The 46656-nt window shown below is 62.9% G+C and carries 40 protein-coding genes; 14 read left to right on the top strand and 26 right to left on the bottom strand.

The features are described 5' to 3' along the window. Window positions 1-174 precede the first annotated feature (174 nt). The 4 genes from BM438_RS41585 to BM438_RS41570 form a co-directional block, all read right to left on the bottom strand. Window positions 175-1128, bottom strand: coding sequence for a patatin-like phospholipase family protein (locus BM438_RS41585; RefSeq protein ID WP_093646802.1), 954 nt, complete (start codon window positions 1126-1128; stop codon window positions 175-177). 21 nt (window positions 1129-1149) lie between these two features. Beyond that, window positions 1150-1701 (bottom strand): hypothetical protein, encoded by a 552-nt coding sequence (locus tag BM438_RS41580; RefSeq protein ID WP_093646800.1) that lies wholly within the window; start codon window positions 1699-1701, stop codon window positions 1150-1152. 517 nt (window positions 1702-2218) lie between these two features. Then, entirely contained in the window at window positions 2219-3409 is a 1191-nt protein-coding gene (locus BM438_RS41575; protein ID WP_093646798.1) for an acyl-CoA dehydrogenase family protein, read from the bottom strand. Between the two features lie 22 nt (window positions 3410-3431). After that, window positions 3432-4418: an ABC transporter substrate-binding protein gene (locus tag BM438_RS41570; RefSeq protein WP_093646795.1), complete on the bottom strand. Its 987-nt coding sequence runs from the start codon at window positions 4416-4418 to the stop codon at window positions 3432-3434. A gap of 197 nt (window positions 4419-4615) precedes the next feature. Between BM438_RS41570 and BM438_RS41565 the strand changes: the two genes are divergently transcribed. Further along, complete coding sequence (locus BM438_RS41565) at window positions 4616-5527, top strand: LysR family transcriptional regulator (protein ID WP_093646815.1); 912 nt, start codon at window positions 4616-4618, stop codon at window positions 5525-5527. A 19-nt stretch (window positions 5528-5546) separates the two neighbouring features. Here BM438_RS41565 and BM438_RS41560 read toward each other — a convergent pair whose 3' ends face one another. The 5 genes from BM438_RS41560 to BM438_RS41540 are packed head-to-tail and all read right to left on the bottom strand — an operon-like array spanning window position 5547 to window position 10924. Further along, entirely contained in the window at window positions 5547-7148 is a 1602-nt protein-coding gene (locus BM438_RS41560) for a rhodanese-related sulfurtransferase (protein ID WP_093646793.1), read from the bottom strand. Next, window positions 7145-7753, bottom strand: coding sequence for a cysteine dioxygenase family protein (locus tag BM438_RS41555; RefSeq protein ID WP_093646790.1), 609 nt, complete (start codon window positions 7751-7753; stop codon window positions 7145-7147). The genes BM438_RS41560 and BM438_RS41555 overlap by 4 nt, the downstream gene beginning before the upstream one ends. 33 nt (window positions 7754-7786) lie before the next feature. Further along, entirely contained in the window at window positions 7787-8848 is a 1062-nt protein-coding gene (locus BM438_RS41550; protein ID WP_093646788.1) for an ABC transporter substrate-binding protein, read from the bottom strand. 12 nt (window positions 8849-8860) lie between these two features. Beyond that, a complete protein-coding gene (locus BM438_RS41545; RefSeq protein WP_244179581.1) occupies window positions 8861-9832 on the bottom strand; it encodes a class II aldolase/adducin family protein in 972 nt (323 codons plus the stop codon). Between the two features lie 12 nt (window positions 9833-9844). Beyond that, window positions 9845-10924 carry an LLM class flavin-dependent oxidoreductase gene (locus BM438_RS41540; protein ID WP_093646786.1) on the bottom strand — a complete coding sequence of 360 codons (1080 nt, stop codon included), beginning with the start codon at window positions 10922-10924 and terminating at the stop codon, window positions 9845-9847. 1197 nt (window positions 10925-12121) lie between these two features. Between BM438_RS41540 and BM438_RS41535 the strand changes: the two genes are divergently transcribed. Next, on the top strand, window positions 12122-13117 hold the full coding sequence (locus tag BM438_RS41535) for an LLM class flavin-dependent oxidoreductase (protein WP_093646784.1): 996 nt from the start codon (window positions 12122-12124) through the stop codon (window positions 13115-13117). Between the two features lie 264 nt (window positions 13118-13381). Here the strand turns inward: BM438_RS41535 and BM438_RS41530 are convergent, their stop codons facing one another. After that, window positions 13382-14527: an alpha/beta fold hydrolase gene (locus BM438_RS41530; RefSeq protein ID WP_093646781.1), complete on the bottom strand. Its 1146-nt coding sequence runs from the start codon at window positions 14525-14527 to the stop codon at window positions 13382-13384. 462 nt (window positions 14528-14989) lie between these two features. Here BM438_RS41530 and glgC point away from each other — a divergent pair, with 462 nt between their 5' ends. The 5 genes from glgC (at window position 14990) to BM438_RS41505 (ending at window position 21092) form a co-directional block, all read left to right on the top strand. Further along, window positions 14990-16255 carry a glucose-1-phosphate adenylyltransferase gene (gene glgC, locus BM438_RS41525; RefSeq protein WP_093646779.1) on the top strand — a complete coding sequence of 422 codons (1266 nt, stop codon included), beginning with the start codon at window positions 14990-14992 and terminating at the stop codon, window positions 16253-16255. A 118-nt stretch (window positions 16256-16373) separates the two neighbouring features. Continuing rightward, a complete protein-coding gene (gene glgA, locus BM438_RS41520) occupies window positions 16374-17834 on the top strand; it encodes a glycogen synthase GlgA (protein ID WP_093646776.1) in 1461 nt (486 codons plus the stop codon). 216 nt (window positions 17835-18050) lie between these two features. Further along, on the top strand, window positions 18051-18917 hold the full coding sequence (gene pdxY / locus BM438_RS41515) for a pyridoxal kinase PdxY (RefSeq protein ID WP_054040545.1): 867 nt from the start codon (window positions 18051-18053) through the stop codon (window positions 18915-18917). Between the two features lie 98 nt (window positions 18918-19015). Beyond that, the gene (locus BM438_RS41510; protein ID WP_054040547.1) at window positions 19016-19477 is read left to right on the top strand and encodes a hypothetical protein; all 462 of its coding nucleotides are present in this window, start codon (window positions 19016-19018) and stop codon (window positions 19475-19477) included. Window positions 19478-19940: 463 nt separating this feature from the next. Beyond that, a complete protein-coding gene (locus BM438_RS41505) occupies window positions 19941-21092 on the top strand; it encodes a branched-chain amino acid ABC transporter substrate-binding protein (protein ID WP_054040549.1) in 1152 nt (383 codons plus the stop codon). Window positions 21093-21191: 99 nt separating this feature from the next. Here BM438_RS41505 and BM438_RS41500 read toward each other — a convergent pair whose 3' ends face one another. Further along, window positions 21192-23099 (bottom strand): DUF3857 domain-containing transglutaminase family protein, encoded by a 1908-nt coding sequence (locus BM438_RS41500; protein WP_093646811.1) that lies wholly within the window; start codon window positions 23097-23099, stop codon window positions 21192-21194. After that, on the bottom strand, window positions 23096-23995 hold the full coding sequence (locus tag BM438_RS41495) for a helix-turn-helix transcriptional regulator (RefSeq protein WP_093646774.1): 900 nt from the start codon (window positions 23993-23995) through the stop codon (window positions 23096-23098). Before BM438_RS41495 ends, BM438_RS41500 begins: the two co-directional genes overlap by 4 nt. Window positions 23996-24104: 109 nt before the next feature. Here BM438_RS41495 and BM438_RS41490 point away from each other — a divergent pair, with 109 nt between their 5' ends. Continuing rightward, a complete protein-coding gene (locus BM438_RS41490; RefSeq protein ID WP_093646771.1) occupies window positions 24105-24650 on the top strand; it encodes a hypothetical protein in 546 nt (181 codons plus the stop codon). A 73-nt stretch (window positions 24651-24723) separates the two neighbouring features. Here BM438_RS41490 and BM438_RS41485 read toward each other — a convergent pair whose 3' ends face one another. Continuing rightward, the gene (locus tag BM438_RS41485; RefSeq protein ID WP_093646809.1) at window positions 24724-25389 is read right to left on the bottom strand and encodes a hypothetical protein; all 666 of its coding nucleotides are present in this window, start codon (window positions 25387-25389) and stop codon (window positions 24724-24726) included. A 315-nt stretch (window positions 25390-25704) separates the two neighbouring features. Between BM438_RS41485 and BM438_RS46825 the strand changes: the two genes are divergently transcribed. Continuing rightward, entirely contained in the window at window positions 25705-25839 is a 135-nt protein-coding gene (locus BM438_RS46825) for a hypothetical protein (RefSeq protein WP_266212797.1), read from the top strand. Window positions 25840-26124: 285 nt separating this feature from the next. Here BM438_RS46825 and hutG read toward each other — a convergent pair whose 3' ends face one another. The 8 genes from hutG to BM438_RS41445 form a co-directional block, all read right to left on the bottom strand. After that, window positions 26125-26943: an N-formylglutamate deformylase gene (gene hutG, locus BM438_RS41480; RefSeq protein WP_093646769.1), complete on the bottom strand. Its 819-nt coding sequence runs from the start codon at window positions 26941-26943 to the stop codon at window positions 26125-26127. 108 nt (window positions 26944-27051) lie between these two features. Beyond that, window positions 27052-28437 carry a formimidoylglutamate deiminase gene (locus BM438_RS41475; protein WP_093646766.1) on the bottom strand — a complete coding sequence of 462 codons (1386 nt, stop codon included), beginning with the start codon at window positions 28435-28437 and terminating at the stop codon, window positions 27052-27054. Window positions 28438-28447: 10 nt separating this feature from the next. Continuing rightward, the gene (hutI, locus tag BM438_RS41470; RefSeq protein ID WP_093646764.1) at window positions 28448-29671 is read right to left on the bottom strand and encodes an imidazolonepropionase; all 1224 of its coding nucleotides are present in this window, start codon (window positions 29669-29671) and stop codon (window positions 28448-28450) included. 120 nt (window positions 29672-29791) lie between these two features. Further along, window positions 29792-30394, bottom strand: coding sequence for a HutD/Ves family protein (locus tag BM438_RS41465; RefSeq protein WP_244179580.1), 603 nt, complete (start codon window positions 30392-30394; stop codon window positions 29792-29794). Between the two features lie 20 nt (window positions 30395-30414). Then, window positions 30415-32103 carry a urocanate hydratase gene (hutU, locus tag BM438_RS41460; protein ID WP_093646762.1) on the bottom strand — a complete coding sequence of 563 codons (1689 nt, stop codon included), beginning with the start codon at window positions 32101-32103 and terminating at the stop codon, window positions 30415-30417. Between the two features lie 92 nt (window positions 32104-32195). Further along, window positions 32196-32891: a histidine utilization repressor gene (hutC, locus tag BM438_RS41455; RefSeq protein ID WP_054040559.1), complete on the bottom strand. Its 696-nt coding sequence runs from the start codon at window positions 32889-32891 to the stop codon at window positions 32196-32198. A 38-nt stretch (window positions 32892-32929) separates the two neighbouring features. Continuing rightward, window positions 32930-34453, bottom strand: coding sequence for a histidine ammonia-lyase (gene hutH, locus BM438_RS41450; protein WP_200621786.1), 1524 nt, complete (start codon window positions 34451-34453; stop codon window positions 32930-32932). Between the two features lie 257 nt (window positions 34454-34710). Next, complete coding sequence (locus tag BM438_RS41445; protein ID WP_093646760.1) at window positions 34711-35607, bottom strand: LysR family transcriptional regulator; 897 nt, start codon at window positions 35605-35607, stop codon at window positions 34711-34713. A 115-nt stretch (window positions 35608-35722) separates the two neighbouring features. On the opposite strand from BM438_RS41445, the gene BM438_RS41440 reads away from it, so the two are divergent. Next, the gene (locus BM438_RS41440) at window positions 35723-36628 is read left to right on the top strand and encodes an NAD-dependent epimerase/dehydratase family protein (protein WP_093646757.1); all 906 of its coding nucleotides are present in this window, start codon (window positions 35723-35725) and stop codon (window positions 36626-36628) included. 126 nt (window positions 36629-36754) lie between these two features. Further along, window positions 36755-36937: a hypothetical protein gene (locus tag BM438_RS41435; protein WP_093646755.1), complete on the top strand. Its 183-nt coding sequence runs from the start codon at window positions 36755-36757 to the stop codon at window positions 36935-36937. A 33-nt stretch (window positions 36938-36970) separates the two neighbouring features. On the opposite strand, the gene BM438_RS41430 is transcribed toward BM438_RS41435, so the two are convergent. Together BM438_RS41430 and BM438_RS41425 are read right to left on the bottom strand one after the other, a co-directional pair. Then, window positions 36971-38338 carry an APC family permease gene (locus tag BM438_RS41430; protein ID WP_093646750.1) on the bottom strand — a complete coding sequence of 456 codons (1368 nt, stop codon included), beginning with the start codon at window positions 38336-38338 and terminating at the stop codon, window positions 36971-36973. Between the two features lie 179 nt (window positions 38339-38517). Then, window positions 38518-39354, bottom strand: coding sequence for a carbon-nitrogen hydrolase family protein (locus BM438_RS41425; protein WP_093646748.1), 837 nt, complete (start codon window positions 39352-39354; stop codon window positions 38518-38520). 139 nt (window positions 39355-39493) lie between these two features. On the opposite strand from BM438_RS41425, the gene BM438_RS41420 reads away from it, so the two are divergent. Continuing rightward, a complete protein-coding gene (locus tag BM438_RS41420; RefSeq protein ID WP_093646746.1) occupies window positions 39494-40339 on the top strand; it encodes a response regulator transcription factor in 846 nt (281 codons plus the stop codon). Between the two features lie 28 nt (window positions 40340-40367). Here BM438_RS41420 and BM438_RS41415 read toward each other — a convergent pair whose 3' ends face one another. The 3 genes from BM438_RS41415 to BM438_RS41405 all read right to left on the bottom strand — a co-directional run bounded on the left by BM438_RS41415 (window position 40368) and on the right by BM438_RS41405 (window position 43269). Continuing rightward, window positions 40368-41102: a DUF899 domain-containing protein gene (locus tag BM438_RS41415; protein ID WP_093646743.1), complete on the bottom strand. Its 735-nt coding sequence runs from the start codon at window positions 41100-41102 to the stop codon at window positions 40368-40370. A 114-nt stretch (window positions 41103-41216) separates the two neighbouring features. Further along, window positions 41217-41642: an ArsR/SmtB family transcription factor gene (locus tag BM438_RS41410; protein ID WP_093646741.1), complete on the bottom strand. Its 426-nt coding sequence runs from the start codon at window positions 41640-41642 to the stop codon at window positions 41217-41219. A 244-nt stretch (window positions 41643-41886) separates the two neighbouring features. Then, window positions 41887-43269 (bottom strand): NCS2 family permease, encoded by a 1383-nt coding sequence (locus tag BM438_RS41405; protein WP_074286043.1) that lies wholly within the window; start codon window positions 43267-43269, stop codon window positions 41887-41889. A gap of 520 nt (window positions 43270-43789) precedes the next feature. Here BM438_RS41405 and BM438_RS41400 point away from each other — a divergent pair. Continuing rightward, on the top strand, window positions 43790-44767 hold the full coding sequence (locus tag BM438_RS41400) for a PRC-barrel domain-containing protein (protein WP_093646739.1): 978 nt from the start codon (window positions 43790-43792) through the stop codon (window positions 44765-44767). Further along, a complete protein-coding gene (locus tag BM438_RS41395; RefSeq protein WP_093646737.1) occupies window positions 44764-46017 on the top strand; it encodes an MFS transporter in 1254 nt (417 codons plus the stop codon). Before BM438_RS41400 ends, BM438_RS41395 begins: the two co-directional genes overlap by 4 nt. Window positions 46018-46656 lie beyond the last annotated feature (639 nt).

Genomic DNA, 46656 nt, shown 5'->3' with positions numbered 1-46656 from the left:
CAACGATGTCTCCGCACGTCTGTCAACCATGTCCCCGGTCTATACACGGCGGCAAAGAAAAGTAGGTGCCCCCCCGCACAGGGGGAACGCTAATAAACCACTAGCAAATCAAGGAAAGGCCAAAGCCCCAGGAACACAGACAATAAGCGCCGCGAAGGCAAAAAAACCAAACCTTCATTCAATCCCCAACCGAGCCCGAATAGCCGGCAACATATACTCAACCGCCGCGCGCCCCTCCTCCATCGCGGGCCCGGCCCGGTGAAAATCAAAAATCCCCATCCCACCCAGCCGTGGCTGAATCAAAATATCCGCCGGCTCACCCGCCAGCCGGCTCCTCGAAATCCGCACCTGCATGATGTCGATGCTCTGCGCGATCGAACTCAGCATCGACGGCACCCGCGCACTTGGCGCCGGCGCCACCCGCACATCATCGGAAGCGCGCCCTTCGGCAGGTGCCAGCCAGCGTGGCCAAGGCTTGCCGTTACGCCGTAACGCGACCGGCGGCGGCGCATCCGGATCCAGCGCCGGCGTGTCAACCGCCGCTCCACCAAAATCGCGCCCATTCAGAATGTCGTTGTTCAGATCGACCGCGATCACGCAGTCCGCCCGCATGCCGCGCGCCACCGAAACCGGCACCGGATTGCTCAAACCGCCATCCACCAGCCACACACCGTTGTGATACACCGGCGTGAAAATCCCCGGAATCGCAATCGAGGCGCGCACCGCGTCCACCACGCTGCCGTCCTGTAACCAGCTCTCGCGGCCCGAATCGAGTTCGGTGGCCACCGCCGCGAACGGCATGTTCAATTGCGCAATCGAGCGGCCGGCGAATTTGTCCGCGAATATCTGGATCACCTTGCGCCCGCCCAGCAAGCCGCCCGAAAAACGTAGATCGAGCAGCCTCACCACGGTTTGCCAGGTGAGCTTCGACACCCATTCTTCAAGCCAGTCGAGATCGCCGTTGGCATACACGGCACCGACCAGCGCGCCAATCGACGTGCCGCACACCACATCTGGCTTGATGCCCGCATCGTGCAACGCGCGAATCGCACCGATATGCGCCCAGCCACGTGCTGCGCCGCCCCCCAACACCAGCCCGATCCGGCTGTATCGACGTCGATGTATCATGTGTTCCCCGCCTTTTACCGGCTAGCGCCCGCGTATCACGTCCGAGCGCGATGTCGTGTACACCTTCTGATATTGGTCGAAGTGCACGTTGAAAATGCCTTCTTCGGTCACACCGCCCTCGCGCCATTTCCAGCTCCACACGGTCTCCGGCTTGAGCGGAAACACGGCGATCTGACCTGGCTTGCCGAGCAGGCGGCGTACTTCGTCTTCCGTCATGCCGATGCGAATCTTCCCGAAGTTGTCGGCGGTCAGCACCTGCGTGATGGATTGCAATTTGCCGTCACGGTCGATGTCGACCATGTACGTGTTCAGTCCTTGCGGGCCGCGCGGATATTCGAAACGCTTGGAACCGTCGGTAAACGTGCGCTCGGTTTCCGGCTTGCCCATCTGATCGCGGATCTGCGCCTCAGTGGTAATGCCCGGCGTCATATTCTTGAGTAGCAACGCGTCCGGCTTGACGGCGTTGAAGAATTCCTTGAGTTTTTGCACGGCACGGTCGCTCTGTTGGTCGTCGCAACCGGTCAGTGCAACGCACGCGGCCAGCATCGCGACAGTAAGCAGTTTGAGGCTCACAGCGAGTTTCCTGTACGGACACGAAGCGGCAATCCGCCCGCATCCCGTTGTGTAGGGTGTACTACAGGATAACCGCGTGCGCGAAAAACCGCGAGCGACGCAGGCAATGCGCTCAAGGGCCGCCGTGCGGCGTGTGTTGCAGAGGAATGCGAGAAACCGTCTCCACAAACAAAAAGGCGACGCTGTGCAAAGCGTCGCCAAGTCGGTCGATACGGTCAAACCGGAAACCAAACAGCGACTGAACAGCCGCTTGAAACGCAGCATCGCGGACGACGCGCAGCGGTCCGGTCCCGGGCGAAGCGGTGAGAGACCTTGGCCTCTGACCTTGCGCCGTCGCCTGAATGGCGGACCGCTGCTTGTTTGGCCGCCCTGGTCCCTCGATAAGCCCCTCAAGTGCAGCTAATCTAAACGGATTGCCGGATTTAAACGAGAGCGCGTTTACACCGAATTGGCAGAGGATTTGCAGTGGGCTGCGCAGGCGCAGCACCCGGTTTGCACGGCGGTCGTGCAACTCTCCCTACGCGCGGACAAACGCAGCGAAACCCGCGCGCCCTGCCCCCTGCAGCACCGAATCGTTCTGTGGCGTATGAATTCGCGCGCACAGCACGTCGCGATAGTGACGCTCGAGCGCATTGTCGCGACTCAGACCGGGATTGCCGCTTGCCTCGACGGCCAGTTGCACCGCCTCTATGGCCTGGTTCGTCACCGTGTACTTGACGAGCGGCGCTTCATCGAGTGTCACGCGTTCGGTGTGCGCGCTTGCGTCGAGCAGCACACGATTGCTGAACAGTAGCGCGTCGATGCGGCCGAGCGTCTGCTGAAACGCGGGCAAGCTCGCGAGCGGCGCGCCGAGATTGCCGGGCGTGCGTTCAGCGGCCCATTGCGCGAACCAGTCGCGCGCCGCCCGTGCGACGCCGTCATACAGCGCCGACAACAGCACGCTCATCCACGCGAAGCCAAGTGCATCGAGTCCCGCACCCGGCTCGCCAGGCGGATGGACGTCAACCGCGTGAGCAGCCGGTACGAACACGTTCTCGAACACGAGCTCGTGACTGCCCGTGGCGCGCATGCCGAGATGATTCCACTCGCTGCCGACTCGCACGCCCGGGGTGTCCCGATGCACCAGCCACACGCCAACGCGCGGCGGCGTCTCGTCGCTGCGCGCCCATACCGCAAGCCAGGCGAGACCCGGGCTGCCGGTCGAGTACAGCTTGCTGCCGTCGATGATCCAGCCATCGGCGCTGCGCTTCGCAATCGTCGACGGCAAACCGCCGCGTGCCGGCGTGCCCAGCTCGGGCTCGACGCGCAGCGAGTTGATCAAGGCGCCATCGCGTACCGCTTCACGCGCCACACGTTCACGCAGTTCAACAGGCCAATGCGGGTTGCCCTGCAAGCGATGATGAAACAGGTATTGCATCACCAGCACCAGTGCCGTGGAAGGCTCGCCGCGCGCCACCGCGCGCACCACCTTCAAAGCCTGCGGCAAGCTCGCACCCGCACCGCCAAGCGATGCGGGCACCGTTAACGAGAGCAGATCGAATTCATGCAAGCGCGCCAGATTGGCGTGCGGAAATTCCGCCGTGCGGTCGTAGTGAGCCGCACCGGCAGCGAACTCGCTCGTGAGCTTCGCGAGCAGCGCGTCGAACGCAGCACTATCGAGCGGTGGATGACGGCGCGTCACGGCGCTATTGGCAATCGGGGCATTCATGCGAGGACTCCGGCAGGCCGCGTCAAGGCAACGGGAAACTGCGATCGAAGCTCGTACGCACGTCGAGATGCGCACGAATCACATTGGCGGCTTCGTAGGTATCGGCGGTGCGCTGCTGCGCGCTGACGACGCTGTCGTCGATCGCCACCGGATGCACCTGGCCGCGCTGATAGACGGTTTTCAGCACATCGGTCGGCAGACCGGTGACCTTCGATTGCATCGTCGCCACTTCGTCTGGATGCGAAAGCGCCCAACGCTGGCCGATCGCCACGCGTCGCAGGAAGTCGGCGAGTTGCGCGCGCTTCTCCGCGATCGCGCGTTCGGTCGCAACCTGATAGCTGAGCCCTTCGGACAGGCCGACGCCGTTGGCGATGATGCGATCGTGATCGCGCGCTTCTCCTAGTGCCGTATACGGGTCCCACACCGACCATGCATCGACGCTGCCCGACGCAAGCGCCGCCTTCGCATCGGCGGGTGCGAGGAACACGAACGTGACGTCGCTGACCGGCACGTTGGCCTTCTTCAATGCGGCGAGCGCGAGATAATGGCCGATCGAACCGCGCGTCGTGGCGATGCGTTTACCCTTCAGGCTCGCTGCATCGTTCAACGGCGATTGCGCGCCGACGACGATCGCCAGATCCAGCGGATTCGACCGGGTCGCCGCGACCGCACGGACCCGCGCGCCGGCTGCGAGCGCGAACACGAGCGGCGCATCCCCCAGTCCGCCAACATCCACCGCGCCGGCGTTCAGCGCTTCGCCAAGCGGTTGCGCGGCAGGAAAGTTGAACCACTCGATCTTGTACGGCAGGTCTTGGAGTTGTCCGGATGCTTCGAGAATGCCGCGGGTTTGCAAGGACTGGTCGCCGACTTTCAGCACGGGTAGATCCGTTGCATAAGACTGCGTTGCGCAAAGCGTCGCGCACAGTGCGAGCACTGCCGCGCCGAGTGGTTTGAGCAACGCACGTTGCAAGACGGATGAGGCGGAGAACGAAGAACTAGGAGTCGGCATGGCGGCGGTTACGTCGTGGCATTCAGATAATGTGCTATCGACGATAAGGCACGCATCTGTATAAGACAAACGCATTATTCTGCTAAGCAAATATGCGAATTTTCTTGGCCGGTGAGGCGTGCGCGCACATCGATACAGGTATCATCGAACGCACGAATCTTGCGCCTCGTAGCGCACTCATCAAGTCACCGCTCATCATGAAGATCGACGAAATCGACGCATACGTCACCGTCATTCGCTGTCAGTCGCTGCAACAGGCGGCGCTCTCACTCGGCCTCACGCAGCCCGCGATCACGCGCCGCCTGCAGAATTTCGAAGAGGCGCTCGGCGTCGAATTGCTCGACCGCAATACGCGTCCGCTCAAAGCGACGGCAACGGGCCGCATCGTCTACGAACAATGCCGCGTGATCCAGCGTGAGCTCGACGTGCTGCGCGAGATCGTCGCCACCGACACGCCGCCGGTGGGCATGCTGCGCCTCGGCGTCGCGCAGACCATTGCCGATATCGCGCTGACCGATGCGATGCGCGGCCTCAAGTCGGCCTATCCGGACCTGCAGGCGCGAGCGTCAACCGGTTGGGGCAGCCAGCTTCTGCAACGCGTCGAACAGGGTGAACTCGACGCAGCCGCCATCCTGCTGCCGAGCAACAAGACCTTCGACGAGATCCTGTCGGCCCGCTCGCTTGGCCGCATCAAACTGGCGGTAGTCGCGCAAAAAGGCATGTTGAAGAAACGCACGCACACGCTGGCGGAATGCCAGTCGATCGGGTGGGTGTTGAATCCGGACGGATGCGGCTTTCGCGACGGCCTGCAGCGCACGCTGACGGGTCTTGGGCTCGCGCTCAAGCTCAATCTGGAAACGCTCGGCACCGAGCTGCAATTGCAACTGGTCGCCGACGGCAACGGTCTCGGCCTCGTGCCTTTACCGCTGCTGCACGCCAGCGCTCACGCGGACGCACTCGATATCGTGTCGATCAGCGACTTCAAGCCTCTCATCGATATCTGGCTCGTGCATCCGCGCGTGCTGGGTAAATTGCAACAGCCGGTCGAGCGCTTGGGCGCGGCGATCGAGCGGCAATTCAAGGAGGCGCGAGCGCAGCGCGCGGCCTGAACCACGCGCCGCTGTCCCATCAGATCACGCGAAAGCCGTGCGTTCCATCCCGCCCAAGCTGGGCAACGAGGCCATACTCCCACTCCAGATACGCGTTCATCGCTTCGCGCGCGTTATCGGTTCCCTCATACGGACGACGATAGCGATCGATGCGCGGCGACGCCAGCCGCGTCTCACCGCTCTCCACCGCAAAACCCGCTTCGACCCACGCGTTCGTGCCGCCGGCCAGCACCTGCACCGGCTTGCCCGTCAGCGCCGCCAACTCAGGCGCGGCAAAACGCGCAAGCAGACTGCTGCCGCAGGTCACCACATAACGCTGCGCATCCGGCAGCTTGCGCAACGCTTCGGCGAGTTGGCCACGAATCGCGAACCATGCGCCGGGAATATGGCGCTTCACATAGTTCGCGCTGGTCGTGAAATCCAGCACGACGGTACCCGGTGATTGCAGCAGCGTCACCAGCCCGGCCGGCGTGATCTCTTCAACAGCAGGCGGCGTGGGCGCAAAGCGCGCGGCGGGCGCGGCGCCCTTTTCGCTGAAGTCCGCGTTGCCGAGACCGTCCACCACATACACCTCGACGTTCATCTGCGCGAGCCACGACGCGCTCATGTTCGCGCGCACGCCGTCGTTGTCGGCGAGGATCACGCGCGCGCCGCGCACCGGCGCGAACATGTCGGTCTCCTGCACGAGTTGACCGCCCGGCGCATTGCGAAAGCCGGGCACGTGGCCCGCTTCGTATTCTTCCGGCGTACGCACGTCGAAACGATAAACGGTGCGCACCGCTTCATCGGCCCAGCGACGCGCTTCGTCGCGCGAAGTGCGGCCTACCTTGGCGCGATCCGCTACCCCGCGCGCAGAATCGGCGGCGGCGAGGCGAAGTGTGTCGTCGACAATCGGCTCGAAGCGCCGCGAGCTGCCGTGCGCGAGCGCCTGACCGGCAAGCGTCCAGCCGATGGTGCCATTGCGAAGCGCCGCAACCGGATTCGGCACGCCCGCATTGATCAGCGATTGCGCGCCGATGATGCTGCGCGTGCGCCCCGCGCAATTGACGATGATCCGCGTGGCGGGATTCGGCGCGAGCTGCCGCGCACGCAATACCAGTTCCGCGCCCGGCACGCTGATGCTGCCGGGAATATTCATGGTCTGGTATTCGTCGAAGCGGCGTGCGTCTAGCACCACCACATCGGCTTCATGATCGAGCAGCGCGAGCACCTGCGGCGCGCCGAGCGACGGCGTATGGCGCTCGCTTTCGACCAGTTCGCCGAATGCCTTGCTCGGCACGTTGACGTCCTGGAACAGCTCGCCGCCCGCCTCGCGCCAGCCTTGCAAACCGCCATCGAGCAGCGCGACATTGGTATAGCCCAGCTCGTTCAACCGACGTGCGGCGCGTTCGGCAAGCCCTTCGCCGTCGTCGAACGCGACGATCGGCACATCGCGGCGCGGCAAGCGCACCGGCGCTTCCAGTTCGAGTCGCGAGAGCGGCAGGTTGGCCGCGAACAGCGGATGACTGCGTGCGTGCGGATCCTCCTCACGCACGTCGACGAGCGCGATTTCCTCGCGCTCGAGCAGTGCGCGGCGCACGTCTTTGAATGATCGGGTACGGAATTCTGTAGCGAAACTCATGAGATCAGGGACTCCTTCGAAACATTCCAGATATTCGGCAACACATCGTTCGAGTAGCCGGAGATAAAGGTTTTACGGCCTCCGCCGGCTGGATAGACGGAACGCGTCACCGCGCCAATATTTCCACCGTACACGTGAATGCTGATCGACGTACGATCGTCAAAAGCATTACTGACACGATGGATATCGCCGATGCGCGGCGACACGGCATCCACCGCGCCGGCATCGAGGCGCTTTGCTGCCCCCTCTTCTTCCAGCGCGCCGTCTGACGTGATGCGATATCCCTGAGCAATTTCCGCACCACGCAACACACCGATCAAACCCCATACGGTGTGGTCATGCACCGGGGTCGACTGGCCCGGTCCCCATACAAAACTTACGATTGAAAAACGTTGCTGCGAATCCGAGTGCAACAGGAATTGTTGATAGCGCTCGGGGTCGGGCTGCGCGAAGGCGTCGGGCAACCAGTCGTCGTGGGCGATCAGTTCGCGCAGCGCGGCGCCGCCGGCTTCGAGCAGATGCGCTTCGGGCGCGCGTTCGTCGACAAGCGACGCAATCCGTCCGACGAACGCGCGCAGCCGGTCCGGTCTCAAAGCTTGAGTCATCGAATGTTCAGAATGTGGGTTGACTTGAATTTGTCACGCACCGCGGGCGAGCGCGGCGTTGAAGGTGTCGGTCCATAACGGTGCGACGTCGACATGCCGGTCGATGACCGCGGCGCGCGCGAACGTATCGGCAACCTGCTGCTCGCTGGCGATGTCCGCCGCCGTGACGCCGGTCACGCGGCGCGCCTGGCTCTGGTTGCGATACAAGGAACGGATCGCCTCCTCGGGCACCCGCAACTCCGCGGACAACACCTTCGCGTACGCATCCTGATGCTGGCCGAACCATGTGCAGGCGCGTTGCAACCGCACCAGCAGATCCGCGGACGCGGCCCGCCGTTGCGGATCGGCGAGTACCGACGGATGACCGTAGTACAGGTAATTGCCGGACAAATAGCCGTTGGCGTTTTTCAGCACGCGTGCCCCCGCTTGAGAGATCGCAAGCGGCACGTTGTAGCCGTAGATCGCCCAGGCATCGAGCGAACCGGCGTTGAAAGCGGCGAAACCGTCGCGCGGCGCAAGCGAGGTAGCCTGAATATCGCTGAACGATAGCCCCGCCTCTTCGAGCATGCGCAGCAGGTAGTAATGCGTCGTGGTGGCGCGCAGATAGCCGACGCGTTTGCCCTTCAGATCGGCGATCGAACGGATCGTCGAGCCCTTCGGGACCAGCACCACCTGGTTGTTGACGTCGTCCTTGTAGACGGCGATCACGCGCACCTGAGCGTTCTGCAGTCGCGCGAAGATCGGCGGGATTTCGCTGCCGGAGGCGATATCGAGCGAGCCGCCGTTCATCGCCTCGACCATCGCGTTGCCGGACTGGAATTCGGACCAGTCGATGGCGTAGGGCGTATCCGCGAGGCCAGCGGTTTTTAGCAGCGTAGCGTCGCCGCCTTTGTAGGTTGCAACACGCAAACGGACTTTGCTGAGGTCGACAGACGGATCGGTTTTCTCGCTTGCCGCCGGCGTGGCTGCTGCGGCGGCTGTCGAAATCAAACCTGTACCTGCTGCTCCAAGGAATGAGGCTGACAGCGCGACCGGCAGCGCGGACACGAGCCGGCGGCGCCGGAGCGAAACCGGCGAATCGAAACGTTGGGTCATCTTATGGGGTGCTCAGGTAAGGACGTCAGGCTCGGCTTCGACCAGCCCTTCCAGCAGGCTCTGGAACGCAAACAGCGCACCACCGGGGCGGCCGACCTGCTCGTGCGTGAGCGTGGCGACGTCGTGCGGGATGGCTTGCGGCGTGCCCGCGGCTTCGGCGAGCAATTGCGCATGGCAGGCGTTATCGAGCGCGATATACCACCACGCCGCCGCCTCGACGCTCGGACCCGCTGTGAGGATGCCGTGATTCTTCAGGATCACCGCCTTGCGTTCGCCGAGCGCCGTGGCGATGCGCGCGCCTTCATCGGTATCGAGCACCACGCCGCGGAAGTCGTCGAACAAGGCGTGGTCCTGATAGAACGCGCACGAGTCCTGCGTCAACGGATCGAGCGTGCGGCCGAGCGTGGACCATGCCTTGCCGTAGAGCGAATGCGTGTGCGCGGCGGCAATCACATCCGGACGCGCCTCGTGAATCGCCGCGTGAATCGCGAAGGCCGCCTGATTCACCGGCCCTTCGCCGACCACGATCTCCCCTTCCGCATTCACCAGCAGCAGATCCGACACGCGGATGCGGCTGAAGTGCTTGCCGAACGGATTGACCCAGAAGTGATCGGGCCACTCGGGATCGCGCGCGGTGATATGGCCGGCGAGACCCTGATCGAAACCATAGCGGGCGAACAGACGAAACGCCACGGCGAGCCGTTCCTGCCGATAGCGCCGTTCGGCCGGGATGCTGGCGCGCGGCGGGACGTCGTCGAACCAGAATTTACGCAGCGGCGCGTGACGCTGGAGCGGCGGTGTATCTGCGGTGTTTTGCAGCGTGGGAGTGCTTTGCGGCTCCGGGGTGCCTTGCGGCGCGTGGGCACCTTGTGGCGCTGCGATGTCTTGCAACGAGCGGGTACTTTGCTGCTCCGGCGTGTCTTGCAGCGCGCCGGTACTTTGCGACTCCGGGGTGTTTTGCAACGCAGCGGACAGATCGGTCATCTGTGGCTCCGTTCAGGCGGCTACGCGTTCGACGCGCGCGATCCGTTCGCGAGTGGCCGGAATCAGCTCGCGGCCATAGTCGACGGCGTCTTCGAGCGGATCGAAGCCGCGCACAAGGAAAGTCGACACGCCAAGCGCGTAATACTCCGCGAGCGTTTCGGCGACCTGTTCCGGTGTGCCGACCAGGGCGGTCGAATTCGAGCGTCCGCCGATTTCCTTGGCGACGCCGGTCCACAGACGTTCATCGACGCGATCCGACTCCCCCGATGCCGCGAGCAGCCGCCGCGCGCCTTCGCTTTGCGCCGGGCCGCCGACGCCGACTCCCTGCGCCGCGCGCAACCGCCGGGTTTCTTCGAGGATGTGCTCCGCGCGTTCCCACGCGGCTGCTTCGGTAGCTGCGAGGATGGGCCTGAACGACACGGAAAAGCGCACGTTACGGCCGTGTTTCGCGGCTTCGGCGCGCACGCGGGTGACCTGTTCACGCACTTGCGCCTTCGATTCGCCCCACAGCGCGTAGACATCGGCATGACGTCCGGCGATTTCGAGCGCGGGCGCCGATGCGCCGCCGAAATATACGGGGATATGCGGTTGCTGCACCGGCTTCACTTCGGAGAAGCCTTGTTCGAAGCGGTAGTACTGACCGTTGTGATCGAAGGGTTTCGCTTCGGTCCAGATGCGGCGCAGGATGTGCAGGTATTCGTCGGTGCGGGCGTAGCGTTCGTCGTGCGACAGGTAGTCGCCGTCGCGGCGTTGTTCGGCGTCGTCGCCACCGGAGATGATGTGGACGGCGAGACGGCCGCCGGAATAGTGATCGAGGGTAGCCAGCTGGCGCGCGGCGAGCGTGGGCGAGACGAAGCCTGGGCGATGGGCGAGCATGAAATGCACTTTGCTCGTGACGCTGGCCGCGTGGGCGACGGTGAGGAGCGCATCGGGGCTCGTCGAATGATGCGGCACGAGGATGCGGTCGAAGCCCGCGGCTTCGTGAGCGCGGGCGAATTGCTCCACGTAGTCGATGTCGATGGTGGGCCCTTGCGGGGCGTGGGTCTCGGACACCTTGCGGGTCTGGATCATGCCGATGAATTCGATGGACACGGTGGTGTCTCCCAAGGGTGGTTTTTTGCCCGGCGGGGCGGTGGCTTTCTTGAATGGGTGTGGTGCTCTGTTCGAGGGGATTAAGGTAGCAGCGCTACATGCGGTTGTTAAATATTGATCGGACATATCTATATCGGGATTGCATGTAAAAGGGGGTGGCGGCGCTGGGCTTGGGCTGGTGTTTGCCTGCGGCAGGGCTTTTCTTGATCTTGTTGTCTGCGCGGCGTTTTTTGTCAGTGTTCCTGGGGCTTTGGCCTTTCCTTGATCTGGCTTTCGTGCCTTTCCTTGCATTGTTAGTGGTCTATTAGTGTTGCCCCTGTGCGGGGCGGCACTTACTTTCTTTGCCGCCGCAAAGAAAGATAAGCAAAGAAAGCGGCTAGAAACCCCTGCTAAGTGGGCACCGTGGTTTGCCTGGGGTAGTGGTGCGACTGGAATCCGTGCTCTCGCACATTCCACGTTAGTGACAAAGGAGTCATCAGCTCCCACTCCGCACTGCGTGCGTCGCGGACGGGTCTGCAGGGGAAACCACCGGCTTCGTTTGGCGCAGCGGGGGCCATCGGCTTCGCCTCGGCGATGCGTTCCTGCATTCACCCGGGAAACCCGCCTCAAACGATATGTCGGTGTACTGCAATCACCGTCCCGGTCACGATCACAGTCGCGGCTGCGGCTGCTGTAGGCGGTTGCAGTTGCCGCTCCAATTGCAATCGCAGTGGCGCCCAATGACGAGCCACGGCTCGGCGGCAAGGCGTGGCATCAAAACGTAGCGATCGGTTTTATGAATGGCTCTTCGGCGCGCGCAGCGCCGCCGGAAGTATGACGCCCTTGTCACAAGCCTGTGCAGCGGCACGAACACAGATTCCAGTCGCACCACTACCACTTGCAGACCACGGTGCCCGCTTAGCAGGGGCTTCTAGCCGCTTTCTTTGCTTATCTTTCTTTGCGGCGGCAAAGAAAGTAAGTGCCGCCCCGCACAGGGGCAACGCTAATAAACCACTAACAATGCAAGGAAAGGCACCAAAGCCAGATCAAGGAAAGGCCAACGCCCCAAGAACACAGACAAAAACAAGGCAAGCCGCAGGCAAAACCATTAACCCCCTTCTACGAACGTGGACATCCCAGGACGGTCAGCAGAAAACCAAAACCTTTGCCACAATGCCCCATCGCGCGAAAGCGCCCGAAACATCACATGAACAGAAAATGATCCCCTTCTCGGTCCTCGACCTATCGCCAGTCATCGCAGGTGCCACCCCCGCGGACGCGTTCAAAAACACATTGGACCTCGCCCAGCACGCGGAAAACTGGAACTATCGCCGCTTCTGGCTCGCAGAACACCACAACATGACCGGTATCGCCAGCGCAGCCACCGCTGTCGTGATCGGCCACGTCGCCGGTGGGACGAAGAAAATCCGCGTCGGCTCCGGCGGCGTCATGCTGCCCAACCACGCACCGCTCGTCATCGCAGAACAGTTCGGTACTCTCGCCTCGCTCTATCCGGATCGCATCGACCTGGGCCTCGGCCGCGCACCCGGTACCGATCAAAGCACCGCCCGCGCGCTGCGCCGCGATCTGCAAAATAGCGCGGAGTCGTTTCCCGACGACGTCGTCGAGTTGCAACGCTATTTCGCCGATCCGGTGCCGGGTCAGCGGATTCGCGCAGTCCCCGGCGCAGGCCTTCATGTGCCGCTGTGGCTGCTCGGCTCATCGCTGTACAGCGCGCAACTGGCGGCCGCGCTCGGTCTGCCGTTCGCGTTTGCGTCGCACTTCGCGCCCGATCATATGTTCACCGCGCTAAAGGTCTATCGCGAGCAATTCCGTCCGTCGACAACGCTCGACAAGCCCTACGCCATGGTCGGCGTCAATCTGTTCGCCGCCGATAGCAACGAGGAAGCGCGACGTCTGTTCACCTCGCTGCAACAGCAGTTCGTCAACCTGCGGCGCGGCACGCCCGGTCAGTTGCAGCCGCCGGTCGAGCGCATCGAAGCCTCGGAGATGGAGTTAAACGGCGTCGCGCATTCGCTCGCTTGCTCCGTCATCGGCGATAGCGATACGGTTCGCGAGGGACTGCGGTCGATCATCGATCAGACCGGTGCGGATGAATTGATGCTGACCGCGCAGATCTACGATCACACAGCACGGCTGCGTTCGTTCGAGATCGGCGCGCAAGTGCGTGACGAGTTGGGTGCCGGTAAGTAACAACGCAGGCAAGTAACAGAAAAGGGCGGCCTGTATCAGCACAGGCCGCCCTTCTTTTTTCGTCGATTGGCTGGTTGCCCTGAATACACGGACATCAGGTTGCCCAGCCGCAATGCTCATCGCGCTCAGTCAGCGCCGTGCGAGTTCGAACTCAATTCCAACTTTCAAATCAAGCTCATACGTTGGGCTCTGACCTCGGCTAAAGCGCTTCAACTCAATCCCACGCCCTAGCGCTCAGGCCCAAGCTTATACACGCGCCAAAACTCACCGATTAGCCGGCACCGCCGCCAACCCATCGAGCAGCGCCTTATGAAACGCCTGCGGGTCCTGCATCTGCGGCGCGTGCCCCAAGCCGGCGAATTCGACGAGCGTCGCGTGAGGAATCGCCTTCGCGGCGGCCTTGCCCAGTTCGGGGTAGTGGCCGATCTTTGCGCGCACGTCAGGCGGCGCCGCATCCTTGCCGATCGCGGTCGTGTCCTTCTGGCCGATCAGCAGCAGCGTCGGCATGCTCAGGTGGCTGAGCTCGTACACCACGGGCTGCGTGTAAATCATGTCGTACAGCAACGCAGAATTCCACGCCACGATCTGCTTGCCCGGGCCACGGTACATCCCCGCCAGCATCTGTACCCACGGCTCATAGTCTGCGCGCCACTGGCCCGCGTAATAGGTCGCCTGCTCGTAACGGCGAATGCTGTCCGCGGTCGTCTTCAGCTCGCGCTCGTACCATTGGTCGACCGATAGCGACGGCACACCCTTCGCCTTCCAGTCCTCGAGGCCGATCGGATTGACCAGCACCAGTTGCTGCGTTTCATGCGGATACATCAGCGCATAGCGGATCGCGAGCATGCCGCCGGTCGAATGGCCGATCACGGTCGCATCGGTCACGCCGAGCGATTCGAGCAGCGCATGCGTATTGCGCGCCAGTTGTTGAAAGCTGTACTGATAGTGCTCAGGCTTGCTCGATTTACAAAAACCGATCTGATCCGGCGCGATCACCCGATAGCCGGCGTCGCTCAGGCGATGAATCGTCGCGTCCCACGTCGCCGCGCAAAAGTTCTTGCCGTGCAGCAATACGGCCGTGCGGCCGTTCGCATGCTCCGGCTTGATATCCATGTATGCCATGTGCAGCGCCACACCTTGCGAGGTGAAGTCGTATTGCTCGACCGGCGCCGGATAGTTGAAGCCCTGCAACTCGGGGCCGTACGCCGGACCGCTGTTGTCGACGGCCGCAGCCGGAGTGGCGCTGGTCGCCGCGGAACCGGGCTGGGCGTGAGATCCATCTGAACCACCGGAACTGGCCGCACTACCCGCGACGGCCCCACTGGCCGGCGTGGCGGCGAAAGCACCAGGTGCAGCGGCTAGCACGCAGGCGCTCAAGATGGCGAACAAAGACTGGCGGCGAAAATTCATCGATCGTTTTCTTGCAAAGGGAAATCGGCGGGAAGCAGGCAGGCTCAGGGCGCTGGAAAGCAACGCCCACACCCCGTTCAAAGCGGACGATTCTACGACGCGCCGCCGGACTCTGCTGCCGCGCGGGCAGACTCATGGCGGAACCGGCCAGTGTGGCACGCATATTGCGACGCTTCGCCTTGCGCCCTATGTGTCGTGCCGCACGGATGCGTCCCGCGCAAGGGTTGATCGTTCGCAAGGCGGCCGCGCGAGTTGCATCCGCACAATTCAGACTATTCGCCGGCGGCAATTCGGTGCTAGAACTAGCAGACGGGCCCGCCAAGACGAAAGCCGCCTGGCAGCACGAATCAATAACGCAGAGCGAGATAACAAGACCACCCGGGGCATACCAATCAGCAACTATCTTGCAAGGGACCGGAGTAAGCGCTAAAGCGCTAACTCCGGTCGACAAAGGAGACAGACATGGAAACTCCGGCACGGCTGAACGATCTGCAACGCACCACCCTCGCTATCGTCCTCGCGGGCGGACGGGGCACGCGGCTCGGGCCGCTCACGAACAAGCGCGTCAAACCAGCGGTGCACTTCGGCGGCAAGTACCGGATCATCGACTTCGCGCTCTCCAACTGTCTGAACTCCGGCATCCGCCGCATCGCGGTCGTCACGCAATACAAGGCGCACTCGCTACTCCGCCACCTGCAGCGCGGCTGGGGTTTCCTGCGCGGCGAATTCGGCGAATTCATCGACCTCTGGCCGGCGCAGCAGCGGGTGGAAGGCGCCCACTGGTACCGCGGTACGGCGGACGCCGTGTTCCAGAATCTCGACATCATCCGCTCGATCCGGCCGAAATACGTGGTCGTGCTGGCGGGCGACCACATCTACAAGATGGATTACACGCGCATGATCGCGGATCACGCGGAAAGCGGCGCCGATTGCACGGTCGGCTGCATCGAGGTGCCGCGCATGGAAGCAGTGGCCTTCGGCGTGATGCATGTGGATGAAAACCGCCGCGTGACCGGCTTCGTCGAAAAACCCGCCGATCCGCCCGCCATGCCGGGGCGCCCGGATTCGGCGCTCGCCAGCATGGGCATCTACGTGTTCAGCGCCGATTACCTGTATTCGCTACTCGAAGAGAACATCTCGAGCGTCGACACCGATCACGACTTCGGCAAGGACATCCTGCCGCGCGTCGTCACGCAAGGCACGGCGATCGCGCATCCGTTCAGCATGTCGTGCGTGTCGTCGGACCCGACGGTCGAGCCGTACTGGCGCGACGTCGGCACGATCGACGCCTATTGGGCTGCAAACCTCGATCTTGCCTCCACCATCCCGACGCTCGACCTGTACGACCGCAACTGGCCGATCTGGACGTATCAGGAACAGTTGCCACCCGCCAAGTTCGTACGCGATCTGAAAGGTCTGCAAGGCACCGGCAACAACCTGATCGTGTGCGGCGGCTGCGTGATCTCGGGTTCGCAGATTTCGCGTTCGGTGTTGTCGTCGAACGTCAAAGTGAGTTCGTTCTGTAACATCAATGAGGCAGTCTTGTTGCCGCAGGTCACCGTCGGCGCAAGCTGCCGGCTGCAGAAAGTGGTGATTGACCGCGGCTGCACCATTCCGGACGGCACGGTGATCGGTGAAGATCCGGCCGCGGACGCCGAACGCTTCTATCGCACCGACGACGGCGTCGTGCTGGTCACGCCCGACGCACTGCGGCAGAAGGGAACGTAATCGTCGCCGGGGCGGCAAAACGAACGGGCTGGCGAGGAGCCGGCCGCCCGTCTTGCCGCCCGCGCAAACTGCCGCAGACCTGCCGCAAACCCGCACTAACAGGAACGAGACCGAGCCTATGACGATTCGCGCCCTGCACGTCGCAAGCGAGCTGTATCCCCTCCTCAAAACGGGCGGTCTCGCCGACGTCGCAGGCGCGTTGCCGCCCGCGCTGATCGAGCGCGGCGCCGACGTGCGGGTGCTGCTGCCCGGCTTTCCGGCGGTAGTCGCCGGCTTGACGGACTTGCGGCCGGTGGCGCAACTGGGCCGCCGCTTCGACTCGCCGGGCGTCACGCTCGAACAGGGCACGTTGCCGTCGAACGGCCTGATCGTCTATGTGATCCGCGCCGGCTCGCTGTACGACCGGCCCGGCAACCCCTATCTGAACGACGAACACGTACCGTACGGCGACAATGCGCAACGCTTCGCCCTGCTCGGCTGGGTCGCCGCCCAACTGGCGCAGCACCTCGATCCGGCGTGGGCGCCGCAGATCGTCCACGCGCACGACTGGCACGCCGGACTCGCGCCCGCCTATCTGAAGGCGGCTGAACGGCAGCACGGCCGCTCGTTCGCGCGCAGCGTCTTTACTGTGCACAACCTCGCGTATCAGGGCGTGTTTCCGGCGCATCAGTTCGGCCAGTTGGCGCTGCCTGACGACTTCTTCAACATGCGCGGCGTCGAATTCTATGGGCAGTTGTCGTTTCTCAAGGCAGGCCTTTACTACAGCGACCGCATCACCACCGTCAGCCCCACCTACGCCCGCGAAATCCAGACTCTGGCCCAAGGTGGCGGGCTAGACGGGTTGCTGCGCCATCGCTCGCACGATCTGAGCGGCATCCTGAACGGCGTCGACTACTCGGTGTGGAATCCCGCCACCGACGCGCTGCTCGAAGATCACTACACGGACACGCGTCTGGCCGGCAAACTGGCCTGCAAGGAGGCGCTGCAAAAGCGCTTCGGCCTCGCGCAGAAAAGCGATGCACTGCTATTCGGCGTGGTGAGCCGGCTGACCGAGCAGAAAGGCCTTGACCTGCTGCTCGAGGCGGTGCCGGAAATTGTCAAACGCGGCGGGCAGCTAGTGGTGTTCGGCACCGGCGACCCGGCGCTCGAAAACGGTTTGAAACACGCCGCGCATGCGCATCCGGAATCGGTGGCGGTCGAACTGGGTTTCGACGAAACGCTCGCGCATACGATCGTCGCCGGCAGCGACGTGATCGCGGTGCCGTCGCGCTTCGAGCCTTGCGGGCTGACGCAACTGTATGCGCTGGCTTATGGGTCGCTGCCGCTCGTGCATTGCGTCGGCGGCCTCGCGGACACTGTTGTGGACGCGTCGCTCGAAAATCTCGCCGAGGACCTCGCTACAGGCTTCGTCTTCGAACGATTCGAGCCGAAGGGCATTGCGGCGGCGATCCGCCGCGCGTTTGCGCTCTATGACCGGCGCACCGAGTGGAAAGCCACGCAACGCCGCGCGATGCATCAGGATTTCGGCTGGGGCGCCTCGGCCGAGCGCTATCTGGCCTTGTATCGCGAACTATCCTGATGGTTCGACGCAACAACACGGGGACGGATCGACTCGCACGTGACAAACTCATGTATTGTTTCCTCACTATGCAGATAGCGCATTTTTCTTGCACCATCTGAAAAACAGTCACGAAACACAATCACGCCGCTTCAGGCGCCCGGCCAAAGCCGGTTCGTTACCGCGGCCATCCTTCCGTTCTCATTGATCGCGCACCACGCTGGCGCGGGCCACACCATGACGAAAAACGTTCTGAGCATCCAGTCACATGTCGTCTTCGGGCACGCCGGCAATAGCGCGGCCGAATTCCCGATGCGGCGGCTCGGCGTCAATGTCTGGCCGCTCAATACCGTGCAGTTCTCGAACCACACGCAATACGGTCATTGGACCGGCGGCGCGATCGAGGCCTCGCAGATGGAAGAGCTCGTCGAAGGGATCGGCGCGATCGGCATGCTGCCGCGCTGCGACGCCGTGCTGTCCGGCTACCTGGGCACGCCCGAGCAGGCGCAAGCGGTGCTGGAGATCGTCAAGGCCGTGAAGGCCGCCAATCCGCGCGCGTGGTACTTCTGCGATCCGGTGATGGGCGCCGCGAGCGGCTGCAAGGTCGAACCGGGCATTCAGGAATTTCTCGTGCGCACCATGCCGGAAGTGGCCGACGCGATGGCGCCGAACCATACCGAGTTGCAGCGCCTCGTGGGCCGCGAGATCGAGACACTCGAAGAAGCCGTGACCGCGTGCCGCGAGGTCATTGCCCGCGGGCCGAAGCTCATGCTGGTCAAACACCTGCTCGATCGCAACAGTCCCGCCGACCGTTTCAACATGCTGGTCGTCACCGAGCGCGAGGCCTGGATGGGCCAGCGTCCGCTCTACCCGTTCGCGCGGCAGCCGGTGGGCGTCGGCGATCTGACGAGCGCGGTGTTCGTCGCGCGCACGCTGCTGGGCGATTCGATCCGCTCGGCCTTCGAGCACACGCTGGCCGCCGTGAACGGCGTCGTCAAAACGACATGGCAGGCCGGGCGCTACGAGCTGGAACTGGTGGCGGCGCAAAACGAAATCGCGCAACCGCGTGAATGGTTCGACGCGTGGGTGGCGGAAACGGCTTAGGTCCTATAATGCGTGCCGAGCAGGCATGGGCCGCCACCCGCCCGCGCCGCATTTTTTTTAAGGCATCCGGCATTTCGCATTTAGCAGACGAGGCATCGATGGACGGTTATATCCGCAGCGAGCGGGAAGAATTTTTTGAGCAGTTGTGCATCAGTGTCGACGCGGACGAAGCGCACGAGCAGGAAGCAATCGAGTACTTCGAAAACCAGTTCGACCAGGCCGACTTCGATCCCGCACAGTGGCTCGACATCGCGCTGTTCTATTCGCCGGCGGTAGCGCGCGGCATCGTCGAAATGGTGACGGCCGACGACAAGGCGCGCAGCAACATCGCCGAAATCATCGCCGACAACCTCGACATCTCGTACGGCGAGGACGAGTGCCAGCAGTTCGCCGAGACCATCGAATTCGCGCTGAACAACGGCGTGCCGGTGGACATCGACCTGGTGCTCGACGGTTGCCAGCGCGCAATCGACGATCTCGACACCTGGGCCGACGACGAAACCAAGGCGCCCCTCCTGCGTCTGCGTGAAGAGCTGCTGCGCCAGCAAGGCGAGCAGTGAGCATGTAGTTTCAGGCCGGCGCGCTCGCGCCGGTTTCTCGAGCATCATCCGCAAGCCACAACCAGGCCTTAACAAGCAGGCCGTATCCCCGTTTACCCGCCCGCACATCGGCTCCATGCTTCTTAAGCATATGCCGCAATCCGCACCCGCACGCTGCCGCTGACAGGCCTCCAGCCCAAGCGCTGTGCGGCCTATGCCGAAATGCTCATTCAAAGCGCCGCGAACTGCCAAGACGGTCGCAAATTGGCTTTCTATATTCGCGCCAGATTGACCGGCATGTGAACGCCATTGCGCACGCCCCAAGGGTTCTTCCTACCGGCGTATTCCAGCATTGTTGATGGTGACCGATCGTCCGTACTCTTGATGACGCGCGCCATGCGAAGTCGAACCCATGCTTGCGCGTCGATCCAGCGTTACCGCCTTACCGTTTTCACACCTGAAACTGTCGATGGAGAGAAAGACCATGAGTCTTCGCAACACGCTGAAACCGCTTGCACTGTTCGTTGGCGCTGCCTTCGCGATCGCGCCGCTGGCCAGTTTCGCCGACGACCTGCCGGTGAAGATCGGCTTCGCCGCGCCGCTGACAGGCGCCAACGCGGGCTACGGGAAGGATCTGGAGAACGGTGTCCGGCTTGCCATCGAGGAAGCCAACGCCCAGAAGATCAAGATCGGCGACAAGGTCGCACAATTCCAGCTCGTCTCCGAAGACGACCAGGCCGATCCGCGCATCGGCGTGCAGGCCGCGCAGAAGCTGGTCGACGCGGGGGTCTCGGTAGTCGTGGGCCACTTCAATTCGGGCACGACGATTCCTGCCTCCCAGGTGTACGAACAGGCCGGCATTCCGGTGATCGACCCGGCCGCCACCAACCCGATCATTACCGGCCGTGGCTTCGCGAACACCTTCATGGTGATTTCCACCGATGCGCAGAACGCCGGCAACGCGGGCGTCTACGCCGTCGAGGTAACGAAGGCCAAACGCATTGCGATCATCGACGACCGCACCGCGTTCGGCCAGGGCGAGGCCGACGAGTTCGAGAAGGCGGTGAAAGCGCACGGCGGCACCATCGTGACGCGCGAATACACCGACAATCACGCGGTGGACTTCAGCACGCAGATCACCAAGATCAAGGCGACCAATGCCGATCTGATTTTCTTCGGCGGCCTCGATACGCAAGCGGCGGGCTTCGCGAAGCGGATGAAGCAACTGGGGATGAACGCACAGCTAGTGGGCGGCGGCGGCGTGATGGATCAGGACTTCATCAAGCTCGCCGGCGACTCGTCAGAAGGTGCGATGGCCTGGGAATACGGCAGACCGTTGGCTCAGTTGCCGGGCGGCAAAGACTTCTCCGCGAAGTTCAAGAAGCGCTTTGGGGTCGACATCCTGTCGTACGCACCGTTTGGGTATGACGGAGCATGGGCCGCGATCAAGGCGATGCAGCAGGCAAAATCCAGCTCGCCGGCGGTCTACCGGCCGGTGCTCAAGGCACTCGATTACGACGGCGTGACCGGCAAGATTTCGTTCGATAGCACCGGGGCATTGAAAAGCGGCGCTTCCACGCTGTATCAGGTCAAGAGCGGGGCATGGGTGCCTATCGTGACCAAGAGCGGAAGTTAAGCGTCTCTTTTGCCCGTGACGGCATTGCTGTTCATGCGGCAGTGGCGGTACTTCTTTACCGCCGCTGCCGTGGGCACGGTCGATGCCGTACCTGCCTGCCTACCTGCCAGCCTTCAACACCACCTCGGCGTCGAGATCCCGCTCGATCCGGATCAGATCATCTTTCACGCCGGCAAAGTCATCGGCAGAGCACATCTGATGGCCGAACGCGGCGCGCAGGTGTCGCCTGACCTGCAAGACCCGCGTGGCAGGATCGAACACGTAGCGGGAAGAAAACTCGAGGAAACGATCTTTCACCGTGGCATCCGCCGGCACATCCGTCACGCGGGCGAACCCCGGCAACGTCATTGCCAGCGTTTCATCGAATTCCCCGCCGATGCACGCCCAGGGCTGCGTCCTCGAAGGCTCTGCCAGCCACGCCTGGACCTGCCCGGCCATTCCACCGGATAAGCTCGTCAGGGCCGGCACTGCGGTCGTCCCATCGGTCCAGACAAAATGTGGCACCCGTCCCTGCATTGAGGTGGAAAAAGGTCCATCGGTCGAGGTCAGATCGCCCGTGTGCAACTGCGCGGTGCCATGCAAACCCGTCAGCAATAGACGGTTCGCCGCAATCTGTTGCGTGCGCTGCCGCGTTGCCCGTCGAAACATATTGCGTTCGAGCTCGGCGGTATAGCCGGCATCTTCCACGCGATAAGCATAGCTCGCCGCCCCGCTCTCATCGACGTCGATCTGCAGACGCGCCGTGCGCTCGCGCAACTGGGTGGCCGGCGTGCGCGCCAACACGCCCTCGTCGACCAGCAACACGGGCCGGTCCATCACGCTCGGCGGCAAATAGCCAAAACTCATGCCGCCTGCCGTGGTATCGGCAAACAGCGATAGATCAGGAATCCAGACAATTGCATGATTGATCGCGCTCTCGCCGTAGCCGGGCACCGCCGGCAAACTGTAGTACGGCCCGAGATTGAGCAGCACGGCCTCGCTGCGGATGCCGACCGCGGCGAGAAGCGCGCTGTACAACGCGACGTGGTCCTTGCAGTCGCCATAGCGGTTGTGCAGGATGTCGATCGCCTTATGCGGGATCGCCGCCGTCTCGCCGAGAAACAGCGCCACGTAGCGAATATTCAGGCGCATCCAGTCGTACAGGATCTGCGCCTTCGCACGCGGGTCGCTCGCCTCCGCAGTCAGGCTCCGCGCGAGTTGAACGATGGCCGGGTCGCTCATCGTCGCGTCGGCTGCAGGGCCGCGATAACGCGCGGCGAAATTCGCGAAGTCCGGCACGGTCGACACCATCAGCCGGTCGCCCCAGTTCGCATAGCCCACCGCGCCCGCTTCGAGCGGCGCATACGGGCCGTGCTGGTAATCGAACTCGTAGCGGGTGCGGCCGTTTGCAGTGACCGGTGGCAACGCGACGTAGCCGCGCGCATCGGCATAAAGCGGCACGTCGGCGGGCAGGTCGAAGATCAGGCGCTGCATCTCGACAGGCTCGCGCGTTGGTTCGACCAGGTAGGCAAACGTGCCGGCCTGAAGGGGCTTCGTGCGCGTCTTGCGGAAGGCCAGATGCACGCGCGAGCCGGGCGCGACGCCCGGAAAGATCACGGTGCGCAACACGCCGTCTTCGAAACTCGGTGCGCCCGCTGAGCGCGGTTCCTGCACGTCACGGATCGCCTCAGGGCCGACCGGATGCGCGACGCCGTTCAGGTCGATCGTTTCCGTGGCCAACAGTTGCACCCGCTCGATGTCCTTGTTGAACCACACATAGCGTTGCGCGATATCGTCGACGCCGCTCGTCGTGTTGGCCCGCAGGACCGTGTCGTCATGTTCTTCGACGGAGCCGTCTTTCTGGATTACGAAGAGGTGGACGTCGCGCTCCGTCGTCGAGGGGGAGAGGTCATCGTTTGGGGTGCTGGAGGTGATCGAAGAAACACTCACCTCAGCCTGCGCGACGGTTGCACACGCAACCAGCGCCAACGCTGCGGTCAGCTTCACGAACGCCAACCACCGCGTCATGCGCGACGCGCCCTGCCTCGCGCGCGCCACGCACGCGGACTCGACGCAAACTCCGCGCGAAACGCGTGGTTGAAATTCGACAGATCGTTGAAGCCGCAATCGAGCGCGATATCGACGACCTTCGCGCTGTCGTCGTGAAGGCGCAGCGCCGCCGCTCGCAAGCGCGCACGCAGCACATATTGATGCGGTGTCACGCCGGTCACGCGCTGGAACGTGCGCAGGAAGTAGAACTCGCTTAGACCCGCCGCGGCAGCGAGGCTCGTCAGCGTATGCGCGGCGCCTGGCGTGTCGTCGATCAGGCGCACAGTCTGCGCCACGCGCGACCAGGCTGCGGCGCTTGCGGGCGCTTCCGCACGCTTCAATGCACCCGCCGCCTTGAGCGTCGAGACGGCCACTTCGACTGACAGTTCATCCCACACCGCGCCGCCCGTATCCAGCGCGCCGGCACACGCACGCGCGATCAGCGGCGACAACGCGGGCAGCGACGGAATGCGCGCGCGCCTGAAGTTCAGATCGCCGCTCGCGATGCCCGCGTCCTCGGCCAGCCGTTCGAAGTACGCCGGCGCATAGCGGAAGGCAATGCAGCGATCACCGGGAGCATGCCGATGGCCGCATTCAAAGCAGTCACCCGTATTGCCGAGCAACAGCGCGCCGGGGGTGAGCAACGCGCGCCCGGTCGCGGTCCGGTAGCCGAACGAACCGGCCACCACCATCGCGATGCACACGCCCGCGTGCCGCTCCTCGAACGGTTGGTCGTGTGGGCCGAAGGTGCAGAGGATGTCCGCGACATCCCAGCTCGCGCCCTGGGCCAGCGGACGCGCGTTCGTGCTGCCACGCGTGCCTTCCCGCGCGCGCTGCGCGAGCGCCTGCTGCAAAGTGACGGCAATTTTCCCCAAGACGCACCTCGGCTGAGTCCGTATCGTCGTTTTAGCACATCGGCGGCCGGCGCGGTTCTGCCTGTTACGGCGATGGCGCTTTCACTGAACGCCCGAAGGAGCACATACGATGAACATGCTGAACGAGACCATCGATTGCGGCTTTCACGCCGCCTTGAGCGCCCCGGCCCGGGCCGCCGACATCGATGCCGCCGACGACCTCTACGGCTGGCTGATCGGGAGCTGGGACATGGACGTGCTGCACTACCGCGTCGACCTCGGCAACGCGCGCCGTCGCGGCGAGATTCATTTTGGCTGGGTGCTGGAGGGCCGCGCCGTGCAGGACGTGTGGATCATGCCGCCGCCACGCGAACCTCACGCGGGACTCACGTCCGCCGACACGATGTACGGCACCACGCTGAGAGTGTGGGACCCGGCGCTGCGCGCATGGCGCGTGACTTATATAAATCCGCTGACCAGTCAGCGCGATGAGCTGGTCGGCCGACGCGTCGGCGATGATCTCGTGCAGATCGGCACGCATGCCGACGGCACGCCCATTCGATGGAATTTCACCGACATCACGAGAGATTCGTTCCGCTGGACCGGCGTCGCGCTGGCGCAGGATGGCGTGACATGGACACTCGAGGCGGAATTCCACGCGCGACGCAGGCGTTAGCTGCGGCCGGACGATCAGGAGGTCCAACAAACCTGCATGCAACAAAGACGCCCTGCTGCACAAGCTGCAGGCTTCAATCCCCTCCCCCAATCTGCGCAAGCAAAGCCTGCAAACGCTCCACATGCCTGAGCAGCAAATGCCGATGCTTTTCGATCTGCTCCAGCCGGCCAGCCAGGTCGGCCTGAATCGGGTCGTCGAGATCGGCGGCGGCGATCACGTCCTCCACTTTCGATCGCATCGACGCAAGCTCCACCGGCGCATGACTCAAATGCCGTTCGAAACGCCGCACGTCCTGTATCGCCAGATCGCGAACTTTGCGGAAGTGGGCCTGACGCCGATGCGCTTCGGCGTCGAGCGTCTCTTCTTCCACGCGTTTGGCCGGCGCCGTCTGGCCGAAAATCGGCTCGGGCGGCCGCAGCACCGTCTTCTTGCGCACCGGATGCGCCGTGCCGCGAAAACGCGCGAGCGGCTGTTCGTTGTCGATCGCTTCGCGCGCGTTGGCCGGTATGTCCTGCTCGGTATGCGACACGTTCATCCAGCCAGCCGGCAAGCCGGTGACCGCTTCGATCCCGCGCACGAACTCCTCGCTGAATTCGCGCTGGCCGGACAGCATCAATTTGAGGTAGCTGGCGGAAAAGGTCATCATGCGCGCGAGACGCGTCGCGGCGCCGACCTCGCGGGTCAGCAGCACCAGATTTGCTCGCCAGACCGGGAGTAGCAATTCGTCGGAATCTTCCATCGCTGGGTCTTCCATCTTTTTGCCCGATGTACGGATGACGCGCTTGCACACGTCATCGTTTTGAAAGGGTAGCCGCTTCTGCGCATGGGGCGCAATGCCCGCGTGCATCCCGCGACTGTCGAGGTATCGAAATGACGCGCTACGGCACGCCGCTGCCCGGGGATAAAACGCCACGAAGGCCGGCGTTTTGAGTTGACCCGTGCATTCGGTCAGCGTTCCTTCGCTGCGCGCGTGATGTGTGGCATCCTTTCGAACCGTTGTGGCACGCCACGTGCTGCAGCGTTAGCACCACCACCATGATTTAAGGATTCTGTAATGAAGAAAATTGTCCTCGCCATCGCAGCAACGATCGTCGCCCTGAGCGCCGTCGCTCCCGCTCAAGCTTACGAGCACCACCGCGAATGCCACAAGGTGCGCGTCCACCATCACTGGGAACGTCGCTGCCATTGAGCGTTACGCAGCGCCCCATAGCGCGCGCATCGAAAAGCCTCGCCGCAAGCGGGGCTTTTTTGTAGCCGCTCCGCTTCGACGAGGCTCCGGTCAGATCTTCAGCGAAACCTGCAACGCTCTATACGTTCGGCGCGAACGCCGCAGCATGCAATCACGGACACATGCTGTTACACCTTTGCGGTGTGGGCCGACGCGGTCGCGGCCTCGCGGAATGCGAAGCACGGCGAACCGCGTGGAAAAGATGAAATGGATCCCGCGGACAGCGGCGACGTCGGGCTTCCGCCGTTAAGCCGCTTTAACGCGCTCCAACGCCGTCATCACAAGCTCTTCCAGCAAGGGCTCGATCTTCGCAGCCAGCGCTTCGTCATACGCATACGGCATCTGCTCTTCCATATACGTAATCTGCGACAACTCGAGCTGGACCGCGTGCACACCCTGCGACGGCTGCCCGTACTGCCGCGTGATGTACCCGCCCTTGAAGCGCCCGTTGGCGACCGCGGAATATCCGCCATGCCGTCCGACAACAGCAGCCAATTCCTCGCCCAATCCGGCCACTGCGCTGGCGCCGTTCGACGTGCCGAAGTTGAAATCCGGCAGACGTCCTTCGAAAAAACGCGGCACGTGCGAGCGAATCGAATGTGCTTCCCACAGCAGCACCTTGCCGTGCTTCGCCTTCAACGCGGCCAGTTCGCCCGTCAGCGCCTCGTGATACGGCTTCCAGTAAGCATCGCGGCGACGCGCGACTTCGGCGTCGTCCGGCAGATGGCCGTCGAGGTACAAAGGTTCCTTGTCGAAGGTATCGACCGGCAGCAAGCCAGTGGTGTCCTGCCCTGGATACAGATTCGCGCCGTCGGGCGGACGGTTCAGGTCGATCACATAACGCGCGTAGGTCGGCGCCAGGATCGACGCGCCCATGCGTTTCGCAAACGCGTAGAGACGGTCGAGATGCCAGTCGCAGTCGTCAGTGCGCTGCGCGACCGGCGTCATCGTTGCGGCGATATCGGCGGGGATTTGCGTGCCCAGATGCGGGATCGAAATCAGCAAGGGCAAGCTTCCCTGATGCAGCGATAGAACCGGCGGAGTAGTAGTAGACGAAGCAGTCATGTCAGTCCGGAATCGATGGGATCGATAAAAATCGAAGGCTCAGCGTGTTCAGCCATTCATGCGAGCCTTGCGCTTCAGGATGCGGCAACAGCCAACGGCGTCAGCAGTTTACTTGAGCAATTCGGCGAGCGCCCCGCGATAACGCGCGTAAGCGCCCTCTTCATCACGATGGCGGCGGTTGTCGACGACCTTGTCGCCGCCCGCGTAGACGTCGCGAATCGGCGTCTCACCATGTTCGCAGAATACAACGCCCGAGAGCCACGCGTTCGGCGCGTGCTCGGCGATGCTCGAATGATCCGCGTCGAGCACCAGCCAGTCGGCGCGGCGGCCGGCCTGCAATGCGCCCACTGCGCGACCGGTGGCATGCGCGCCGCCTTCGAGCGCCGCGTCGAACAGACGATCGGCCACGTGCGTGGCGTGCGCGGATGCCAGCACATTGCGCTGACGGCGTGTCAGGCGCTGGCCGTATTCGAGCAAACGCAATTCCGCTCGCCAGTCGACGCCGATATGGCTGTCCGATCCGACCCCGATGCGCCCTTCTGCGTCGAGATATTCTTGCGCCGGAAAAATGCCGTCGCCGAGATTCGCTTCGGTAGTCAGACACAAACCCGCGACCGCACCGCTTTTCGCGAGCGCCAGCGTTTCGTTCGCATCGACATGCGTGGCGTGCACGAGGCACCAGCGGCTGTCGACCTCGAAACGATCGAGCAGCCACTGCACCGGCCGCGCACCTTCGGTTTCGAGGCAGGCGTCGACTTCGGCGGTTTGCTCGGCGATATGGATGTGAACCGGCGCGCTTCGATCGATGCCATTCAGCAAGGCGTGCAACGAATCGGCCGATACCGCACGCAACGAATGCGGCGCGACGCCATAACGCAACGCCGCGCTCTCGGGACGCGCCGCGCGCACCGTGCCGAGCAGATCGAGCAGACTCTCCGGTGTGTTGATGAAGCGCTGCTGATCTTCGCGCGGGGGGCGCGAGCCGAAACCGCTGTACTGATACAGCACGGGCAGCATCGTCATACCGATGCCGCTCGCCGACGCGGCGTCCACTACACGTTGCGCCAGTTCCGCCTGATTCGAATAGCGGCTGCCATCCGGCGTGTGGTGCACGTAATGGAATTCGCAGACCGATGTGTAGCCCGCCTTCAACATCTCGATGTAGAGCCACTGCGCGACGGCAGCGAGCCCTTCCGGCGTGATCCGAGCGGCGAAGCGGTACATCAGATCGCGCCAGCTCCAGAAGTTGTCCGTTGCGTTCGCACGATATTCGGTCAGGCCGGCCATCGCACGTTGAAACGCGTGCGAGTGAAGATTTGGCATGCCAGGCAATACGGGGCCTGCGGCTTTTTGCACACCGTCGGGAACTGCCGCCGTATCGGGCGTCACGGATGTCAGCGTGCCGTTAGCGTCCCATTCCAGCAGCACATTGCGGCGCCAGCCGTCGGGTAGATAGGCGTGATCGGCGAATAGTGATTGTTTTGATTGCATCATCTCTCAGGCCCTAGCTCAAATCACGCCGTGTATAAACAGTCTCGCCTGCACGCACGACCCGCGCGCACAACGGACGCCCAATCCAGTAAGCCAACTCAGCAAGCGAATCCACCGACCACACCGCAAAATCCGCCGCGCGCCCGGCTTGCAGCGAGCCATGCTGGTCTGCCTTGCCGAGTGCACGCGCCGCATGCGTGGTCACGCCTTGCAGCACTTCGGGCACGGTCATGCGGAACAACGTGGTCGCCATGTTCATCATCAACAGCAGCGAGGTGGTCGGCGACGTGCCGGGATTGCTGTCGGTGGAAATCGCAATCGGCACCTGATAACGCCGCAGCAAATCCAAAGGCGGCAATTGCGTCTCGCGGATGAAGTAGTACGCGCCGGGCAGCAGCACGGCGACGGTGCCGGACGCTTTCATCGCGGAGACGCCCGCTTCGTCGAGGAATTCAAGGTGGTCCGCGGACAGCGCATGGTGACGCGCGGCCAACGCCGTGCCGCCACCGTTCGACAACTGCTCGGCGTGCATTTTCACCGGCAATTTATAGCGCTCCGCGGCCTGGAATACGCGCTCGCTCTGTTCCAGAGAAAAACCGATGCGCTCGCAGAACACGTCGACAGCGTCGACGAGTCCTTCGTCAGCGAGCGCGGGCAGCATCGTGTTGCAGACTTCGTCGATGTACGCATCGGCTTTTCCCGCGAATTCAGGCGGCAAGGCGTGCGCCCCGAGGAACGTCGTATAGACCGTCACCGGATAGCGCTCGCCCAACCGGCGCGCGACGCGCAGCATCTTGCGTTCGCTGGCGAGATCGAGGCCGTAGCCGGATTTGATTTCGATCGCGGTGACACCTTCGGCGAGCAGCGGTTCGAGGCGCGCGGCCGATTGGCGGAACAGCGAGTCTTCGTCGGCGGCACGCGTGGCGCGCACCGTCGAAACGATGCCCCCGCCCTGCCGCGCGATTTCTTCATAACTGACGCCCGCGAGACGCTGCGCGAATTCATCCGCACGCTGGCCGCCGTACACCAGATGGGTATGGCAATCGACGAGGCCTGGCGTCACCCACGCGCCGTACAGATCTTCGCGCGGCCATGCGGCATATTGAGCGGGTAATTCGGACGCTGTGCCGAGCCACACGATCTTGCCGTTTTCAACGGCAATCGCGGCATCGGCTAGCGTGTGTTGGGGATCGCCCTCAGGGCAGAGTTTCAGGTGATGCCAGACGGTTTGCTTCATCGCGTGCTCTTTGCAGCTCGTTGCGTGTCTGTGGTGGTTCGCGGCGCGCTTCGCCTGGCCTTTGCCAGGTGTTTGGCAACATTCAAGCGCGCACGCGAATCGTCGTCATCGTTGCGGTGATCACGTATAGCGGATGCTGATCGCGAGCAATGCGCCCGCGCCCTCGGCCACGCATGACAGCGCGTTCGGCGTGTCGATGCGCAGTGTGTCGTCGGCTTCAAGCACTTGCGGTTGGGCTTCGCCACCGAGCGTGACTGAAACCGCGCCGCCTGCGCAGAACAACAACACCACGTCGGCGGACAAAGTCCGTTGCGTAGCGCCGCGCCATACCTCAGTTTCACCCACCGCCGCACCGCGGCGGACCATCAGGTTGAAGTCGCGCGTGGCGCCGTCGACCAAACGTGCATCGATTCGCGCTTCGCCCGCAAACTGCGCGATATCGAGCGGCTGAGTCAACGCGTACGTCTTCACGGCGTGAGCACCGGTGTCGTCGGTTTCATCGAGCAGCATGCCCGCGCCCGACAACAACACCAGCGTGCGGTCGATGCCCGCGAAGCGCGAGAACGGCCCCGCTTGCGCCACGTCGGCGATGCTGACACGCCACGTGAATGCGTCGAGCCCTGTGCCTGCGGGAAACGCCCCCACTTCGCGCGTGACGCCGCCGCCGTTCTTCCACGGCGCCGCCACGAGTTCGGCGCCGCGGATGAGCGTCGTGGTTGCCACGTTCGGGACAACCGCCACGATCAACGGCCCAGCATCGGCAGATTCAGCCCTGCCTCGCGCGCCGTTTCCTGCGCGAGTTCATAGCCCGCATCCGCGTGACGCATCACGCCCGTTGCCGGATCGTTGAACAGCACACGGCCGAGGCGTTCCTTCGCAGCATCGGTACCGTCAGCGACGATCACGACGCCCGAGTGCTGGCTGAAGCCCATGCCAACGCCGCCGCCATGGTGCAGCGAGACCCACGAAGCGCCGCCTGCCGTGTTCAGCAGTGCGTTGAGCAAGGGCCAGTCGCTGACCGCGTCCGAGCCGTCTTTCATCGATTCGGTTTCGCGATTCGGGCTTGCCACCGAACCGGTGTCGAGGTGATCGCGGCCGATCACGATCGGCGCCTTCAGCTCGCCGTTCCGGACCATTTCATTGAACGCCTGACCCAGACGATAACGATCCTTCACGCCGACCCAGCAGATCCGCGCCGGCAGACCCTGGAACGCGATGCGTTCACGCGCCATGTCGAGCCAGTTGTGCAGATGCGGATCGTCAGGGATCAATTCCTTGACCTTCGCATCGGTCTTGTAGATGTCTTCCGGATCACCCGAGAGTGCGACCCAGCGGAACGGGCCCTTGCCTTCGCAGAACAGCGGGCGGATATACGCCGGCACGAAGCCCGGGAAATCGAACGCGTTTTCAACGCCCATTTCCAACGCCATCTGACGGATGTTGTTGCCGTAGTCGAGCGTAGCGGCGCCACGTTCCTGCAGCGTCAGCATTGCTTGAACCTGCTTGGCCATCGACTGCTTGGCGGGCAGCACAATGCTGTCCGGCACTGTCTTCTGACGCTCGCGCCAGTCTTCGACGTTCCAGCCTTGCGGCAGGTAGCCGTGAATCGGATCGTGCGCGCTGGTCTGATCGGTCACGCAATCCGGCGTGATGCCGCGCGTCACGCATTCAGCGAACACATCCGCTGCGTTGCCGAGCAGGCCGATCGAAACCGGCTTGCCTGCTTTCTTCGCTTCTTCAAGCATGGCGAGCGCTTCGTCGAGCGTCGCCGCTTTCTTGTCGACGTAACGCGTCTTCAGACGGAAGTCGATACGCGTCTCGTCGCATTCCACCGCGATCATCGAGAAGCCGGCCATGGTTGCGGCCAGCGGCTGCGCGCCGCCCATGCCGCCAAGACCACCCGTCAGAATCCAGCGGCCCGACGGATCGCCGTTGAAATGCTGGTTCGCCACCGAGAAGAACGTCTCGTAGGTGCCTTGCACGATGCCCTGGCTGCCGATGTAAATCCAGCTGCCCGCGGTCATCTGCCCGTACATCATCAGGCCCTTGCGATCGAGTTCGTGGAAGTGTTCCCACGTCGCCCAATGCGGCACCAGATTCGAATTAGCCAGCAACACGCGCGGTGCGTCCGCATGCGTCCTGAACACGCCGACCGGCTTACCCGATTGAATCAGCAGCGTCTCGTTCTCTTCGAGGTCTTTCAACGACGTGAGAATCTGATCGAAGCAATCCCAGTTACGCGCGGCACGGCCAATACCGCCGTACACGACCAGCGCGTGCGGATGCTCGGCGACTTCCGGGTCCAGATTGTTCTGGATCATCCGGTACGCGGCTTCCGCGATCCAGGTCTTGCAGGTCTTTTCCGCGCCGCGCGGTGCGCGGATCGTGCGGGTCGGGTCCAGACGCGGGTCGATGTGTTTCGGGTTGTTCATGGTGGCCCTCGGGATGCTTGAAAATGTGCGGGAGAAGTTCAGGGAAATGAGTCGGAAACGGTCTTTAAAAGCGGTCTTTAAAAGCAGCAGAATCAGAAATGTCCGGTGAAGCGATAGCGGCTGCCGGGATGCCAGAGATTGGCGATCGAGGCGACCTGGCTTTGCGACCACGTGCGCCGATGCAGCACGAGGCACGGTTCTAGTTCATCCATCGTCAGCAGCTCGCGGGTATCCGCATCCGCAGCCAGGGCTTCGATGCGGTACTCGACGCGCTGCAACGGCGCCACTCGCACCAGATACTGATTCGGCGTGGTGTTCGTGAAGTCCTGCAAGGCGTACTCGGGCGCGACCGCCGGGTTGACCCAGCGCTCTTCGAGTTGCACCGGCTCGTCGTTTTCGAAATGCAGCACGCGTGAATGAAACACCGGACTACCCGCGCTCACCTGCATTTCTTCGGCAAGCGCTTCATCAGCGATGCTCGCACCGATGTGCAGCACGTTCGCCTGATGGCGATGACCGCGCGCGACGATTTCGTCGGAAATACTGCGGATCGCCACCAGGGTCGATTCGTACTTGGGCCGGGCGACAAACGTGCCCGAGCCCTGCACGCGCGTCAGCACCTGCTCCGAAGTCAGCTCGCGCAACGCGCGGTTGACCGTCATGCGCGCCACGTTGAATTCACGGGCGAGCTCGTTTTCGGAGGGCACCTGGTCGCCTTCAGCCCATTCGCCCGCGTGGATGCGGCCGAGGATGAAGTCCTTGATGCCCTGATAGGCCGGTGCGTTCATTGGCTTGATTGGCGTGCTTGAAAACGTGATGTTCGAGCTTATTGCTCGGACGCGAACGAGAACGGGCTCAGCTTCGCGATCGTGCCGTCCTGCACGAGACGCGTAACGGCCGCGATATCCGGTGCGAAGTAGTGATCGAGCTCGTAATGCGCGACGTCCTTGCGCACTGCGTCCATCACTTTCTGCAGGCTCGGGCTGGTCTTGTGCGGCGCGCGCAGATCGACGCCTTGCGCGGCAGCGAGCAACTCGATCGACAGAATGTTCGCGACGTTTTCAGCGATGTCACCAAGCTTGCGCGCAGCGAACGTCGCCATCGAAACGTGATCTTCCTGGTTCGCGGACGTCGGCAGCGAATCGACCGAAGCCGGATGCGCGAGCGTCTTGTTCTCGGAGGCGAGTGCCGCGGCCGTCACGTGAGCGATCATGAAACCTGAGTTCACCCCACCGTCACGCACGAGGAACGGCGGCAGGCCCGACAGCGTCGCGTCGATCAGGAGCGCGATGCGGCGTTCGGCCAAGGCACCGATTTCCGCGACCGCAAGCGCGAGGTTGTCAGCGGCAAATGCGACCGGCTCGGCGTGGAAATTGCCGCCCGACAGCACTTCGCCCGTGTCCGGGAAAATCAGCGGATTGTCGGAGACGGCGTTCGCTTCGATCAACAGCACGTCGGCCGAATGACGCATCTGGTCCAGACACGCGCCCATCACTTGCGGCTGGCAGCGCAGGCTGTACGGGTCCTGAACCTTGTCACAATCGGCGTGCGAGACATTGATGCCCGAGCCTTGCAACAGCGAACGGTAAGCAGCTGCCGCGTCCGTCTGGCCTTGATGACCACGCAGTTCGTGAATGCGCGCGTCGAACGGCTTGACCGAGCCCGCTGCTGCATCGACCGACAACGCGCCCGCCACCAGTGCGGTGCGGAACAGGTCTTCGATAGCGAACATGTTGTAGAGCGCGAGCGCGGTCGAGGCTTGCGTGCCGTTCAGCAGCGCCAGACCTTCCTTCGCTTGCAGCGTGAGCGGCTTCAGGCCGACCAGCGCGAGGCCTTCGGTAGCCGGCATGCGTTCGCCCTTCGCGAACACTTCGCCGACGCCCAGCAGGGTTGCCGACATATGCGCGAGCGGCGCGAGGTCGCCCGATGCGCCGACCGAACCCTTGACCGGAATCACCGGCAGCACGTCGGCGTTATACAGCGTGATCAGCGCTTCCATCACTTCGCGGCGGATGCCCGAGTGGCCACGGCCGAGGCTCGACAGCTTCAGCGCGATCAACAGACGCACGACCGGACGCGACATCGGCTCACCCACGCCGACCGCGTGCGACAGCACCAGATTGCGCTGCAGCAGCTCGAGCTGGTCATGCGGAATGTGCGTGCTGGCGAGGCGCCCGAAACCCGTGTTGATGCCGTATGCCGGCTCGCCCTTCGCGGCGATATCGGCGACGGCTTTGGCGCAGGCGTCGATGGCGGCGTGGCTGGCGGGATCGAGCTGCAGCGCGACGTGCTCGCGAGCGATCTGGCGCAGTTGCGGGAGGGTCAGGTAGCCGGGCTTCAGAATCATCATGGTGTTGTGTCCTGTCTTGTCTATACAATTCAAGAGGAAGTCTAGCGGCGTCGGCTTGTATATACAACTTGTTTTTGCAGCTTCGGGCCTGGGAGTTTCCATTAGAGCTGGAGGCTTACGTGGCATGCATATCGCTTGAGCCGGGGATTTCGGGCGTCAGCGCGTGCCACATCGCATTCGTTCGTCGCGACAAGCAACTTGTATATACACGTTCAAAATACAGGGCGGCAAGTGGACAAAAAACTCGACGCGATTCGCTACAACCTCACCCGCGCCGCCATGAAATCCAGGAAACACTGCACGCGCCCCGCCAGCGACGCGCTCTGGTAATACACCGCGCTCACCGGCTGCCGCTCATCCACCAGCACGTTGCCAAGAATCGGCACCAGCCGCTCCTCGCGCACGTCGGCCGCCGTCATGAAGTCGGCGAGACAGGCGACGCCCCATCCCGACAGCGCGAGCTGCCGCAAGGTCTCGCCGCTCGATGCGGTGATCGCCGGCTCGATCTTCAGCGTCTCGGACTTGCCCTTGCCACCCGCCCGCAACGGCCAGCGATTCAGATGCTCCGGCGCCGTGAAGCCGATCAGACGGTGCGAGCGCAACGCTTCCACCGAACGCGGCTCGCCGTATTCAGCCAGATACGCCGGACTCGCGAGCACCCGCAGCTTGCTACTGCCCAGGGTGCGTGCATGCAGGGTCGAATCCTGCAACGCGCCGATGCGGATCGCGATATCCACCTTCTGTTCTAGCAGATCGACGATCCGCTCGTTGCTCGTCAATTCCAGACGAATCTCCGGATACAGCGCTGAAAACGCCTTCATGTGGGGCGCCACGCAATGAAGCATGAACGGTGACGCCGCATCGACACGCAAGCGCCCCGAGGGCCGCTCGCGTCCACGCGTGACGGATTCCTCGGCCTCTTCCATCGCATCGAGAATCGCCCGCGCCCGCCGCAGGAACGCCTCGCCCTCTTCGGTCAGTTGCAAACGGCGCGTGGTACGCCTCACCAGCGCGGTGTCGAGTTTCTTTTCGAGGCGCGTGAGGGCACGGCTCACGCCCGAGACGGTCTGCTGTAATTTCTCGGCCGCCGCAGTGATCGAACCGCAGTCGATCACCGTCGCGAACACCAGTAATTCGTCAGTGGAAGTCTTCATTGTTGATTTCAAATCAAGATTGATTTGAGACTAACACGCTTTTTGCGAGAATCAAGACGGTGGATACTGCGTCCATGTCATCGTATTTCCGGTGTTTCCACCTTAGGAGAACGTCTTGAAGATTTTCATTACTGGCGCAAGCGGCTTTATCGGCGGCTCGATTGCGGCGCACCTCGTGCGCGCCGGCCACCATGTGCGCGGTTTGATCCGCAAACCCGAACACAGCGCTGAATTGCAACGCCTCGGTATCGAACCCGTCATCGGCACGCTCGACGACCGCGAACTGCTGATCACCGAAGCCAAAGCCGCCGACGCAGTCATCAACGCCGCGAGCAGCGACCATGAAGGCGCAGTGAAAGCGCTGATCGACGGCCTCGCTGGTTCCGGCAAACCGTTTCTGCATACGAGCGGCTCGAGCATCGTCGGCGATGCCTCGGGTGGTGAAGCGGGCGAGGCGCGCATCTATCACGAAGACGCCCTGCCCAAGCCGACCGCGGACAAAGCGGCACGCGTCGCGATCGATCAACTCGTACTCGACGCCGCGCAGCAGAACATCCGCTCGGCGGTGCTGTGCAACACGCTGATCTATGGCCACGGCGACGTGCCGGGCAGCGCAAGCGTGCAGTTGCCGCGACTCGTGCGTCAGGCGCAAAAGAGCGGCGTGGTGCGGCATGTGGGCAGCGGCGGCAACATCTGGTCGAACGTGCATATCGGCGACGTCGCCGAACTCTATCGCCTTGCGTTGGAGAAGACGCCCGCAGGCACCTTCTACTTCGTCGAAAGCGGAGAGGCATCGTTTCGCGACATGAGCGCCGCAATCGCCCGCGTGATGAAACTGGGCGAGGCGCAAGACTGGCCGCTCGCAGACGCGCAGAAGGAATGGGGTTACGAAATGGCTTCGTACGGGCTGGGATCGAACAGCCGTGTGCGTGGTGAGCGTGCGCGCAAACTGCTCGGCTGGCAGCCTAAACGCACGTCGGTGATCGACTGGATCGAGCACGACATGATGGCCGCCAAGTGAGGTCCTCCAGGCCGTAATCCATGTAAGCCCAGGCGTAGCAAATCCGTAAGCTCAACTCGCTAGAATCCGGCTCACGTAATAGCGCGATCCGACGATACGAGTCGCGCGTAAGCCCGGATTTGATCGATGACCTTGGCGTTGAATTTCGACTGGCTCACCAACCTGCTGGCGATTATTTTCGTCGTAGCGTGCTTGTACGATGCACGCTACGACGAGTACGGCACGTTGACGCTGTCCGCGGCCGTGATGAGCCTTATCGTGATGGCGATCGAACTGTTCCTCAAACCCGCCTTCGACATGGCGTTATGAGTTCGGCGCTGCGCGCGGCAGCGCCATCAGTTATCAGACCGCGACTTCCGGCGGCGCACGGCGGAAACAGCGCGTGATCCAGCCGAGATAGCACAAGCCCAGCACGAACCACACCGCGCCGAGCACCAGTGCGGTTTTCTCCAGACTCACCAGCAGCCAGATATCCGCAATCGCACCAGCCAGCGGAAACACCAGGCCGCCGATCACACCCATCGCATTCGCACTGCCCTTCGCGTTGAAGAACTGCCGGATCACACACAGATTGACCGCGGTGAACGCGAGAAACGCGCCGAAGTTAATGAACGAGGTCGAGGTCGCCACGTCGAGCTTCAGCGCGACAAGACCGATTGCACCCGCGATCGCGATGTTCAGCGCCGGCGTCTTGAACTTCGGATGCACGAAACCGAAGATGCGCTTGGGCAAGACTTCGTCGCGTCCCATTGCATACAGCAGACGCCCCACGCTTGCCTGCGCCGAGATACCGGAGGCGAACTGCGCGAGAATCAGGCCGGCCAGAAACACCGTCACGAAGATATCGCCGCCGACTTTGCGTGCGACTTCGAAGGCCGCCGAATCCGGGTCCTTGAACACCGCACCCGGATGCGCGAGCTGCACCGTGTACGCGGCGATCACGAAGATCGCGCCGCCGATCAGCGCAATCAGCACGATCGCGCGCGGCATGGTCTTTTCAGGGGCGATGGTTTCTTCAGTCAACGTCGACACTGCATCGAAGCCCAGATACGAATAGGCGGCAATCGCGGCGCCCGCCATCGTCGCCGACAACGGCACATGCGGCTTGAAGAACGGTTCGGCCGAAATCAGGCCACCGGGGCCAACCGCCGCGGTCACATAGTGGCAGCACAGCACGACGAACAAGGCGACGATCGCGAGTTGCACGACCATCAGCACGATGTTGAAACGGTTCGCGAGTTCGATGCCAAGAATATTCAGCGCGCTCGTCAACACAATGAACGCGACGATCCAGATCCAGCTCGGAATGTGCGGAAACGCAGCGCTGAGATACGCGGCGCCGATCAGCCAGATCACCATCGGCAGGAAAAAGTAATCGAGCAAGGTGGCCCAGCCGATCATGAAACCCAGATGCGGATTGAAGCTTTTGCGCGTGTATGTGTACGCTGAACCCGCTACCGGGAAAAGCCGCGCGAGCTTGCCGTAACTGAGCGCGGTGAACACGATCGCGATCAGGGCAATCAGATACGCGAGCGCGGCGGTGTCGTTGCTGGCGGTCGCCAGCACGCCGTAGGTGCCGTAGACGATCAGCGGCGCCATATAGGCGAGGCCGAACAGCAAAACCGAAGGCAGGCCGAGTGTGCGTTTCAGATGCGCGCTTTGGGGCGCGGCAGGTGCGCCGGCGCGCTCCGTGGGGGATGTCGGGGTCATGCGGTGTCTCCTCTTGCGAATGGGCGAGCGTCGTCGAGGGCGACGTTGAACGCGCCCGGGTCGGGTTTTGTCGATCAGTCTTGCAGGGTGCGCGGAAGTCGCGCCGATGATGCTTTGCCTAACGTGGTGCGCGCGGGTGTGGATGCGTGCTTATGCACGCCTACACCTGCGCACGCGCCTTAGCGCGTTCGGATCACACGCGCACGTTGCCCTTGCTCGCCGTCTTGCGTCGCGAGGTCGAGTGAAATGCGCGCGTCATGCAGATAACGATAGTGCTCGCGCGCGGCCTCGAGACGCGCGGGATCGAGCGTGGCGCGCAGGACCGTTTCTTCGTGGCCGGCGTCGCACACCACATCGCCTAACGGATCGATCAGCGCCGATTCACCGGGGAAGGTGAGATTGTCGTCGCCCGAACCGATGCGATTCACAAGCGCCGCAAACATCTGATTCTCCATCGCACGCGCCACGATTGCGCGGCGATGCACCGGCCCGAACGGGTCCATATTGCCGTTCGTCACGATCAGCAGATCGGCGCCGAGCGAGGCAACCGCGCGCGCCGTTTCCGGAAATTCGATGTCGTAGCAGACCAGGATGCCAACGGTCAGACCCTTGAAGCTGCACACTTCGTAGCGGTCGCCCGGTTCGAACACACCGACGTCCGACGCCCACAGATGCGTCTTGCGATAGCGCAGCGCGATCTCGCCGCGTTCGTCGACCAGCACCGTGGTGTTGAAAAAGCGGCTGCCGTCACGCTCGGCGAGACCCACTGCCACCGCAACCCGTGCTTCGCGCGCCGCGTTGCGCACGGCGGTCAGCGACGGCCCGTCAATCGGTTCGGCCACGTCGGCGATGGTGTCGCGAGTAGGAAAGCCCGACAGCGTGGTCTCCGGAAACACGATCAGATCGGTTCCGGCCGCGCGCTGGCCGATGGTTTGCAGCACGCGTTGCACGTTTGCCCCGCCCACGCCCACGGCGCCATCTACGATCGGGATCTGTGCCAGTTCGAGTTGAAGCATTTTGTCTCCTATGCTCAGCAATCTGCTTCGCGTTAAATAGCGGCTGTTGTCAGGCGCCCGCGTTTCAGGTTGGGCCTATTATTACCAGACATATTTTTGACCGTAATCACCCGGCAGGGTTACCCTCAACGGAGCACGCATGGAACTCGAATGGCGCGATCTGGCCTTTCATCGCGAGATCGGCGCGGTTATCGAAGCACTCGACAGCGCGCAATTCTGGACCCGCCTCACACGCGCGCTCGAACGCTATGTCGTGTTCGACAACTGGGTCGCCCTGCGCTTCACGCCTGGCATGGCGCCGCTCGCCTGCGCAGAATCGCCCACGCCGGACGGCACAGTGGACGTGATGTTCCAGGACTATCTCGCCGCGCTCTATCAACTCGATCCGTTTTATATCGCCGCGACCGAGAAGCCCGCATCGGGTTTCGTCACGCTGGCGGACGTCGCGCCCGACAACTTCTCGATGACCGACTACTACCAGCGGTACTTCAGAAAAAACATCGTCGGCGATGAAGTGCACTTCAACTACATGATAGACGCGAGGCATACGCTGGCGTTCTCGCTGGGCGCAACGCAGCGCTATGGCGAGCGCGATCTGGCGGTGCTCGCGCTCTGTGCGCCATGGGTGATCGCGCTACTGCGGCAGCGCTTGCCGTATGAGACATTCGATGCGCCGGAGCCGGCCTCGAGCGAGGCCGTGACGCAAGCAGCGATCAATACGGACGCCCCTGCGGACACGCCCACCTATGCCGCGCGTTTCGAGCAGGTGTCGTCGGTGGGCGGGCGCTCGTCACTCACCGCACGCGAAGTGGAGGTGGCCATGCTTACTCTGAGCGGATTTTCAACGCGCGCCATCGCGGAGAAACTCACGATCTCGTTCGAGACGGTGCGCGCGCACAAGAAGCACATCTATACGAAGCTCAACGTCAACTCGCAGTCGGAGTTGTTCGCGCTGTTTTATGAAGCGGGACGCAAAGGGGCATGACGTCCCGCTTATTCCTGGCCGGCGCGCGTCAATGGCTGCATGCGGCGCAATCGCCCGCCTTCTCCTCATAGCGATCGTGATGCTTGAGCCACTCACCCATATTCTTCTTCTCCTCGCGGCCTTTCGGCACCACGTCGAGATGCGCGTACGCGCTGAGGAACTGCTCGCCGCCGCGTCCGTAGGTGGAATACGTGTGATAGATGTCGCCCGCTGCGTCCTTGTAGAACACGCTGTGACCGGGTAGCTCGTCGATGCCGACATCCTGCTCGGTGAAGTTGTAGAACCCCTTCTTGCTGGCGATTTCTTCCGGTGTGAACGACACGTGATAGTCGAAATTGAAGTCGCTCTCATTCGACGACACCCACGGAAACTTCCAGCCCATGCGTTTTTTGAACGCCTCGATCTTCGCGAGCGGCCCACGCGAGACTGCCACGTAGGATACGTCGTGATGTTCGAGATGCGTCAGGATGCCATCCATGTGATCCGACACGAACGAGCAGCCGAAACAGCCCTCTTCCCAATCCGGACCAAACATGAAGTGATAAACGATCAATTGGCTACGACCGCCAAACAGATCGGCGAGTGATTTGGGGCCTTGCGGCGTGTCGAATACATAGGTCTTCTCGACCTTCACCCAGGGCAGCGCCCGGCGTTTGCGGGCGAGCTCATCGCCGGCGCGTGTGTACGCTTTCTCTTCGACTAATAGCGCCTTGCTGGCGGCCAGCCATTCTTCCCGGGTACCGATACGATGTTGCGGATCCATGTGCGTCTCCTTTTCTGCGTCATACAGGTTAGATAGAGCAAATCACGCGAATTCAGGCGAGGTAGCGTTCCAGCGCATCGAGACCGTGGCTCAAGCCAGTCGGATGCATCCATGTCACGAATTGCGCCGCTTCCGTAGAGGCGCGGCAGACTTTCGCGGGCGCGGCGTCGTGACGACGCTGGTGGGCGTGGCTGGGTTTGGCGGACATGGCGGTTCCTCTTCGACGAAAGCAGCAAGACGATCGAGTGATTCGGACCAGAAGCGCTGATAGCGGGTAAGCCATTCCATGGCTTCCTCCATCGGTCCGGCTGACAGGCGGCACGCCACCGTGCGGCCGGTTTTGCTGCGCGTGATGAGACCGGCCTCGGACAACACGTCGAGGTGTTTCATCACTGCGGGCAAAGACATCGCAAACGGCTCGGCGAGTTCGCTGACCGACAGATCGTTCAGTTGGGACAGACGCGCGAGCAACGCACGCCGCGTCGGATCGGACAGCGCGGCAAAGGTGCGATCGAGTAATGTTTCATTAAATTTAACCATGAGGTTAAGTATAGAAACACGCGTGAGGATGTCAAGGACAGGTGCGCACTTTTCTCAAAGCGCACAGGAAGCGGAAGGTGCTAAGGGGATGCTGAAAAAAGATACGCGGCGCATCGCAGATCGAACCCTGCAATACGCCGCGTCAAGGTGGAGAACAACCGACTACACGTTCGAGCGAAGCGGCAAGGCAAGCCCGCCCCACTCTCGCGTTACAGCAAACCGCGTAAAACTCAATGCGGCAGAATCAGATGGCCCAACCGCCAAGATAGAAGCCGACCAGCACGACAGCGATAACAACCGTGCCGACGTTCAGCTTGCGATACTCGCCGCTCACCACGCGGCCGATCACCAGCGTCGCGAAGCCGAGCATGATGCCCGTCACGATGTTGGCGGTCAGCACGATGAACACGGCGCACATCAGGCCCGACATCGCGTCGACCATATCGTCCATATGCAGCTTGCTCACGTTCGAGAGCATCAGCAGGCCGACGTACATCAGCGCCGGAGCCGTTGCATACGAAGGCACGAGACTGGCCAGCGGCGAGAAGAACATCACCACGAGGAACAGCAGACCGACCACCGCTGCGGCCATACCCGTCTTCGCGCCGGCTGCAACACCAACCGTCGATTCGATATACGCGGCGGCCGGTGCGCCACCGAGCAGACCCGAGAAAATCGAGCTCAGCGAATCCGCCGTCAACGCACGGCCGCCGTTGATGATGCGGCCGTTTTCGTCGAGTTGACCGGCTTGTCCGGCGACGGCGCGAATCGTGCCGGTTGCGTCGAACACGGCAGTCATCACGAGGGCCAGCACGCTAGGCAGAACCGCCATCGAAAGCGCGCCCTTGATGTCCATCGCGCCGATCAGCGAAGCATGGCCCGGTGCGCTCAGCGAAGGCACCGCGAACACGCCGTGGAACACCACCGCCGGATCGATTGCGAGCGCAATCAACGAGATCACGACGATCACGATCAGGATCGAACCAGGCACGCGACGGCGCACCAGACCGAAGATCGCAGCCAGACCCGCCACCGACATGATCGCCGGCAATGCCGTGATATTGCCCAGTGCCACCGGCAAACCGGCGCCCGGATTCTTGACGACCAGACCCACGTCGTTCGCGGCGATCAGGAGCAGGAACAGGCCGATGCCGATCCCCGTGCCGTGCGCGATGCCGGTCGGCAGATTGCGCAGAATCCACGAACGCACGCCCGTTACCGAGATTCCGGTGAAGACGACACCCATCAGGAACACTGCACCGAGCGCGACGTTCGGATGCAGACCTTTACCGAGCACGAGGCCGAACGCGGTGAACGCAGTCAGCGAAATCGCGCAGCCGATGGCGATCGGCAGGCGCGCCCACACACCCATCAGCAGCGAACCGAAGGCGGTCGTCAGACATACGGCGACAAACACCGCGCTGGTATCGAAGCCCGCTTTGCCGAACATGCCCGGCACGACGAACACGGAATAGACCATCGCGAGGAAGGTCGTGATGCCCGCAACAATTTCCGTACGCTGCGAACTGCCGCGTGAAGAGATTTCGAAGTAGCGGTCGAGAAAGCCCTTTCCGTCGAATGATTCGGCGCCGACTTCAGAAATCGGTTGGGCGTGGGGTTCCATCATGATGAGTGCCTCCTTTATCAGCGTGCTGAAACGGCCCGGTTTCCGGCCGCCATCAGGTTCGTCTCGTTGCGTTGATCTAATGTGGTGGTGTGGCAAGGTTTGAACGTCGGCTTGCGATGCGTCAGACAACCCGCATGCTCCGTTCTTCTTTTGCTGTCCCGAAATGTAGGGCAACACAAATATGTCTCCCATCGCATGAATGGCATGCTCGACATGTCGCGATGCTTATATCGTTTAAGGGACGGCAAACCATGGGGACGCTCCGCGCGTTTACACCTACGATTTGTCATCGAGTTGTGAAAGGGTTTTGAGGGGTTCGACGCGCAAAAACGGGCCTACGTCGCGGCCGAAAGTGCACAGCGCGGCATGAATCGTGCGCCGGGGACACCTGTCAGAAAGCCTGCAAAACCGGGCCGCCCCGGCGCCACGGGTTACACTCTGGCCCTTACCTGAGTTAAAGCGTGACTTAACTGCGGCGGTCCACAGCGCCCGTCCGCACTGGCCCATGGAGTCCTTCTTGATGAGCGGCGGTTTCTCGCGTCCTGCCTGGCGTCTTCTGCTTCTTGCTGTGTTCGCGCTGTTCGCGCTGTCCGGTTGCAGCCTGCTGTGGGGCCCGCAACAGGCGCCGATTGTCGACGCCACGGTGATGCCCGTCGAACCCGCGAGCGCGCCCGTAGCCGCCTCCGCGCCGGAACCGGCCGAGACTGAAGCGGCCGAGCCCGAGCAGCCGAAGAAACCGAAGAAGCCGGTCGTCAAGCCACGCAAGGTCGAACCTCCGCCGCCGGTCGCCACGCCCGCGCCGCCTCCTCCCGCGCCCGCGCCGCTGATCGTGCTGCGCACGATCGAGCGCAGCGAGGCGCGCGCCCTGCTCGATAGCGAAGTGCAGAAGCCCGACGGCAAAGTGGTGGGCCGCGCGGTCGATCTGATCGCCGATGCGAGCGGCAAGCCACGCGAAATCGTGGTCAATCTGCAGGGTTTCCTTGGCGTCGGCGATCGCAAGGTCAATTTCCCGTGGAACGCGTTCCGCTTCACGCCGACCGCGAAGACCGCGCCGATCACACTCAACGCGACAGCCACGCCGACTCCCGCGGCGAAGTCCGCCGCCGTGCAATTGCAGCTGATCGACACCGACGTCGAGCGCTCTAACGGCGCCAAGGTCGGCCGCGTGATCGATGTGCTGATCGACGCCAACGCGCAGCCGCAGGCGGTCGTGCTCGACGTCAACGGCATGGTCAGCACCGAGCGGCGCACGATTGCCGCCAACTGGTCGGCCCTGCGTTTCGTCACGAAAGACAAGGAACTGCATCCGCTGATCGATCTGAGCGATGCGCAGATCAACGCGACGCCGCCGTACGCCAACGACAAGCCGATCCGCGCGGTGTCGCCCGCGCCGCCACCCGCTCCCGCTTCCGCGCCTGCTCCCGTCGCTCCTGCCACTGCGGCTTCTGCCGCGCCGGCCACAGTCACGGCGGGTTCCAACACACGGGCGGTCCGATGACAGGCCGCACTTTGGTCACCGCGCGAAGTCTGCGCGCACTCGATTGGCTGAATTTTTTCGTCGCCAACGTGCAGACGGGTTTCGGGCCGTTCATTGCGTCGTACCTCGCCTCGCACAAGTGGACCCAGGGCGAGATCGGCATGGCGCTGTCCGTCGGCACTATTAGTGCGATGGTCAGCCAGGTGCCGGGCGGCGCTGCTGTCGACGCACTGCGCAACAAGAAAGGCGCTGCCGCATGGGCGATCTTCGCGATCATCTTCAGTGCGGTGCTACTGGCGGCGAGCCCGACGGTGCTGCCGGTGATTGCCGCCGAGGTATTCCACGGCTTTGCCAGTTGCATGCTGACGCCGGCGTTGGCCGCGATTTCGTTCGCTCTCGTGGGGCGCGCGAATCTGGGCGACCGGTTGGGGCGCAATGCGCGCTGGGCGTCGATCGGCAGCGCCGTCGCGGCCGGCTTGATGGGCGTATTCGGCGAATACTATTCGCCTCGCGCGGTGTTCTGGCTGACAGCGGCGCTGGCGGTCCCTGCACTGTTTGCGCTGACGATGATCCAGCGTACCGACACGATCGAGCTGCCGAAAACCGGGCCCACACCGGCGCAGATCGAACGGCGCGAGAGTTTGCGCGAGCTGTTGCGTGACAAGCGGATGCTGTTGTTTGCGGCTTGTATCGTGCTGTTCCACTTGTCGAATGCGGCGATGCTGAATCTCGCCGCTGGTGAAGTGACGGCCGGCATGGGTGACAACGTGCAGCTCGTGATTGCCGCGTGCATCATCGTGCCGCAGGCGATTGTGGCGATGATGTCGCCATGGGTTGGGCGCTCTGCCGAGCGGTGGGGACGCAGGCCGATTCTGCTGCTTGGGTTTTCGGCGTTGCCGATACGGGCGTTGTTGTTTGCTGGAATCAGCAGCCCTTATTTGCTGGTGCCGGTGCAGATGCTCGACGGCCTGAGCGCGGCCGTGTTCGGTGTGATGCTGCCGTTGATTGCCGCCGACGTTGCTGGCGGGAAGGGGCGGTATAACCTTTGTATTGGGTTGTTTGGGTTGGCTGCCGGGATTGGGGCTACTTTGAGCACGACTGCTGCCGGGTTTGTGGCTGACCATTTTGGCAATGCCGTGAGCTTTTTTGGGCTTGCTGCGGCGGGGGCACTTGCCGTGCTGCTCGTTTGGGCCGCGATGCCTGAGACGCGGGATGCGGCTGCTGGGGATGAGGCGGAGCCTTTGGGGGATGGGAAGTCGGCTGTTAGATGAGCTTGTTTTTTGCCTTTTGCGGCGGCATTTGGCCGGGGTCTTAGGGCTTTGGGCTTTCCTTGATCTGGCTTTGGTGCCTTTCCTTGAATTGTTAGTGGTCTATTAGCGTTGCCCCTGTGCGGGGCGGCACTTACTTTCTTTGCCGCCGCAAAGAAAGATAAGCAAAGAAAGCGGCCAGAAGCCCCTGCTAAGTGGGCGCCGTGGTTTGCCTGGGGTAGTGGTGCGACTGGAATCCGTGCTCTCGCACGTTCCGCGCTAGTGACAAAGGATTCATCAGCTCCCACTCCGCACTACGTGCGTCGCGGACGGGTCTGCATGGGAAACCACGGGCTTCGGCTGAGATCCGTGAATGACAAACGTAGCAGGTGGTTTTATGAACAGCTCTTCGGCGCGCGCAGCGCCGCCGGAAGTATGACGCCCTTGTCACAAGCCCACGCAGCGGCACGAACACAGATTCCAGTCGCACCACTACCGTGAGCGAGCTGCGGGACCCGCTTAGCAGGGGCTTCTAGCCGCTTTCTTTTGCCTACTTTTCTTTGCGGCGGTGTATAGACCGGAGACATAGCTGACAGGTGTGCGGGGACATGGTTGACACTTCCGGGTACTAAAACGCCCGGTCCCGACCATGCCCTGGAACGC

The organism is Paraburkholderia aspalathi, assembly GCF_900116445.1.
In the GTDB taxonomy this organism is placed as follows: Bacteria; Pseudomonadota; Gammaproteobacteria; order Burkholderiales; family Burkholderiaceae; genus Paraburkholderia; species Paraburkholderia aspalathi.
Note: the sequence above shows the minus strand (reverse complement) of the source record. Positions and strands in the feature narration are given on the sequence as shown.

Excerpts from the sequence above, each read along its gene's own strand:
- BM438_RS41585 (WP_093646802.1), bottom strand. The coding sequence starts at position 1,128 with ATGATACATCGACGTCGATACAGCCGGATCGGGCTGGTGTTGGGGGGC.
- BM438_RS41575 (WP_093646798.1), bottom strand. The coding sequence starts at position 3,409 with ATGAATGCCCCGATTGCCAATAGCGCCGTGACGCGCCGTCATCCACCG.
- BM438_RS41570 (WP_093646795.1), bottom strand. The coding sequence starts at position 4,418 with ATGCCGACTCCTAGTTCTTCGTTCTCCGCCTCATCCGTCTTGCAACGT.
- BM438_RS41565 (WP_093646815.1), top strand. The coding sequence starts at position 4,616 with ATGAAGATCGACGAAATCGACGCATACGTCACCGTCATTCGCTGTCAG.
- BM438_RS41560 (WP_093646793.1), bottom strand. The coding sequence starts at position 7,148 with ATGAGTTTCGCTACAGAATTCCGTACCCGATCATTCAAAGACGTGCGC.
- BM438_RS41555 (WP_093646790.1), bottom strand. The coding sequence starts at position 7,753 with ATGACTCAAGCTTTGAGACCGGACCGGCTGCGCGCGTTCGTCGGACGG.
- BM438_RS41550 (WP_093646788.1), bottom strand. The coding sequence starts at position 8,848 with ATGACCCAACGTTTCGATTCGCCGGTTTCGCTCCGGCGCCGCCGGCTC.
- BM438_RS41545 (WP_244179581.1), bottom strand. The coding sequence starts at position 9,832 with ATGACCGATCTGTCCGCTGCGTTGCAAAACACCCCGGAGTCGCAAAGT.
- BM438_RS41535 (WP_093646784.1), top strand. The coding sequence starts at position 12,122 with ATGATCCCCTTCTCGGTCCTCGACCTATCGCCAGTCATCGCAGGTGCC.
- BM438_RS41530 (WP_093646781.1), bottom strand. The coding sequence starts at position 14,527 with ATGAATTTTCGCCGCCAGTCTTTGTTCGCCATCTTGAGCGCCTGCGTG.
- glgC (WP_093646779.1), top strand. The coding sequence starts at position 14,990 with ATGGAAACTCCGGCACGGCTGAACGATCTGCAACGCACCACCCTCGCT.
- glgA (WP_093646776.1), top strand. The coding sequence starts at position 16,374 with ATGACGATTCGCGCCCTGCACGTCGCAAGCGAGCTGTATCCCCTCCTC.
- pdxY (WP_054040545.1), top strand. The coding sequence starts at position 18,051 with ATGACGAAAAACGTTCTGAGCATCCAGTCACATGTCGTCTTCGGGCAC.
- BM438_RS41510 (WP_054040547.1), top strand. The coding sequence starts at position 19,016 with ATGGACGGTTATATCCGCAGCGAGCGGGAAGAATTTTTTGAGCAGTTG.
- BM438_RS41505 (WP_054040549.1), top strand. The coding sequence starts at position 19,941 with ATGAGTCTTCGCAACACGCTGAAACCGCTTGCACTGTTCGTTGGCGCT.
- BM438_RS41500 (WP_093646811.1), bottom strand. The coding sequence starts at position 23,099 with ATGACGCGGTGGTTGGCGTTCGTGAAGCTGACCGCAGCGTTGGCGCTG.
- BM438_RS41490 (WP_093646771.1), top strand. The coding sequence starts at position 24,105 with ATGAACATGCTGAACGAGACCATCGATTGCGGCTTTCACGCCGCCTTG.
- BM438_RS41485 (WP_093646809.1), bottom strand. The coding sequence starts at position 25,389 with ATGGAAGATTCCGACGAATTGCTACTCCCGGTCTGGCGAGCAAATCTG.
- BM438_RS46825 (WP_266212797.1), top strand. The coding sequence starts at position 25,705 with ATGAAGAAAATTGTCCTCGCCATCGCAGCAACGATCGTCGCCCTGAGC.
- hutG (WP_093646769.1), bottom strand. The coding sequence starts at position 26,943 with ATGACTGCTTCGTCTACTACTACTCCGCCGGTTCTATCGCTGCATCAG.
- BM438_RS41475 (WP_093646766.1), bottom strand. The coding sequence starts at position 28,437 with ATGATGCAATCAAAACAATCACTATTCGCCGATCACGCCTATCTACCC.
- hutI (WP_093646764.1), bottom strand. The coding sequence starts at position 29,671 with ATGAAGCAAACCGTCTGGCATCACCTGAAACTCTGCCCTGAGGGCGAT.
- hutU (WP_093646762.1), bottom strand. The coding sequence starts at position 32,103 with ATGAACAACCCGAAACACATCGACCCGCGTCTGGACCCGACCCGCACG.
- hutC (WP_054040559.1), bottom strand. The coding sequence starts at position 32,891 with ATGAACGCACCGGCCTATCAGGGCATCAAGGACTTCATCCTCGGCCGC.
- hutH (WP_200621786.1), bottom strand. The coding sequence starts at position 34,453 with ATGATGATTCTGAAGCCCGGCTACCTGACCCTCCCGCAACTGCGCCAG.
- BM438_RS41445 (WP_093646760.1), bottom strand. The coding sequence starts at position 35,607 with ATGAAGACTTCCACTGACGAATTACTGGTGTTCGCGACGGTGATCGAC.
- BM438_RS41435 (WP_093646755.1), top strand. The coding sequence starts at position 36,755 with ATGACCTTGGCGTTGAATTTCGACTGGCTCACCAACCTGCTGGCGATT.
- BM438_RS41430 (WP_093646750.1), bottom strand. The coding sequence starts at position 38,338 with ATGACCCCGACATCCCCCACGGAGCGCGCCGGCGCACCTGCCGCGCCC.
- BM438_RS41425 (WP_093646748.1), bottom strand. The coding sequence starts at position 39,354 with ATGCTTCAACTCGAACTGGCACAGATCCCGATCGTAGATGGCGCCGTG.
- BM438_RS41420 (WP_093646746.1), top strand. The coding sequence starts at position 39,494 with ATGGAACTCGAATGGCGCGATCTGGCCTTTCATCGCGAGATCGGCGCG.
- BM438_RS41415 (WP_093646743.1), bottom strand. The coding sequence starts at position 41,102 with ATGGATCCGCAACATCGTATCGGTACCCGGGAAGAATGGCTGGCCGCC.
- BM438_RS41410 (WP_093646741.1), bottom strand. The coding sequence starts at position 41,642 with ATGGTTAAATTTAATGAAACATTACTCGATCGCACCTTTGCCGCGCTG.
- BM438_RS41405 (WP_074286043.1), bottom strand. The coding sequence starts at position 43,269 with ATGATGGAACCCCACGCCCAACCGATTTCTGAAGTCGGCGCCGAATCA.
- BM438_RS41400 (WP_093646739.1), top strand. The coding sequence starts at position 43,790 with ATGAGCGGCGGTTTCTCGCGTCCTGCCTGGCGTCTTCTGCTTCTTGCT.
- BM438_RS41395 (WP_093646737.1), top strand. The coding sequence starts at position 44,764 with ATGACAGGCCGCACTTTGGTCACCGCGCGAAGTCTGCGCGCACTCGAT.